Below are 57,671 nucleotides of genomic sequence, written 5' to 3'. Positions count from 1 at the left end.
ATGTGACAACAATTCAAGAAGACTCATTTTTTCCAAATGATTATATCGTGAATCTTCTTCGGTAGTTTTTTTAAAATTCATTTTGTTACTCTATAATTAAAGTCTGAGTAAAAGATTGGACAACTGCAAAATACCCTAACGGAAAATTATCCGGTTGACCTACATTATCAAATTGATTAATATTATCTATTCCTGTAACATCAAAAATATTTCCTCTAACGGTGGCTACTGGGGTTTGAAAAGGTCCAAAACCACCTTCGCTTTGCTCAATCAATAGTGTCATATAATTATAAAAGTCTTCATTTGCTCCTAAAATGCTTACTGTTATTTCTGCTCCTTGCTCAAAACTTTCATCATAAAAGTACGAAAAACTAAAGGGTTGTCCTTCATAAAAAGTATCTTCCGAAGTGAGAAAATTTCCAAAGTCAAAATCAAAGACATAATAATTTTCCTTTTCGGGTGTATCGGTAAAAGAGATGATTAATTCCGTTTCATCATCACCAAATAAGGTTCCATCTCCTTCCTCCAAAGTTTCAATTTCTACCGAAGTAGCATAATACGTTTTTGCGGCATACCTTCGATCTTCATAATCTAATATTAACCAAAAAGCTGTTTCATTTTCAATATAATCTGTTCTAATTCGCTGATCTGAAGTAAACGTTGGATCTGGTTCGTAAATACCACTTCCTGATTCTAGCTCTGCCAAATTGGAATAAAAACCACCTATAAGTTCGCCATACTCATTTTCTACCCCATAATAGATGTAAATATTTTGTAGGTCTGAAACTACTTCAACATTGTCAAAAAAGGCATTGGTTTTTGTTACTTTAATTTTTACATCTACAAACTCCTGCGTTGTGTCTACTCGAATAAGGGCGTCTAAAACAAGCCTAGGTTCGTCTATAGGTACATCTACTTCAATGACATCTTCACACGATGAAAATAGTAGCGTTATAAAAGTTACTATATAAAAATATCTTGCCATATCTTAAAATTTAAAATTATAGGTAACCGAAGGAACAATTCCAAATATGGACGTTCTTACGGCTTCATTGACTCCTGTGTCTTCATTTTGTCTAAAGTTAATGGAGGCCGCATTTCTTCGATTATACACATTGTAAATACTAAGAACCCATTCACTACTCCAGCTCTTGTTCTCTTTTTTTGTTGGGGTGTATATTGCCGAAAGATCCATCCTGTGATAGCTTGGAAGTCTTTCTACATTTCTGAAGCCATAATAGGGCACCACAATATCTTGAAAAACAAATTGCCCAATAGGATAGTTGGTAGGTCTTCCTGTTTGAAACACAAAATTTGAATTGAAACTCCATTTCTTGTTTAATTCATAATTTCCATAAATTGAAATGTCATGAGGCTTATCATAAGGCGTATTATACCATTCCCCATTATTAATACCTGTTTCATTTTCATTTCTTGGTGGGGTGCGTTGCTCAGATTTTGAAAGTGTGTACGAAACCCACCCTTGTAGCTTTCCTGTATTTTTTCTCAAAAGTAATTCTAACCCGTAGGCACGTGCTTCCCCGTTTAATATTACCTGTTCTATCGCATCATTAGCAATTAAGTCGGCACCATCTATATAATCGATTCTATTTTGAATGTCTTTATAATACACCTCTGCTTCAAGGGTAAAATCTCGATTTAAAATATTTTTAAAGACTCCAAACGCATATTGGTCTAACAGCTGGGGTTTTACAAATGGACCACTGGGAGTCCAAACATCTAATGGGGTAGGAGAGCTGGTATTTGAAAGCAAATGTAAATATTGTGACAATCTTGTATAGCTTGCTTTTATCGACAAATCATCGGTAAAGGCATAGGCCGCAGCAATACGTGGTTCAAAATTGGTATACGATTTTAATTGATCACTCCTAGAGGAAGCAATGGTTTCAATAGGTTCTGCTTTTTCGTAAATAAGAGTGAAGGGGTCAAAAAGAACAGGATTGTTATCTGCATACACATTGATTTCTTTTTGTCCAAACCGAATAAAATGACTTAATCGAACCCCGTATTGAACACTTAATTTATTCGTTACATCCTGTTCTATGTCAACATAGATAGCCGATTCGTTTGCGTACTTTTTTATAAGTTGTTCTTCCACAATTCCGGAGTCGGCACTATTAGGTTTTATTTCACCTGGATTGAAACCGTAATAGATGTTGTTTAGCCCATAATTTACTTGAAGCTTGTCTGTTAAATAATGTTTTAAATCGTATTTCAAATTAAAATTCTGGATACCAGAATTCCATTCAAACCCCACAAAATCCAGTTCTAATCCGTAATAGTAATCTGAATAAATTAAGGAGGCATTTGAAAATAACTTATCTGAAAAGATGTGATTCCATCGAAAGTTAACCAATGCATTTCCATAGACATTCACAAAATTATCGTTTATACTGAAGAGGTCTCGACCAAAATAACCCGAAAGAAAAATATTGTTATTTTCATTAATTCGGTAATTCAATTTGGTGTTTAAATCGTAAAAATAAGCACTATTATTAATGTCAAATAAGGGAAGAAATAAGTGTGCATAGGAAGCTCTTCCACCAATTAAAAAAGCCGACTTATCCTTTACGATAGGGCCTTCGGCGAGCAGTCTACTGGAAACAGCGCCAATCCCTCCATTAAATTTTAATTCTTTGCTATTTCCTTCTTTCTGAAAAATTTCCAATACCGAAGAAACCCTTCCTCCATATCGTGAGGGAATACTTCCTTTAAACAATTTTACATCTTTAATAGCATCTGGGTTAAACACAGAGAAAAATCCGAACAAGTGTGAAGAATTAAAAATAGTGGCTTCATCCAACAAAATAAGGTTTTGATCTACAGCTCCACCTCTTACATTAAAGCCCGAAGAACCTTCACCAGCATTACTAACCCCTGGTAATAATAACAAAGATTTTATAACATCGGCTTCTCCCAACACCACAGGGATGTTTTTAATGGTGCCCGCAGTAAGTGTATTTACACTCATTTGCGGAGTTTTTATATTGGCTCGCTCTACATCTGCCGTGATGACCACTTCGTCTAGTTGTTCAGTGTCAGTCTTTAGGGAAATGTTTAGGGTAATGTTCTTGTCGAGCGTAATAGATTCAGTAACAGTTGCAAACCCTAAACTGCTAAAAAGGACCTCATAAACTCCTTCAGGAAGGGTTATGGAATAAAAACCATATTCGTTAGTAATGGTCCCCGTTTGTAACTCTGGTAATAGCACATTGACACCAATAAGGGTTTCTCCTGTAGCGTCTTCTAATAAGGTTCCATTAATTGTGAATTTTTGTTGACTTTGGCTATAAATACTGAAAAGAAAACAAGTGAAGAATAGTAATTTTTTCAAGGCAATTTTAGTTTCTTTCAAAAATAGTGGATTGACTTCAATTAAAAAAAGTGCTTTAGGATAAAGCACTTTTTTAACTATTATTTATTTTATTAAAAGTTACCCTAAAATTGAATTTAAGGTTGAACTTGCTCTCATTTCTTTATTCACCAAATCTTCACTTGGAAAATAATAGCCATCTATATCTACTCGGTGACCTTGAGCAGCATTTAATTCTTGTACAATTTGGGTTTCGTTTTCCTTTAATTTTGAAGCTATAGGAGCAAAGTACATTTTCAATGCTTCATCCTTATTTTGATTGGCCAATCCTTCAGCCCAATACAAGGCTAAATAAAAATGACTGCCTCTGTTGTCCAATTCATTTACTTTTCGAGAAGGAGATTTTCCATTTTCCAATAACTTTTCCGTGGCTTTATCAAGGGTTTCAGAAAGTATCAATGCTTTAGGATTATTTAGTCTTTCACCTAAATGTTCCAAGGATACGGCTAATGCCAAAAACTCACCTAAGGAATCCCATCGCAAATGTCCTTCTTCCACAAATTGCTCCACGTGCTTGGGAGCAGAACCCCCAGCACCTGTTTCAAATAAACCACCACCATTCATTAATGGAACAATAGAAAGCATCTTTGCACTTGTTCCTAATTCCAAAATAGGGAAAAGGTCTGTTAAGTAATCACGAAGTACATTACCTGTTACAGAAATGGTATTTTCGCCGCGTTTTACTCTAGCCAATGTATATTCGGTTGCTTTTTCTGGGGAAAGAATTTTAATGTCTAAACCAGAAGTATCGTAATCTTTTAAATAGGTAGTTACTTTGTTAATAATTTGAGCATCGTGCGCACGGGCTTCATCCAACCAAAAAACGGTTGGCCACCCTGTAGCTTTTGCTCTGCTAAAAGCTAACTTAACCCAATCTTGAATAGGAGCATCTTTTACTTGACACATACGCCAAATATCGCCTTGAGAAACATTATGTTCCATTAAAGTGATTCTGTCTTGATCAATCACTTTCACTGTTCCATCCTTAGGAATTTCGAACGTTTTGTCATGAGACCCATATTCTTCTGCTTTTTGAGCCATTAAGCCAACGTTTGGAACCGTTCCCATGGTGGTTGGATCAAAGGCACCATTCTTTTTACAGAAGTCAATTGTGGCAGCGTAAACCGGAGCATAACTACTATCTGGAATAACAGCCTTGGTGTCTTGCGTTTTACCCTCTTTATCCCACATTTGTCCCGAATTTCGAATCATCGCAGGCATAGATGCATCAATAATGACATCACTAGGTACGTGAAGATTGGTAATTCCTTTATCGCTATTCACCATCGCCAAGTCTGGGCCTTGGTTTAAAATTGCCTGAATATCTTTTTCAATTTCTGAACGATTTTCTGAAGAAAGCTCATCAAGTTTACTTGTTAAATCACCAAACCCGTTACGAACATCTACCCCAATTTTTTCAAAAGTAACTTGGTGTTTTTTAAACAATTCTGAAAAGAAAACTTCAACCGCGTGTCCAAAAATAATTGGGTCACTAACCTTCATCATGGTTGCCTTCATATGTAATGAAAACAATACTCCTTTATCTTTTGCATCTTTCACTTGTTCGGCTAGAAAAGAAAGTAGCGCCTTTTTTTCCATGGTAGTGGCGTCAATAATTTCACCTTCTAGAACAGGGATTGTTTCTTTTAGAACAATTTCATTTCCTGCATTGTCATTTAGTATCACCTTTACCCTTCCTGCATTTTTAATGGTAACAGATTTTTCGTTGTGAAAAAAGTCACCACTTTCCATAGTGGCAACATGAGTTTTAGAATCACTTCTCCATGCACCCATGCTATGCGGATTTTTCTTGGCATAATTTTTAACCGCTAACGGTGCGCGACGGTCGCTGTTTCCTTCACGAAGTACTGGATTTACTGCACTTCCTTTAATTTTATCATACTTGGTTTTTACTTTTTTCTCCTCTTCGGTTTTTGGTTCTTCAGGATAATCTGGTAATGCGTATCCCTTGTTTTGTAATTCTGAAATGGCCTCTAACAACTGTGGAATAGAAGCACTAATATTGGGAAGTTTAATAATATTGGCTTCAGGTTTTTTTGCCAAGTCCCCTAATTCGCTCAACGCATCACTCATACGTTGCTCTTCTTTTAAATATTCAGGGAAGTTTGCTATGATTCTACCAGCCAATGATATATCTCTTGTTTCAACATCAATATTTGATGATTTTGTGAAAGCCTTTATTATGGGGAGTAAAGAATGTGTTGCTAAAAATGGGGCTTCGTCTGTTTTTGTGTAAATTATCTTGGCTAATTTTGTCATAGATTTCAGTTTTGAAATGTTTTTTCGAAATATTAAAAGGCTCGCAAATATACAATTTACAGAGCAAGGTTTCAAGAAAAAGGGTCCTAAGAAAATGTTAGAAATAAACCAAAAACAAGAAAAGCCATATCATTGTATTGCTACTTTGATATGGCTTCTTGTGAACCGAATCGTTACCAACCAATCTTTACGACTCGAGGCAGGTTTATTATACCCCTGCGGCTGTGACTAGGTTCAATGAGTGTGATTTTCTTAACGCTATATTGATTAGAAACCAACCTGACATTAAAAAAATTCCACTCGTTCTTTTTTAATCTATACACAGAAGTCTCAATGAGGTTTTTGTGTTTTAAGCAATTAAAAAAGATATATAAAGAACGTTACTTTATGGTATCTCCACGATTGTGTAACCGTTTTGATAGTGCTAATGTAGCACAAGAAATGAATTCTACAAATTTTATAAGTAGTTAAATAATAACACGTTATTAACTAGTGTTATTAACAATTGTCAATAAAAAAACGGCTCCTTTAAGAGAGCCGTTTTTAAGGTGATTTTATAAAAAATCTTAATACTTGTTTTCTTTAATTCTAGCTTTTTTACCAGTAAGACCTCTGAAGTAATAGATACGTTTTCTACGTACGCTACCTTTTTTGTTTACTTCAATTTTTTGAAGTGTTGGTAAATTGATAGGGAATATACGTTCTACACCCACCGTTCCAGACATTTTTCTAATGGTAAAGGTCTTTGTAAGTCCTGTTCCTTTTACTTGGATAACAACACCTTTAAAGAACTGTGTTCTTGTTTTTTCACCTTCACGAATCTCGTAGTATACAGTAATGGTGTCTCCAGCAGAAAACGCTGGGAATTCTTTTTTAGTTACAAATTCGTCTTGAACAAATTTAATTAACGATTCCATAATTTTAATTTCAAAATGGTTAATCTTAAAACAACATTCACGTATATCGCCAGAGGTTGGATTAAGTGGGTGCAAAAATAAACAATTTTACACTTCTTGCAACTTTAATCCCAGTTTTTTATTTATTTAAAAAGGCAGAATACATCCATACAAGTTTCTCTTGCTCACGGATATAGTCACTCATCATCGAGTTGGTTCCTTCGTCATTGATTTCAGAAGATAAATCTAAGATTACTCGTTGCTTTACAAGTAACTCTTGTAACGAATTTAAAATGTTACCAACAGCCTTAAATCCGTCATTCACCTCATCTGTTTCTTTTATTGAGGAAGTTTTTAAATAGTCTGATGATTTATGATTGGGTGCATACCCTAAGGTCAAAATACGCTCCGCTATTTCATCAATCTTTAAAAATAGGTTGTTGTAGAGTTCTTCAAATTTTAAATGTAATTCGAAGAATTTCTCACCTTTCACATTCCAGTGGTATCCTCTTACGTTTTGATAGAATATCGTGTAGTTCGATAATAAATCGCTTAATAATTCGGAAAGTTCTTCACTTTTTTGGGTGTCTAGCCCAATTTTATTTAATGCACTCATAATTTTTATTTAATAAGTTCAACTTCATTTTTCTATAGATAAAATTAATGATAAACTGCTTAAATAAAAAGTTTTTGTGATAGTATAAAATGAACACGGAATAGAGATTACTTATTAAGTAAATCCGGTCTTTTTTCTTCGGTTCTTTTTACCGATTGGGCTTCGCGCCATTCGTCAATTTTTGCTGTATGTCCACTAAGAAGAATATCCGGAACTTTCCAACCTTTATATTCGGCTGGACGGGTGTAAATAGGAGGAGCTAATAAATCGTCTTGAAAAGAATCCGTTAAGGCACTGGTTTCGTTACTTAACACTCCTGGGATTAACCGAATGACTGTATCACACAAAATAGCGGCTGCTAATTCACCGCCACTTAACACATAATCTCCCACCGAAATCTCTCGTGTAATAAAATGGTCCCGCACCCGCTGGTCGACACCTTTGTAATGACCGCAAAGAATAATCATATTGCCTTTTAACGAAAGTTCGTTGGCAATCCCTTGATTTAGGGTTTCACCATCAGGTGTCATATAGATAATTTCGTCGTAGTCTCTTTCAGCCTTTAGGCCCGAAATACATTTATCGATAGGCTCAATCATCATCACCATTCCTGCACCACCACCAAACTGGTAGTCATCTACCTGCTTGTATTTGTTGGTGGCATAATCCCGTAAATTGTGAAAATGAACTTCCACCAATTCCTTTTCCATCGCTCGTTTTAAGATAGAAGCTTCAAATGGAGATTGTATTAATTCTGGGAGGACAGTAATGATGTCGAATCGCATCATTAGAATAATTCTTTTTTAGATTTACAACGTTCAATAGAGGTTTTGGCTCTGTCTAGAACTCCTTTGTCAAGCGTATTTAATCCTGCTTTTCGATAGTGTTCAATGGCTTCATCCAGTTTGCCTTGCTGTTCATACATAATAGCATACTCATTATAAATGGTAGATTTTGTAATTCCAGGGATATTCATGGCTTGATCTAGCAACTCTTTTAATTCGTCATATTTACCAAGTGTAGAAAGTAAAATGGCATAGTTATAATAGACACTAGGATACATAGGAGTTTTCTCTAAACACAATTTGTAAAGTGTTTCCCCTTTTTCGTAATCTTTAAACTTTACCTCATACAGATACCCCATATGATTGTATGCTTTCCCAAAGTTAGGGTCTATGCTTATAATATTTTCAAGCTTGTTGGTGGCCTCATCATACAACCCATTTTTAATATCGGTATTGGCTTGGTCTAGTAATTCTTCAAGTTTTGTTAAGTGATCCATGGTGCTATAATTTAAAGTTCAAAAATACGGAAAATCCTCCTGTTATACCTTCCAAGTGTAGTGAAAAACTTCGGTGTCTTTTGTCCATCCTAAGCGTTCGTAGAGTTTTTGTGCAGGATTGGTCACATCGGTTTCTAAAGTAATTCCTTTTGCCTTTTCAGAGATAGCAAATGCTTTAGCTTTATTCATTATAGTTTCACCAACCCCTTTTCCACGTGCTCCTGAAGCGACAAATAAATCATTCAGAATATAAGTCCGTTGCATCGAAACCGAAGAAAAACTAGGATACAACTGCGTAAACCCTAATGCCGAAGTACCTTCAAAAGCCATAAAAATAACCGAGTCGTTTTTCTGAAATCGTTCTGTTAAAAAATGGGTCGCTTTTTCTAAATCTGAAGGCTGCTTATAAAACACTCGGTATCCATCAAACAAGGGTGCTAAATCTTCTAAATTTTCAATCGTGGCTTGCACTATTTTCATAGTGGGAAGATAGAAACTTTCTTTCAAATCTTTTACTATCTTTATAAAGTAAACCAAACTATTGCAACTATGAAGCGTCGTTCCTTTATTAAAAAATCTGCTGCGGCAAGTGCCGCTTTTACTATTGTACCCAGTTTTGTTTTGGGTGGAAATCACATTGCACCTAGCGATACTTTATACATAGGTGCCGTGGGTGTGGGAGGCCGAGGAGGTGGTGTGGTGAACGAATTATTTGAAACTGGAAAAGTAAAGTTTGTGGCACTGTGCGATGTGGACGATGTGCGTGCTGCTAATAGTTACAATGCACATCCCAATGCTAAAAAGTATCGTGATTTTAGAAAATTATACGACAACCATATAAAAGATATCGACGCGGTCATGGTGGCAACGCCAGACCATACCCATGCGACTATTGCCATTCCATTTATGAAGGCTGGTAAACACGCCTATGTCGAAAAGCCATTAACGCATAATATCTACGAAGCCCGTATGATGGCAAACGTTGCCAACGAGCAAGGCATCGTCACCCAAATGGGTAACCAGGGAGCATCGAGCGATGGTATTCGTATAGCACAAGAGTGGATAAATGGTGGCGTGATTGGAAAAGTACACCGTGTGGATTGCTGGACCAACCGTCCGGTGTGGCCACAAGGCTTTAAGCATATTACCGAAGGTCATCCCATTCCCGAAACCTTAGATTGGGATTTATGGTTAGGCCCTGCCAAAATGCGCCCCTATAACGAAAACTATTTACCGTTTAAATGGCGGGGATTCTGGGATTTTGGAACGGGTGCCATGGGCGATATGGGGTGCCATATTATGGAAACACCTTTTAAAGCCTTAGGGCTTGGATTCCCTTACGAAGCCGAAGCTAGTTGTACCACGATTTGGTCGGGGGATTTTGTGGAAGCCGATTATAGCGAAGCCTGTCCGCCGTCTTCTGTGGTGCGCTTAAAATTTAATACCGAGAAACACGGCGACCTTTCTTTAAATTGGTACGATGGCGGAATTATGCCCGATTTACCCGAAGAATTAGCCGATGGCGAAATCCCGGGCGGAAATGGCGGTGGAAGTATTTTCCACGGAAGCGATGGCATTATGGTGACCGATACTTACTCGGGTAACCCACGCCTATTACCTAGTGAGCGTATGCATCACTTTTTACCACCACAACCTACCTTGCCTAGAGTTACTACCAGCCACCAAGGGGAGTGGGTAGAAGCTATTTTAAGCGGAAACAAAAAAACATCCTCTCCATTCTCCTATGGCGGACCCTTAACCGAAGCTGTGCTCATGGGGAATCTTGCTATTAAAGCCTACCAATACAAAACCTTTAAAGAAGGGAAAAAAGCAGGGGATTGGGATCCGTACAACTACCCAGGGCGTAAAAACATTTTATGGGATGGTGCTAATATGAAGGTCACCAACTGGGAGGAAGCCAACCGTTGGGTAAAACGTGACTATAGAGCAGGGTGGGAGTTATAATACACAAAACAATATGATGAAGCTAAATGAAAAATGGGGAATCACTTTCTTTTGGGTGATTTTTGTATGTACTGGCTACAGTCAAAATGTTTCACGACAGTTGATGAACGATTTCCCAGAATGGATTTTCGAAAAGTTTGATAATTTTAATCCAGAGGCAAAAATTTTAGGTGATGGACTTTTTACACATCTGCCCCCCATTACCGAGCCATATTCGGAAACCAATAATCAATTTGCAGGAACACATGAAGGAAAACTCTATATTAGGGACAAAGCTTCAGATTCTTTAACCATTTTGCTAAATCCAGACCCAAACACCTATTGGTCTATGGACAATGCTATGTGGTCTCCTAATGGGCGATACATTGCAGCCAAGCAAGTAGAAGATTATAATGTACCTGAAATTGACCTTAGAAAAAAAGATTCAAAAGAAATAATCAAAAAAAAGTATAGTCGTGCAGGTGAACCCATACCTAAACATATTTTTTATATAGTTACTGTTACTTCTGGAGAGAAAAGGGAAATTAAATTTGATGAAAATTTTCCATATATCCATTTGTTACAATGGAGTGCTAACAGCCAAAAATTATATTTTTTAATAGCCAATCGATTGTTGAAAGAAGTTCAACTTATTGCTGTGGATGTTAACACAGGAACTAAAACCACCCTTTTAAAAGAAACTTCCAAGTCCTATTTAATAGGTCTTAATTTATTGCAAGGGTATAGTAATCGACTTATCAATAGTAAACACGTAGTATTTTTTGAGGAACGTAACCAATTTACTTGGATGAGTGAAAAAACTGGGTATAATCAAATTTATTTGTACGATGCCCTTGGAAACTTAAAAAGACCCTTGACAAATTTTTCAGAAAATGGTGTTGTGGTTTCTATTGATGCTATTGATAAGGAAAACGGATGGATTTATTTTAAAGCTCGAGGAAATAAAGACAATCCCTATCAATTGCAAATTTATAGAACCAGCCTTAACAAGCCTATTGTTGAAAAGATAACCACTTCCCCAGGCATGCTGGATGTTTTTTTTAGAAAAAGTATGGACACACTATGGGTATTTCGGTCTGAACTTCCTAAAACATTACAATTAGAACGTTACACCAGCCAGGGAGCCTATATCGATTCTCCTTGGCAAGCCAACGATTCTATATTTTCTCAAAATCCAATAAATTTTGAGTATGAATGGGTGTTAGCAGCAGATGGTGTCACAAAATTACAGACTTTCATTTTAAAACCCGTTGATTTTGATCCTTCTAAAAAATATCCTGTGGTGGAACATATATACGGAGGCTCATTTATTAATGTTGTGGTAAGGGATGTGCTAGATATGTCGTTATGGGAAATGAATAAACTAGCTCAAGAGGGTTTTATTGTAGTATATATTGATGGTAGAGGTACTTCAGAAAGAGGAAAGGAATTTCAAGACTTTAGTTATGGCAAATTAGGGCAGGTGGAGTTGGAAGACCATGTAGAAGCCCTTACGCAACTGGCACAAAAAAGACCCTATATGGATTTAAACCGGGTTGGGATTTATGGACATAGTTGGGGTGGTCACTTTGCGTTGCGTGCTTTGGTAGAATTTCCAGAATTGTATAAAGCGGGGCATATAAATGCTGCTGCCCTAGATCCAGAAAACTTTAGAATTGCCGTAGAACCCTTTATGGGGTGTCTACCTCAAGAGTGCCCAGAAAGCTATAAAAAGGCGGCCATCTCCAATAAGTTAAGTAGGCTTAAAGCGCCTCTTATGATTGTACATGGCACCAATGATGATGATGTTCCTATTGCCGATGCCTACCAACTAGTAACCCATTTAAAGGCATTACGCTATACCAATTATGAGTTTGTAGTAGATGAAGGAGCAGACCATATTGTTATGAAAAATAGAAACTGGTTACCCCAAATGATTAATTTCTTTAAAACTAAATTAAAATAAAAGTAAACAAACCTAACCCTTAGGTAAAATGCGACTATAGAGCAGGGTTGGAGTTGTAATAGATTTTAAAGTATGAGATATTTATATTTTTTTCTATTTGTTGTTTTAGTTTCCTGTAATGAAGGTAGCGAGGACATTTATAGAACGACATCTGGTGAATATGCTTCAAAAAAAGCAGGGTTTGTGGCAAAGTTTCCCGGGGAACCAAGTTTATCTGTAATTGAAAATAAATTAGGATATGAGAAGTTTGATATACTACTTTATAGTTTGACATTAGGGAATTACAAGATTTATAGAGTTGAATATTTAGACTATCCAGAAAGTTTAATTAAGAACAAAACTTCAGAAGAGTTACTAAATGAAGGCTTTGAAAATTTGAAGAATAGTATATCTGATGATTTTGATCTAGATTTTAAAGAACCCGTCGAGATTGGCGAGGATAAAGGAATTTACTTTGTGTTTACGCCTAAAGAAGAGGTGCCTGCACTTTTCTTAGGAAAAATTTTTGTAAAGAATAAAAAGCATTACACTGTTTCATATTTAGGAAAAACCGATGGAAATGTAGATGCATTTATGAAATCATTTCGCTTTTTGAATCAAAATTCTGAACATTAAACCTTTATGAAAGACGATTGTAATTGATATTAAGGTTAAAACTATTTTTGATTTGTATTTATAAGTCATAAAAATTAATCACTTAAATAATTACAGTATGAAATCTAATCAACCAAACCATTCGGGGTTGCTCCGGTTAGGAGGAATTGCTGGAATCTGTGCTGGGTTATGCATATTGACCTTTGCCATTAGTTCAGAAATTAAAGGAACCCTATTTGTTAATGAAGCGCTCTCTGGGGGTAGTATCAACGCGTGGATACAAAATGTTATTTCAAATCCAGATTTTGTAAAATACATAATGATATTGCCCATCCTTGGGTTTTCTTTTATGTTGGTTCTTGGGTATGTGTTATATCAATTAATAGGGGTGAGTAGTTGGCAAAAAAACCTGTCTTTAGTAGGCTATATTATTGGAGTGCCTGTAGTAGTCTCGGCATTTGTGGCGCATGTAAGCTTGATAAACCAATTAATCCAACAAACCACACCCTCCGCTGAAATAAGTACACAAATAGAAGTATATACCTCCTTTGCCTTTCATCGTTGGATGGTGATTAATGATTATATAGGACCCTTTTTTATTATTATAGTAGGGCATTCCTTGATGGGGTGGGCAGCGTATAAAGCGAATGTACTACCCAAATGGATGGCGTATTGGGCTGTGTTTAATGGGAGTATTTTATTAATTAATTTTTTACATCCCATATTCCCTGCGTTGGCCATACTTGGATTAGGTGGTCCTTTAAGTATGCTCTGGTTGGTTGTATGTGGTACTATTCTTTTACGTAAAGTGAGGATAGCGTAGGGTGGGCGTTGTAATTACGTGGAAACCCGTATTGATTTTTTTTTCTTAAATCGTAACTTCGTTTAACAATCGATATCGATACCTTGTGCTGAGTGCTTTGAAGCATTAAAACGGACCGATATCTTAAAACATTGTAGGTAATTTAAAACTGAACTATGGGAAAATGTCCTTATTGCCAAAAAAGTGCTGGAATTTTTAAAAAACTTCACAAAGAGTGTGAAGTAAAGTACAATAATGGTAAGGAATTAATAAAGAAAAAAAGCAATTCATTTTTTGATAAATCCGAAATTGTAGAAATAGAAGAACTTGAAAAAATTGCTGATGAATCCTTTATACCCTATGATGAGTTTGAAGATATAATGGAGAGCACATTTACTGATAATTTACTTAATTTCCTTGATGATGGAACTCTCGATGATAAAGAAGAAGATAGTTTAGGTGAATATATGGAGCATTTTAAACTTACTCAAGAACAACTAAATGAAAATGATAGTTTGAGTAAAATGATAAGAGCATCTATATTAAGGAAACTTCTGAATGGAGAGCAAAGTACAAGTAGGATGAAAATAGAAGGAAATCTTCCTTTTAAGTTTCAAAAAAGCGAAGAATTAATATGGCTATTCCAAAATGTTGAATTATTTGAACAAAGAATTAAAACAACATATAAAGGTGGTTCAGATGGTGTAAGTATTCGAATCGCAAAAGGAATTTATTATAGAACAAGTAGTTTTAGAGGTCATCCAGTTAAAACGACTAATATAGTTCCTATTGCAAATGGAATGGTAGCAATTACTAACAAACACATCTATTTTTCGAGCGGAATTAAGAACTTTAGGATTAATTATAATAAAATAATAACATTGGAACCATATTCCGACGGAATTGGAATAACCAAAGATGGTGTTACAGCCAAACCACAGGTTTTTAAAAATGTAGATGGTTGGTTTTGTTATAATTTCATCAAAAATATATCAGAATAAAAACTACGTACAACAACGGCTATAATTCATTGTGGTTTTGTGCCACACGAAAATAAAATTATAAATCATAGCCGAGTCCGTTAAACGAACCTTCGTTTTAAGCTATAAATTCAGTCTATTAAGCTTTAGCGTTAACATTTATGCTCTAATAGTCATAAAACTTGTCCTAAAAGTCATATATGTTGTTTAAAAAGTAAGTTAACTAGTTTTATAAGTAACTTCTCTTGCTTTTAAAGTAAGTTGAGTAGTTTTAAAACTAGGTTTTTATTACCTATAGAACTAGATGATATGCTCTATAAGTAGGCTTATTAGTTTAAAAACTCATAAAAAATGACTTTAAAAGCAAGAAATAGTACCAAAAAGGCAAACCCTTATAGTTGCAAAAGGAGAGACCTTGGAAAGTATTTTAAAAAAGTAATTTTTAGGGCTGCAATAAATACTTTATTAAGTCATCATGCTTAATATTATATTTATGATAATCAATAAAAGTGCAAGTAACCACACATAAACAGGTACACCCCCTAAAAACTCCGAAAGTAGCATTTCTTTTAGGTTCATTTTAAATAATATATTAAAACTGGGGAGTTTTAAATGCAGAGAGACAAAAGTAAACATATTTTTTTTGAAAGAAGGTAACGCATTTATTTTTATCTTTATTTCATAACCACAACCAGATTATTATGAATCCAATCGTACGAAATATTTTAGCAGTCCTTGCAGGAATTGTAGTGGGCAGCATTGTGAATATGGGCATTATTCAATTAGGGCCTTCGGTGATTCCGCAACCCGAGGGGGTAGATAACTCCACGATGGAAAGTCTCGCCGCTACCATGCACCTTTTTGAAACCAAACATTTTATTGTGCCTTTCTTAGCACATGCATTAGGTACTCTGGTAGGGGCTTTTATAGCTGCTAAGATTGCCGTAAGCCACAAAATGCGATTTGCATTGGGCTTGGGTGTATTTTTCTTATTAGGCGGAATTGCTGCTGTATTTATGCTACCTGCACCTATGTGGTATAACGTAACCGATTTGGTTTTGGCGTATATTCCCATGGCGTATTTAGGTGGGAAAATGGCTGTTAAGAAAGCTTAAGAATACTAATAGAAAATGAAAAACCCCATCCATTGATGGGGTTTTAATTTATATTTATTCCTCGCTTCGCTCGGAATGACAATCCATTAATAATAGGTGTAACGTCTTACTTCGGCAATATACTTTGCCAAACGGATTACCTGATGGCTATACCCATATTCGTTATCGTACCAAACATATAACACAACGTTTTTACCGTCTTCAGTGACAATGGTTGCATTGCTATCGTAAATAGAAGGCGCCGAAGAACCAATAATATCACTCGATACCAATTCGTTGTTCAAAGAATACTTGATTTGTTCTACTAAATCCCCTTCCAAAGCATATTTCTTCATAATGGCATTGATAGCATCTTTTGAGGTTGGGGTTTCCAATTCCAAATTCAGAATGGCTAAAGAACCATTTGGCACAGGTACACGAATGGCATTAGATGTTAACTTTCCTTCAAAAGAGGGTAGTGCTTTACTCACAGCACTTCCAGCACCGGTTTCGGTAATCACCATATTCAACGCAGCAGCACGTCCACGTCGGTATTTTTTATGCATATTATCTACCAAATTCTGGTCGTTGGTGTAAGCGTGAATGGTTTCAAGATGTCCTTTTACCACACCAAAACTGTCTTCCACCGCTTTTAATACGGGTGTAATGGCATTGGTAGTACAAGAAGCTGCAGAGAATATATCCACTTTTTTAGGATTATAATCAAGGTGGTTTACTCCATGTACGATATTAGGAATATTTTTTCCAGGTGCGGTAAATAATACTTTTGAAACGCCTTTTGATTGCAAGTGGCGTCCTAAGGCAACATCGTCTCTAAAAGCACCCGTGTTGTCTATTACTAAGGCATCTTCTATTCCGTATTTTGTGTAATCAATTTCTTCTGGAGCATTGGCAGAAATCATATGCACAGTAGTGCCATTAATCACCAAAGCATTATTTTCAATATCGGCTCTAACCGTGCCAGGGAAATCTCCGTGAACTGAATCATACTGTAACAAAGAAGCTCTTTTTTCTAAAACAGTTAAATCAGATTTGTCACGAGTCACCACAGCGCGTAGTCGCATTTGGCTTCCCTTTCCGGTACGTGTCATTAATTCGCGCGCTAATAATCTCCCGATTCGTCCAAACCCATATAACACGACATCTTTAGGAACGATATTTTTTTGCTCTTTAGCCCCTTTTAGTTTGGCACTTACAAAAGCTAATGCATCCTGATATTGGTTGTCTTCAAGGTGATACTCATACGTAAGTTTTCCAATATCCAACTTTGCAGGCGGAAGGTCAAGAGTTTTGATGGCTTCAGCAATTTCTACGCTGTCGAAAATAGAAATAGGTTTTTGCACAAACTCTACTGCATACTCGTGTAGATTTAAAATTTCTGATACATTTCTATCTATTAATTGATTGCGGAATAGCACCAATTCAATTGATTTATCGTACCAAAGGTCGCTTACAATATTAATAAATTGAACACTTGCCTTGCGGCGGTCGGTCTGGAAAGAAAGTTCTTTTTCATAAACTTCATCAAAACTCATAAGGGTATGTTTTTAAAGGGGTTGAAAATTTTTGCAAAAGTACACAACTAAAACGTTTTCGGAAAAGATATTTAACAAAATAAAAAAGCCTGCCGAAATACATTTCAAACAGGCTCTTCAAATTGAATAGAAGGACTCTTTATCTGAAAATAAACGAGTTTAATTCGCCTCTTTCATTTACAAATGTCATTTTTATAGGCTCGTTATAATTTCGACGGTTCATAATCTTTTTCACATCGTCAATGTCTTTTACTTCTTGGTCATTAATTTTGGTTATAATAATACCTTCAAGTCCATAACGGGCCATATCCTTGGTAAGTGCACGGTTTACTTTTACGCCGTTTTTAATACCACGTAAGCCTAACTCAGATTCGGTTGCATTTTTTACTTCCAATCCTAAATCGTCAATTTCATACACTTCCAATTTCACTAAGGTGACAGGAATTATTTTTTGGCTTCCATTTCTTAATACGGTCACATCCACCACATCATTAGGCCGTTTTGAACCTAAATAGCCAGCTAAATCCGAAAACTTTGCAATCTTGTAATTATCAAGTTTTTTTATAATATCTCCCTCTTTGATACCTCCTTTATCTGCACCGCTGCCTTTTTCAATTCCAGCTACATAAACACCTTCAGTTTCATTAATTCCTAAAGCTTCGGCTCTTTTGGAGTTGAGACTTCCTCCTTGAATTCCTAAAATTCCACGCTGCACATTTCCAAACTCCATAATATCCTCAATCACCTTACGAGCTGTATTAGATGGTACCGCAAAAGAATAACCTACATAAGATCCTGTTTCACTCGTTATCGCAGTATTGATTCCAATTAATTGCCCTTCAGTATTTACCAAAGCACCACCACTGTTTCCTCGGTTCACTGCGGCATCGGTTTGTATAAAAGACTGTGGGTTGCTATCAAATTCGTTTAAATCGCGAGCCTTTGCACTTACAATCCCAGCCGTTACTGTGGAGGTTAAATTAAAAGGATTCCCCACCGCCAATACCCATTCTCCAATTTTTACATTGTTGGAATCGGCAAAAGGAACAAAGGGCAACTCTTCATTAGCATCAATTTTAATAAGGGCAATGTCTGTTTTAGGGTCTGTCCCAATAAGTTTTGCCACAAAGGTTTTATTATTGTTTAAAGTAACTTCCAATTGGGTGGAGTTATCAATGACGTGATTGTTGGTAATGATATAGCCATCTGGGCTAATAATGACACCACTTCCAGTCCCCACCATTTCTCTAGCGGTTCCTCCACCAAAAAAGTAATCCCTCATATTTCTGGGTTGTGTACTTACGGTAGTGTTTTTTACGTGAACTACCGCGTGTACTGTTTTATTAGCTGCATCGGTAAAATCGACACCCGAAGGTAACGCAGTATTAGCAGTAAAGTTTGTAGGAATAAAATTAGGGGTTTCAGAAACAGCAGTAACTGCCATTGTTTCATTTTTTTCGACGAATAACTTATATCCGCCAAGTGTAGTAGCTCCCGCTACGATGGCTACTAAGAATAAACGCATTGTTTGTTTCATAATAGATTTCATTTTAATTAATACACTAAAATTAACTTATAAAAGACGATTGTATTGTTAACATGTTTCTTAATTAACGTGTATTTAACACAGATTTTGCATTCCAATTAGCCAGTGGTTTTTATACCTTTGCTTTCTATGTCTATAGAATTTTTTAAATACCAAGGAACGGGAAACGACTTCGTGTTAATTGACAACCGTTTGGAAAATTTCAACAAAAAAAATACCAAACTTGTTGCGGCTATGTGTGACCGAAAATTTGGCATAGGAGCAGATGGATTATTGCTTTTGGAAAACCATCCTGAAGCAGATTTTAATATGGTATATTACAACAGCGACGGAAACCTAAGCAGTATGTGTGGCAATGGAGGCCGCTGTATCACGCATTTTGCAATGTATTTGGGCGTCATAAAAAAGGATGCTACTTTTGAAGCAGTGGACGGAATGCACCACGCTACTATCCTAAATGACAAAATTTCATTGGGAATGAATGATGTTGAAAAAGTGTCGGTTTTTGAAGAATATGTGTTTTTAAATACGGGATCTCCGCACCACGTGCAGCTTGTTTCAAATCTTGATGAATTTAATGTTTTTTCGGAAGGAAGACGCATTCGAAATGAAGTCTACGGAAGAGCGGGTGCCAATGTTAATTTTGTGGAACAAGTTTCTGATAATACATTTAAAGTTCGAACCTACGAACGAGGCGTAGAAGATGAAACCCTTTCCTGCGGAACAGGAGTCGGAGCCGTGGCAATTGCGATGTTTGAAACTGGGAAAACTGTAAGCCAGTCGGTTTGTTTAGAGACACCTGGCGGAACGTTGGAAGTACAGTTTCAGAAAGAAGGAGGGAGCTATAAAAATATAAAACTCATAGGGCCAGCAGTACAAGTATTTAAAGGCGTTTGGGAATGACATTACAGGGAGAACATATGTACTTGAGAGCGTTAGAGCCTTCCGATTTAGATTTCCTATATCAGTTGGAGAATGACGAATCTATTTGGGAAGTGAGTAATACCACAACACCCTATTCAAAATTTATATTAAAACAGTATTTAGAAAATGCACATCGCGATATTTACGAAGTAAAACAATTGCGGTTGGCTATTTGTTTGAAAAGTACGGAAACAGTGATTGGCTTTATCGATTTATTCGATTTTGAACCAAAACATAAAAGGGTGGGACTTGGTATTGTGATCGCTTCCAAAGAAGAGAGAGGGAAGGGCTATGCAGCTGAAGCTATTCAGTTAACCTGTAAGTATGCTTTCACTCATTTGAATGTACATCAATTGTATGCCAATATTACTTCAGACAATAAAAAGAGTATTCATTTGTTTGAAAAATTAGGCTTTCAAAAAAGTGGTGAAAAGAAAGATTGGATTTTTTCCGAAGGCAGATTTAAAAACGAACTATTGTATCAATTAATCCATGAGTAATCTTAAAAAAGTAGTTTTAGCCACAGTAATGTTGGGCTTGGTGGTAATGGGCGGTTTCGCCTATTTTGTGTATACCAGTGTGTTTACAGAGAATACAACCTTTAATAATGAGGAAGCTCATATTTACATTCCTACGGGGGCAAGGCTTAGTGATGTGCTTGAGCAGATTCGACCATTAATTAAAGATGATATTTCTTTTGAAGCAGTAGCCAATAGAAAAGGCTATCCTGCCAATATAAAACCTGGACATTTCATCATAAAAAGAGGGATGAGCAACAATGATATCATAAATACCATCCGTAGCACTAATATTCCTATAAGAGTAAAATTTAATAATCAAGAACGTTTGGAAAACCTTGCAGGGCATCTTGCAAGGCAAATGGAACCCGATAGTCTTACCTTTTTAAATGCCTTTAAAGATTCGGCTTTTTTAACTGAAGTTGGTTTTTCTGAAAACAATGCCCTTGGGATGTATATTCCAAATACATATGAAGTGTATTGGAACACTTCGGCAACCAATTTTAGAGATCGAATGCTCAAGGAATACAATGCTTTTTGGACTCCAGAACGCAACCAAAAAGCTAAAAATTTAGGACTATCTCGCGATCAAGTAATAGCCTTGGCCGCCATTGTACAAAAAGAAACTGCCAAAGTAGACGAACGCCCTCGTGTGGCGGGCGTGTATTTAAACCGACTAAAAGTGGGAATGTTGCTCCAAGCAGATCCTACGGTTATTTATGCAAAAAAGAAAACCGAAAATGACTTCGACCAAATTATCAAGCGTGTGTTATATGTAGATTTAGAGATAGACTCACCTTACAATACCTATAAAAATGCCGGAATTCCTCCAGGGCCCATCTCTATGCCCGATATTTCGGCTATCGATGCCGTGTTAAACCCAGAAAGTCATGACTATTATTACTTTGTGGCAGATGTGAAAAATTTTGGCTATCATAAATTTGCCAAAACTTTGTCGCAGCATAATGCAAACAAAGCCGAGTATGTACGATGGATTTCGCAAAATGGAGTGAACCGTTAATGGTTCATAACATTGTTCATTTCTTCAATAATTTTTTGTAAAACAGCTATTTTTCTTCAATAGCTTTAAGGGTTGATTATCAGGAACATAGGATTTCAATCGTTTTCGGAAGCGATTTAACATTTTTTAACAGCCTGATAATCAAATTTGTGTAAAAAGTTGTACTTTTGCACGCTGAAATTGAAGTGGGGGAATTTTCTTACTCAAAATCAACTAAAATGAAACAAAAATTAATAAGAATAGTTTTTATAAGTTTTATTGTTACGCTATCAACAATTTCATTTTCTTCTTTTAAAGAAAGTGATTTTTCAAATTACATAATTGAAGAAGACGAGGTGCTATGTTATAATGTACCTAATGAAGACGAAGTCTCTTCAATACATACGGTACCTCAATATCATCTTTTTTTAGGGAAAACCTATGTGGGTTTTAAAGAAGCTATTGCTTTTAAAGAATCTCGTGGAGATTATAATATCGTAAATACCTTTGGATATATGGGAAAATATCAGTTCGGAAAAGGTACCTTAGATATGATAGGCATTAAAAATTCTGATCGTTTTTTGAATGATACTCGATTACAAGAAGAAGCTTTTGATGCAAACTTAGCGAGGAACAAATGGATTTTACGACGTGATATTAAACGTTATGTAGGTAGGTATATGGATGGAGTTAAAATTACTGAATCTGGAATCTTAGCTGCCGCCCATTTAGCTGGAGCCGGGAACGTGAAAAAGTATTTACGCAGTGGAGGTGTTGAAGATTTTAGTGATGGTTTTGGAACCACAATTCGGCATTATCTGAAAAAGTTTTCAGGGTATAATACCAACTTTATCATTCCGCAGAAAAAAGTAAAAGTAATGTAGGGAATCCTATTTCTGAATAATAAAAAGGGTGGGTCTTTTATGAAGGTCCACCCTTGTTTTTTTCCAGGATTCTGCAGTCTGTGTTACAATGTATTCTGTTGGCAATGAAATATCACAAGCCACGCATATTTGAGTTTGAGGGTGTAATGCTATAATCAGACTTTCAAGTAACTGATTGTTTCTATAGGGTGTTTCAATAAATAATTGGGATTGATTTTGTTCTTCTGAAAGTTTTTCTAACCTTTTTATTTCTCTTTTTCGTTCCTGCTTATCGATGGGTAAATAGCCATTAAATGCAAAATTTTGGCCGTTAAATCCGCTAGCCATCATCGCCATTAAAATAGAAGATGGCCCTACCAAGGGGATTACTTTAATTCCTTTAATATGTGCTTGTGCTACCACTGAAGCACCAGGATCTGCAATACCAGGGCAACCTGCATCACTTATAACTCCAATATGATGACCCTCATAGCAAGGCATGAGCATATTTGGAATTTCATTTTCATCGGTAAACTTGTTTATAGTATCAATATGTAAGTCTGGCTGAGATTTTTTAGGAACAATACTTTTTATAAATCTTCTAGCTGCCTTTTCGTTTTCTACAATGTAAAAGTCTATTAACTCTACTGCCTTCTTAACCGAAAGCGGGAGTACTTCTAAGGGTGGAGTATCACCTAATGGGCAGGGAATTAAATAAATATTTCCAAGTTGGGGTGTCAAAGCTGAACTATTTTACGATCAATTTTTTGACTGCAGTGGATCCTTTTTCTGAAGTGATTTCCAAAAGATAAATTCCTTTCGAAAACTTTGATACATCCAAAGTTGTTGAACCTTTTTGGGCTATGTTTTCTGAAAAAATTAAGCGTCCATTTATATCAAAAACACTTAAATGGTTGATTAACTCTGTTTCAGATTGAATGGTAATAACTTCATTAGAAGGGTTTGGATATACCTTAAAGGTGTTGTTATTAAAATCTTCAGTAGAGGCAACTTGCCCACCAGAAATTTTATAGATATTGCCACCAAGACTCACAGCATACATTTCACCTGTAACGTCCTCTCCAAAAGCAACCCAAGTACCATTAGGATTTCCACTAGATTGATTTATATAATTATATGAGGCATCAAGAGTGCCAAGCATACCATCGATATCTCCAAAAATATAAATACCTTGAAGGTCGGTATAAACAGAACCTCTATATACTCTTCCACCAATTACGGAACCTCCGCCATTCCAAGCATAATCATACACCGGGAATGTATACTCATTCATTGGCAAACATCCAGTTGTATTAAAAGTATTATTTCCCTCATAGCATCTCCAGCCATAATTCAAACCTCCAGTATTTATAGCTTCACTATTTACTTCTTCTCTTGCATTTTGACCGACATCTCCTATCCAAATTTTATTTTCTTTAAAATCTATTGAAAAACGAAACGGGTTCCTTAACCCTATTGCCCAAATCTCTTCTGCAATGTTAGGGTCGCCTGCAAAGGGGTTATCTGGAGGAATACTATAGTTATTTCCTCCCGCTGGGGTGTCTATATCGATGCGTAAAAGCTTTCCTAACATCAGAGCTAAATTTTGAGCATTGTTGTCCTGATCGCCACTGCCACCGCCATCACCTAATGCTATATATAGATACCCATCGGGACCAAATGCAATACTTCCCCCATTATGGTTTGTGGCAGGTTGGTTTACATTTAATATAGGTAATTCTGACCCTGGGTCGGCAATATCTGGATTGCCACCATCTACTGAAAATCTTGAAATTTGAGTATCACTAGAACTATCAGAGTAATGCACAAAGAAATATCCGTTATTTGCGTAATCTGGATGGAAGGCCAGTCCTAATAGACCACGTTCTCCACCTGAGTTAACCATTGAACTGATATCTAGAAATGGTGTAGCATTAATGGTTCCATCTGGATTTAGAATTTTTATAATTCCACCTTGTTCTACCACAAAAAGTCGTTCATCCCCGGCATTTTGAATATCAAGGGAACTGCTAAATCCCGATGCAAACAAATCTAGTTCAACGGTTTGTGCATTAGCAATCGATACAATACCAAATGTAAAAAGTAGGTAAATAATATTTTTCATAGCCATAATTTTTTTTAAATGTACTAAAATGGCCTCAATAAAAAAACTAGAGCTTTTGTGCTATTTTCTCACAGGCATCATCGAGCATTTGGAATACATTTTCAAATCCTTGGCTTCCACCATAATATGGATCGGGGACATCCACATTTTCACCAGGAAAGATTTCGTTTAAAATGAGTTTTACTTTTTTCTTTTCAGAATCGCTATTGGCTAATTTTAAAACATCTCGATAGTTAGAATTATCCATGACATAGATGACATCATATCGTTCAAAATCATATTCAGAAAATTTCCTTCCACGTTGGTCTGTAATATCAATTCCATGTTTTTTTGCGATGTCTATGCTTCGACTATCAGGTAATTCACCAACGTGCCATCCCCCTGTTCCAGCCGATTCTACCAATACTTTTGAAGGATCTACTTTCGATTTTAAGATGCCTTCTGCCAATGGCGAGCGACAAATGTTGCCCAAGCAAACCATTAAGACTTTTGTTTTCATTAGGGTAAAATAAAAAAATCCCGCAAGATGCGGGAAGAATTATAAGGTTAATTTCTTGTTGAGGTCGTCAACATATTTTTTGAATTGCTTATCGGTACTCGAAAGATTATCGACCGTTTTACAAGCGTGCAATACGGTGGCGTGATCTCGTTGACCAATTTGTGAACCAATAGATGCTAAGGATGCCTTTGTAAACTTTTTTGCAAAGAACATCGCCAATTGCCGTGCTTGAACAATATGTCGCTTTCGGGTTTTCGATTGAAGCGTATCCACATCCATCTGGAAATAATCACTTACTATCTTCTGAATATAGTCGATAGAAACTTCACGCTTGGTATATTTCACGTAATTGTCTACTATCTTTTTAGCAAGATCGATAGTAATTTCTCTCTTGTTGAAAGAAGAATGAGCAATTAATGAAATGATAGCCCCTTCAAGTTCTCGAATGTTTGTTTTAATGTTGTTAGCCAAAAACTCCACAATATCTTCAGGCATTTCCACACCGTCTCTGTAAAGCTTATTCTTGATAATAGCCACTCGTGTATCGTAATCTGGATGGTTTAACTCTGCAGAAAGTCCCCATTTAAATCGAGATAACAAACGTTGCTCGATATCTATCATATCTACAGGTGCCTTATCACTGGTAAGAATTACCTGTTTGCCGTTTTGATGTAAATGGTTAAATATGTGGAAGAACACATCTTGTGTCCCTGCTTTCCCTGAAAGTAATTGAATATCATCCACAATCAACACATCCATAATTTGGTAAAAATGAATGAAATCGTTTCGGTTATTCTTTTTTACAGACTCAATATATTGTTGTGTAAACTTTTCAGCAGAAATATAAAGCACCGTTTTTTCAGGGTACTTTTCTTTTATCTCAACGCCAATAGCATGTGCCAAATGTGTTTTTCCTAATCCCACGCCTCCAAAAATCAATAATGGGTTAAAGGAAGTTCCTCCAGGTTTATTGGCTACTGCATAGCCAGCAGAACGGGCTAAACGATTCGATTCACCTTCAAGGAAATTATCGAAACTATAATTAGGATTTAATTGCGATTCAATTTTTACATTTCGAATTCCAGGAATCACAAATGGGTTTTTAAGCTCTGGGCTTTTGTTCTTTAACGGAACATCGACCTCTTGGTCTTTCATTTGACTTCGATTGGAACTCGGTATTTTTTCAGTAAAAGGTTGCTTATTGCCATAGGTGTTCTCCATTTTAATGATATACACCAGTTTGGCTTTTGCACCTAATTCTTTGGTAAGGGCTACTTTTAACAGCTTTACGTAATGCTCTTCCAGCCACTCATAAAAAAACTTACTAGGAACTTGAATACTTAGAGCATTGTCGTTGAGTTTTACTGCTTTAATGGGTTCAAACCATGTTTTGTAAGCTTGTGTCGATATATTATCTTCAATAAAGGACAAACAATTGCTCCAAACTGTTTCAGCAGTTTTACTCATAATTGGGCTTCTATTTTGAAGTTTAGTTAGTTAAATTTGCGATTAAGAACTAAGAGAAAAGAATGTCCTCTAACATTTTCTTAACATTGCAAATATGTGAACAAAAAAGTGAAAAAAAAAATAGAAAGGGTATTGAATTTCTAATTTTTTTTCCCCATACTACATCTTCGATAAAGCTACAAAAAAAGTTCCTTTTTTCGGGAGAAAATATGAGAAAAACTATTACAAAAATGAGAGTGCGTTATGGAGAGACCGACCAAATGGGGGTTGTGTACTATGGAAATTATGCACAATACCTCGAACAAGGACGAACCGAATGGTTACGGGAGTTGGGATTTTCTTACAAATGGATGGAAGAAAACAATATTCAACTTCCGGTTACTAAACTTGAAATAAATTATAGACTTCCAGCACGTTATGATGATGTAATAACTGTGATTACCGAATTACAGAATATTCCTACAGCCAAGATTGAATTTTATTATAAGATTTTTAATGAGAAAAATGAGTTGCTTGTCACTGCAAATACGACCTTGGTTTTTATTGATACTGTTACTCAAAAAATTAGAAGAGCGCCCGATTATTTAATTGAAAAGTTAAAAAATTAATCCTCTATTTTTTTAATGAACACCTTATAGGTGTTTTCAAAAAGTTCAAATATTTTTTCCGAATCTTTTTTTCTTACAGCCATTTGAATCTCACAATTCAACTCCAATTTTTGATTGACAATAGTTAGGTCTTCCTCCTTAATAATTCGCATTACGGTATTCATTTCGGGATAATCAAACTGAAGCTTATATAAATCGTCAATGGTGAGTTCAACAATCTTTGAAGCCTCTAAGGCCATTTGAGCCGCAGTTTTATAGGCTTGAATCAATCCTCCAACACCTAATTTAGTACCTCCAAAATAACGTACAATCACAACCAGGATATTAGTGACTTCAAAAGATTGTAGTTGTCCGTAAATAGGCATTCCTGCACTATTACTTGGTTCTCCGTCGTCATTGGCACGATAGTGTTCGTAGTGCTTACCAAGCTGCCAAGCATAACACCAATGCCGTGCCGTGTGGTGTTGCTTCTTTAAAGCCTCAATGTGTTCTTTAGTTTCATCTTCTGTTGTTACTGGAAAGGAATATCCAAAAAACTTACTCCCTCTATCTTTAAATAAGACTTCGGGTGAGGGTTTCTTTATGGTTTTATAGGTGTCTTTTTCCATTACATTTTTGAAAGTGCAATTAAACCAATGCTAACGAGGGCAAGTATAATCCCTAACCAATTCTTTGGAATAAGTTTTTCTTTAAACAACAAAATTGCAACAAACGTTGAAAGTGTAACAATTCCAATGTTATTTACTGTAAATATTCCGGAGCTTTCCATAATATCACTTCTAAGCGCTCCTACCAAAAAATAGAGGCTGAAAAAATTGGGTATCCCAAGTGCAATTCCGCCCAAAATACTTTTTGTCTCAAACTTCAATGTACCTTTAAGTTTTTGAACCAGAAGTGCCAAAAGCCCAATTGATCCTGCTGCATAAAATAGCGTAGATGAAAATATGGCAACATCTTCAGGAGCCACAAATCCTTCTTCAATAAACTTAATCCCCGTATCTATAATACCACTTCCTAAAAACACCAAAAGTGGAAAAATGAGATTTTTCTTCTGAATGGTGAGTCCGTGTTTATTCTTTATGGAAGCAAGATAGACGGCAAACAACGCAAGTAAGATTCCAATGCCTTTTAAAATGCCTAAACTTTCTTTATAGTAAAGTAATCCAAAAATAATTGGAATTACCACACTCATTTTAGTAGCAACCGAAACCACCGAAAGGCCACTTCTCTGTGTCGTTAATGCCATTAAAAAGAAAATAGAGATAAAGAAACTACCCAATGCTAGAGCATAGTAAAACCACGAAAATTGATGCAGGGTGGCCATTTTTTCTGTGTCTCCTTGCAACAGAAAACCAAAGGTTCCTGCAACTATATAATTAACAACAATGGCTTGAAAATTATTGATTTTAAAGCGTTCAAAAAGTTTAAAAACAACCAGAATGGTGGTTGAAGCAAGAATGCTTAATAATAGTGCTATCAAAAGGATGTGTTTATGTAATGGAACAATAGGTCGTTTTTAATTTGTATTTCTGAAAGCAATTTATCTTTCATTATTGGAGCTTTAAGTCCTTCGTAAAATGAAGTAGAGCCTTTAAAAACAAAAGTTTCATCCCAAAGATTTTCATCTATAAAGGTTTGAAGTGTTTTTGCACCTCCTTCTACTATCACACTTTGGATGTTAAGTTTATATAATACTTCGCAAACTTGTTTGGCTATATTTTCTGAAAAATCGATTGTTTCATAAACTAAATTGTCAATATTTTCTCTTGAAATTTCAGTAAGCACAATCGTTTTCACGTTACCATCAAGGACAGAAGCATTTTTTTGAATTTTTAATGCTCGATCTAAAACAATACGAATGGGTGAGTTGCCCTCCCAATGGCGGGTGGTTAAAATGGGATTGTCATCAAGTACAGTTTTAGTTCCCACCAAAATAGCTTGTTCTTCGGAGCGCATTTTATGCACAAGTTGTCTCGAAAATTCATTGGTAATCCAAACGGGCTTTTGCTCCTTTTTTTCTTTTGGAGCCATGAAACCATCTTGTGTTTGAGCCCATTTTAATATAATGAATGGCCGTTTTTTATTCTGAAATGTAAAAAATCGTTTATTCAAAGCCTCCGCTTCTTTTTGAAGCACATTTACAATAACTTCACATCCAGCATCTTTCAATTTTTGAATTCCTTTTCCTGCCACTTTTGGGTTGGGATCTGTGCAACCAATGACCACTTTTTTAATACCCTTTTCTATAATTAAATCGGAGCAGGGCGGGGTCTTTCCAAAATGACTGCAAGGCTCTAAATTTACATAGAGGGTTGCGTCCTTTAATACACTTGTATCCTTTACATTTAAAATGGCATTTACCTCTGCATGGGGAGCACCCGCTTTCTGATGCCATCCTTCGCCAATGATTGAATTGTGGTACACAATCACGCTACCAACCAACGGATTGGGATAGGTAGTCCCAAGCCCATTTTTGGCGAGTTCTATGCAGCGCATCATATATTTTTCGTGTATCTTCACAGCTCAAAAATACGAGTAATTAATTAGATATGAATGCTCCTATAATTCGTCCTATTCAACCCAAAGATAATGTGCAAGTTGCCAAAATAATTCGACGTGTTTTGGAAGATTTTAATGTGCCAAAGGTAGGTACTGCATATGCCGATGCTTCGCTAGACTGCATGTATGAAACCTATCAAAAAACACGTTCTGCTTATTTTGTTTTGGAAGAAAACGGGAAACTCATTGGTGGCGGTGGAATTGCACAATTGGACAATTATGAAGGGAATGTTTGTGAACTTCAAAAAATGTACTTTTTAGACGAAGCTAGGGGAAGAGGATTGGGCACTAAAATGATCGATATCTGTTTAAATAAGGCAAAGGAATTTGGTTACGAAAAATGCTATCTAGAAACCATGTCTTATATGGAAGCGGCTCAAAAATTATACAAAAAATACGGATTTCGTTATATCGATGGAGCGATGGGAGATACAGGGCATCACGCATGCGGAGTTAATATGTTATTGGATTTGTAGGTTGTGACAATTGAAAAACTAAAAATATATTTTGCCCATAATCTTGAAGGGTTATATCCTTCAGAAGAAATTGAATCCTTCTTTTTTCTGTTAGTTGAAAAGCATTTAAATTTTTCAAAAGTTGACACAGTTTTAAAAAAACAATACGAAGTTTCAGAAAGGATTACCCAGCAATTTACGGAAGCATTAAATCGCTTGCAACATTTTGAGCCCATCCAATATGTATTGGGCAAAACCGAATTTTACGGTCTCCCTTTTAAAGTAACTCCTGCTACACTCATTCCTCGTCCAGAAACTGAAGAATTGGTCGATTGGATAATAGTAAATTGCAATAAAAATCACAGAGCCTTATTGGATATTGGAACTGGCTCGGGATGTATCGCTATTGCGCTTGCAAAGAATCTACCAGCCGTAAAAGTTTCAGCTATGGATATTTCTGAAGAAGCTTTAAAAGTAGCTTCAGAAAATGCTATATATAATAAGGTAACAGTAAATTTTAGTAAAAAAGATATTTTAGGCACATCGACTTTACCTCAAAAGTATGATGTAATTATTTCCAATCCGCCTTATGTTCGGAATTCAGAAAAAGAAATGATGCAAAAAAACGTGTTAGATTTTGAACCTGCATCCGCACTTTTTGTGGAAGATGACAACCCGTTGTTATTTTATTCCAAAATAGCTAAGTTGGCAAAGAACTATCTTAATCCTAATGGTTTTCTGTTCTTCGAAATAAATGAGTATCTTAGTAAAGAGGTTATTCAATTACTAGAAAGAGAAAGTTTTTCTGAAATTGAATTAAAACAAGATTTCTTCGGAAAGGACCGAATGATAAAATGTACTTTAGGTGAATAAACTAGAAAAAATATGTGTTTTTTGTGGTAGTAGCGAAGGTAACGATTTAGCTATTGCACAAGCTGCAATGATGTTAGGAGAGACTTTTGCAAATCGAGATATAACGCTAGTATATGGTGCTGCCAAGATTGGTGTTATGGGTATTTTGGCAAAATCTGTTTTGGATAATAATGGTGCAGTAATTGGTATTATTCCTGAATTTTTAAAGAAAAAAGAAGTCGTGCATCTTGGGCTTTCGCAACTAATTACTACTGAAAACATGCACGATAGAAAAATGAAAATGCAAGAAGTGAGTGATGGCTTTATAGCGCTGCCTGGGGGAATGGGTACCTTAGAAGAACTCTTCGAAATTCTTACATGGCTCCAGTTAGGGTTGCATAACAAACCCATTGGATTATTAAATGTCAATCATTTTTATGATGATTTGTTACAGTTACTAGAAACTATGGTGAGAAAAGGACTCCTAAAAATGAAGAACTATGAGTTACTTTTGGTTTCAGATTCCATCGATATACTTCTTGAAAAAATGGAACAATTCAAAGCACCAAAGATTCCAAAATGGTTAAGTCCAGAACGGACTTAATAATATTTCCCTTGTATAAATTTATATATTTGTTGTATGAATATTGAACAACAAATCACCCAACTTCGTGATGAATTAAGGGAACATAATTACAACTATTATGTGCTTGATTCGCCGACTATTTCCGACTTTGAGTTTGACCAAAAATTAAAACTTCTTCAAAAGTTAGAAGCTGAAAACCCACAATTTTTTGATTCAAATTCCCCTACCTTACGCGTAGGAGGTGAGATCACCAAAAATTTTGAAACGGTCCCACATCGCTTCAGAATGTATTCCTTGGATAATAGTTATTCCAAAGAAGATTTGGAAGATTGGGAAACGCGTATAAAAAAAATGGTTGATGGGGCTGTGGAGTATACATGTGAATTAAAATATGATGGTGCTTCCATGAGTTTGACCTATGAACATGGAAAATTAATAAAGGCTGTAACACGTGGTGATGGAGTGCAAGGGGATGATGTTACGACCAATGTGAAAACAATAAAATCGGTACCCCTTCAATTAAAAGGAGACTATCCAGAATCCTTCGATATTCGCGGGGAAATTATTCTACCGTTGGCGGGATTTGCAAAAATGAATGAAGAACGACTCGAGGTGGGGGAAGAATTATATCGAAATCCTCGTAATACAGCTTCCGGAAGTTTAAAATTACAAGACAGTGCTGAGGTTGCCAAGCGACCTTTGGATTGTTTATTATATAGCTTAAAAGCAGATCGGCTTCCATTTAAAACTCAATTCGAAGGGCTTCAAAAAGCTCGTGAATGGGGTTTTAAAGTGCCTAATGAAGCCAAACTTGCCAAAAGTATCGATGAGGTTTTAGAATATATTAATTATTGGGATATCCATCGGCACGACTTGCCATACGAGATAGACGGTGTGGTAGTAAAAGTGAATAACTTACAACAACAAGAAGAGTTAGGTTACACAGCAAAAGCACCGCGGTGGGCGATGGCGTATAAGTTTAAGGCTGAGCAAGTAACTACTGTTTTAAATGAAATTACCTATCAAGTAGGAAGAACGGGAGCTATTACCCCTGTGGCGAATTTGGAGCCAGTAGAATTGGCAGGAACTATAGTGAAACGAGCGTCCTTACACAATGCAGATCAAATTGAGAAATTAGATATTCGAGAAGGCGACACTGTTTTTGTGGAAAAAGGTGGGGAAATTATCCCGAAGATAGTTGCAGTTGAATTTAGTAAGCGCCCAATACATTCACCACCCACACTATATATAACCCATTGTCCCGAATGTGAAACTAAACTCGTAAGAAAAGAGGGAGAAGCACAGCATTATTGCCCTAATTTTGAAGGCTGTCCACCACAAATTATTGGGCGAATTCAACATTTTATTTCTAGAAAGGCCATGGATATTGAAGGCTTAGGAGGAGAAACCGTAGCCCTATTTGTAAATAATAAATTGATAAATACTTACGCTGATTTATATGAATTAAAAACAGAAGATGTCATTCCTTTAGAACGAATGGCAGAAAAGAGTGCTGAAAATTTGGTCAATGGAATTGAAGCTTCCAAACAAATTCCTTTTGAACGTGTATTGTTTGGCTTGGGAATCCGATATGTGGGTGAAACGGTTGCTAAAAAGTTGGCAAAACACTTTAAAACAATTGATGCTTTGGCAGTAGCTACATTTGAAGAACTTATCGCTGTAGATGAAATAGGGGATAGAATTGCCGAAAGTGTCATTACTTTTTTTGCTTCCGAGGAAAATAGAGAGACCATTCAGCGGTTAAAAAATCGTGGAGTTCAGTTAGAAATTTCAGCAGAAAAACTAGCGAATCAAACGGACAAACTACAAGGAAATATATTTGTGGTTTCTGGTGTATTTACACAAGTTTCAAGAGACGAGTTAAAAAAATTGATTGAAGATAATGGTGGAAAAGTATCTAGTAGCATTTCTAGTAAAACCAATTATGTAGTAGCAGGAGACAATATGGGTCCTAGTAAAAAAACAAAAGCGGAAACCTTGGGTGTGGCTATTATAAGTGAAGATGATTTTCTAAAAATGATTGCATAAATTACATTCGTTTCACTCTTTAAAATTGTATTTTTACTCCGAATTTACGATTGAGAATGTTTGAAAATTTAAAAAAAAGAGCCTTACAAAAACATACCGAAAAGAATATAAAAAATAGGGATACTTCGCAGATAAATTCGAAGATGAAAACCCTAGGATTTTTGGTAGATGAGATGTTGTTTCAGGACTTTGAAAAACTCCATGATTTTTCAAAAATATTCGGATTGCAACCTAAAGATGTAAAGGTTTTTTCATTTATGGAAGTGAAAAAGAAGTTACCTACACTTCAGCAAAATCAGATAAATAACAAAGATTTTAATTGGAAAGGTGAAATTCAAAATCAGAATGCAAAGGAATTTTTAGAACGAGATTTTGATGTTTTAGTGGGATTGTATGATGGAAAACACAGGTTTTTAGATTTATTGGTTTCAGAAAGTAAAGCAAAATTTAAAGTTGGTTTTAAGGATGCAGACCCACGATTATACGACTTATTAATTGCGGTTTCCACAAACGATTTGCCTACTTTTACAGCCGAATTAAAGAAATATATAACCCTTTTAAATAAAGTATAGATGAAAGCACTTATGGGTACAGGAGTAGCGCTGGTTACTCCGTTTACAAACGATTTTAAAGTTGATGTTGAAGGGTTAAAACGTGTTGTTAACTTTCAAGTTGAAAATGGCATTGAATATTTGGTGGTTTTAGGTACCACAGGGGAAAGTGTGACCCTTACTAAAGAGGAAAAAAAATTAGTTATAGACACTGTCATTGAGGTTAATAATGATAGATTACCATTAGTACTTGGTGTTGGGGGTAACGATACACAAGCTGTTGTTAACGAATTAAAGACAAGAGATCTTTCTGCCTTTACCGCAATACTTTCGGTATCCCCAATGTATAACAAACCTTCGCAAGAAGGTATTTATCAGCATTTTGCGGCTATTTCCAAAGCAAGTCCATTGCCCATTATTTTATATAATGTGCCGGTAAGAACAGCCAGTAATATGCTTCCTGAAACCGTAGTTCGATTGGCCAATGATTTTGAAAATATTGTAGCTATTAAGGAAGCTGCAGGCGATATTGTGCAAGCCATGCGAATGATAGATGGCACTCCTAGTGACTTTTTGGTGATTTCTGGTGACGATATGATTGCGTTACCTATGGTGTTGGCAGGCGGAGCGGGTGTAATTTCGGTAATTGGAGAAGGTTTTCCAAAAGAATTTTCAGAAATGATCCGATTAGGATTAAACAGAAAAGTGGATGAGGCGTATGCTATTCACTATAAATTAGCGCCTGCCATCGATTATATTTTTGCCGAAGGAAATCCAGTGGGGATAAAAATAGTTTTTAAAGAATTAGGAATTTGCGGTGACACTGTTAGGCTACCATTGGTAGGTGCTAGCGAGAATTTAAAGAAAAAGATCGCTTCTTTTGTGGCATCCTTTTAAAATGAATTGTTTAATAGTGCGTTAAACTTTTCAGAAAAGGATGTTGACTCTTTATAGAAAGGGTATTTTAGTCCCATAAATTAGTTTTTGTAATCACTTTAATTTCACTACTTTTGCACGATGTTTTTTAAAACAATGAAAAAGAGCCTTTTATTTATTTTTGCAGCCGTACTTTTATCCTCTTGTAGTTCCTATCAAAAGCTACTTAGATCGGACGATTCTGCAAAGAAATACACAGCTGCAGATTCCCTTTATAAAGCGGGAAAATATAAAAAGGCCTTGGCTTTAATGGAACAAATTGTCCCTGCCTATCGAGGGAAGCCTCAGGCAGAACCTTTAATGTTTCGTTATGCCAATACTTTTTACAATCTTGAGGACTTTTATCTTTCGGGATATCAATTTGAGCGATTTGTAATTTCCTATCCCAAGAGTGATAGTGTTGAAATAGCGTCATATCGCTCCGCAAAGAGTTATTATGAGTTATCACCTCGGTATTCTTTAGATCAAAAAGATACCTATACTGCTTTGGAAAAGCTTCAGGGATTTGTAGATAAATTTCCAAATTCTGAATACCGACCCAATGCGAATGCGATGGTAACCGAGCTAAAAGAAAAACTCGAAAAGAAAGATTACGAGACGGCTAATCAATTTTTAAGAATTTCAGATTACAAGGCAGCGATTGAGAGTTTTGAGAATTTTATTTTAGACCATCCTGGTTCCAAATATAGACAGCAAGCTTTCTACGGAAGAATGGAAGCTTCGTATTTACTTGCTATAAACAGTGTGCCTTATTTGGTTCAAGAAAGATTAAATCAAACAAAAAAGTACTATCAAAGTTTTTTGAAATACTTTAAAGAAGGGGAGCTAAAGCAAGATGCCGATGAAATTTTACAAGATGTAGAAAAAAGACTTTCACAATATAACACAGAAAATTAAAAAGGAATATCCTTAATAGAAGCAAATATTTTACAATTATGAACGATATAAAAAATTCTGACGCGCCTATCAATACTACAACTATTGATAAAAACTTGCTTGATGCAAAGACAGGAAATATCTACGAAGCTATTTCTATTATTTCAAAAAGAGCTGGCCAGATTAACGGAGACATTAAAAAAGAGCTTTTAGAAAAATTAGATGAGTTTGCTACGTACAACGATAGCCTTGAGGAAATCTTTGAAAACAAAGAGCAAATAGAAGTGTCTAAGTTTTACGAAAGACTTCCTAAGCCACATGCGCTTGCCGTTCAAGAATGGTTGGAAGATAAAATTTACTACCGTAATACGGCAGACGAAGCAATAGAAGAATAGCAAAATGTCTATTTTAAGCGGTAAAAAAATATTACTTGGTGTTACTGCCGGTATCGCTGCTTATAAAAGTGCAATTCTAGTTCGTTTATTAGTAAAAAAAGGAGCTGAAGTAAAAGTTATTTTGACGCCTTCGGCAAAAGAATTTGTTACACCCTTAACACTTTCTACCCTTTCTAAAAATGAAGTTTTATCGTCTTTTACAGACGAAGAAAATGAAAATGCCCAATGGAATAACCATGTCGAGTTAGGCCTTTGGGCAGATTTATTTATAATAGCTCCTGCTACAGCCAATACACTTTCTAAAATGGCTACGGGTAATAGTGATAACTTATTGGTTGCGACCTATCTTTCGGCAAAATGCCCGGTCTATTTTGCGCCTGCGATGGACTTAGATATGTATCAACATCCGTCAACAGAAAAAACATTCGATAAACTAAAAAGCTTTGGTAATATTATCATTCCTGCGACACATGGGGAATTGGCTAGTGGATTAATTGGGCAAGGACGTATGGCAGAGCCTGAGGATATTGTTTCTTTTATTGAAAACGATATTGTAAAAAATCTACCCTTACGCGGAAAAAAAATAATGATTACAGCGGGACCAACGTATGAGGCTTTGGATCCTGTTCGATTTATTGGAAATCATTCCAGTGGAAAAATGGGCTATGCTTTGGCAAATATAGCGGCTTCTATGGGAGCTGAAGTTACACTCATATCTGGCCCAAGTCACCAAACAGTTAGGTTTGACACAATATCCCTCGTCAAAGTGACCTCTGCCAAGGAAATGTACGATGCTGCTCATAAAACTTTCCCAAAAGCAGATATCGCAATTTTAAGTGCAGCCGTGGCAGACTACCGTCCCAAAACTGTTGCTAAGCAAAAGATTAAAAAGAAGGAAGATGCCTTCAATTTGCACTTAGAAAAAACAGAAGATATTTTAGCTTCTTTAGGAAGAATAAAGAAACATCAGTTTTTGGTAGGGTTCGCTCTGGAGACTGAAAACGAACTTGATAATGGAAAAACTAAGCTTCAGAAAAAGAATTTAGATTTAATTGTATTAAATTCGCTTAACGATAAAGGAGTTGGATTTGGTGCAGACACCAACAAAGTGACGCTCTTAGCGCCAAACAATAAAGTGACCCCTTTTTCAGTTAAAGAAAAAGAAGAAGTAGCAAGAGATATTTTACAATACATTTTAGATAACATAGATGCGTAACATTATTACTTTATTTTTTTGTGGATTATGTGCAGTGGCTATTCAGGCCCAAGAGCTTAACGCTACTGTTACCATAGATGCAGAGCAAACAGGACAACCTAATTATCAAGTGTTTAGAACACTAGAAGATCAGCTTACAGAGTTTTTAAATAATACAACTTGGACAAATAGAGAGTTTAAAAATCAAGAGCGAATCGATTGTAACTTTACTTTGATTATTTCCAGTTTCGAATCGACAAGTTTCTCAGGATCTTTGCAAGTTCAATCTTCTAGAACGGTTTTTAACTCTACTTACGACTCGCCTATGTATAATTACAACGATAGGCAATTCAATTTTGAATATTCAGAGTTTCAACCCCTAGTGTTTAATATAAATACATTTGATTCTAATTTAGTTTCTGTATTGGCATATCACGTGTATACCCTTATAGGCCTTGACGCAGATTCTTTTGCTCCAAATGGTGGAGATGAATTTTTTGTTATTGCAAAACAAATTGTAAATAACGCTGCATCTAGTAATTTTAGTGGTTGGAAAGCTACCGATGGTAGCCAGTCTCGATACAGATATAATGATGCTATTGTTTCCAATGTTTACCAAGAATATAGAGATGCATTATATACTTATCATAGGCTTGGACTCGATAAAATGGAGAGTAATACACGAGAAGGCAAGCTTAAAATTATCGACGCCATTGCTCAACTTAAAAGTGTTAATGATCGTAGACCCAATTCTTATCTTTTACGAACATTCTTTGATGCTAAATCTGATGAAATAACTAGCATTTTTTCTGGAGGCCCTCAAGTCGACATCAATACTTTGGTGACAAATTTAAACAGAATTGCACCTACTCGTCGTAGTAATTGGAGCAACATAAGATTATAATTTCTTTTCTTGTTAAAAATATAAATCTCCCTTACTTTAGGGGTGTACTTTTGTATCTAATAAAGCCAAAACAATAGACCCTTGGTAGCCAGTCTTTCAATAAAAAATTATGCCTTAATTAAAGATATACGAGTAGATTTTAACTCGGGTCTAACTATTGTTACTGGTGAAACGGGTGCTGGAAAATCCATATTACTAGATGCTTTGTCTTTGGTTTTAGGGAAAAGAGCAGATATAAAAGTGGTGAGAAATCCATTAGAGAAATGTATCGTGGAAGCAGAATTTCATATTGGGCATTATAATCTAAAGGATGTTTTTTCAAGGTTAGATTTGGATTATGAAGACCATACTTTTTTAAGGAGAGAGATTCTTCCCAGTGGTAAATCCAGAGCTTTTGTAAATGACACACCCGCTTCATTGCAGCAAGTACAGACTTTAGGAGAATATTTAATTGATATCCACAGTCAATTTGATACACAAAGCCTTTTTTCTGAAAAATACCAATTAGAAATAATTGATACACTTGCAGGCAATGAAAATAGACTTAGTGAGTATACTATTGCATTAAGAGAGTTTTATGAAGTAGCGGAACGACTCGATAAACTAATTGAAGCTAAGGAGAGTGCGGCAAAGGAATGGGATTACAACCAATTTTTATTTGAAGAATTAAAAAGTGTAGAGCTTTCCAAAATAGATCAAATAACATTAGAAGAAACTTTTGAAAAGCTTAATAATGCCGAAGAAATTCAAGAAGTGCTATCAAAAGCCTCTCAACTTATTTTTGAAGAAAATATAGGTTCCTTAGTTACGGTAACTGAAATAAGGCTCCAACTTTCCAAGATAAAGGCTTATAGTCAATCCTATGAAGATTTATGGAATCGTATCAATTCACTTCACATTGAATTAGAAGATCTTGCCGAGGAATTGCAAGATTCTGCTGAAAGTTTGGAGGCAGATCCTGAATTATTGGAACAAGTTAACAACACCCTTCAGAATCTATATAGACTACAACAAAAACACCAGGTTTCTACTATTGAAGAACTTCTGCATATAGAAAAGGAACTAGCATTAAAAGTGTCAGATTTTGAAACAATTGACGATAAAATTTCAGAGGCAAAACAAAAGAAAAAAGACCTTGAGGTGTCTCTAAAGAAATTCGGAGAATCGATACATGAAGAGCGTAAAAAGGTCTTTCCCAAATTAAAAGAAAAGTTAGAGTTCTATTTAAAAGATTTGGGATTGCCAAACGCACAATTTCTGTTTGAGTTGAAACCAACTAATCAATTTAGGAAAAATGGAACTGATGAATTGGCATTGCTTTTTTCGGCAAATAAAGGGGTTGTGCCAGGGCCTATTCAAAAAATTGCATCTGGCGGAGAATTAAGCAGGGTAATGCTTTCTTTAAAAGCGGTAACGGCTAGCTTTAAGAATCTTCCTACCATTATTTTTGATGAAATTGATACGGGTGTATCGGGGGAAATTGCTCATAAAATGGCTTTAATTTTGTCTCAGATGAGTAAAAAGGGGCAACTCATTAGTATCACACATTTACCACAAATTGCGGCCAAAGGTGATTATCATAAAAAGGTATTTAAAGTAGTGGGTAAAGAAAGCACAATTACGCAAATCACAGAATTAACATTGGAAGAACGTATTGTTGAAATTGCACAAATGATTGGCGGAAGTTCTGTGAGTGAATCGGCAATTGCACATGCAAAACAATTATTGAATTAATGTATATTTACAAAATAACTAAACAACTTTACTATGGCTTATAACTTATTAAAAGGGAAAAGAGGAATTATATTTGGTGCCTTGGACGAGAATTCAATTGCTTGGAAAACGGCCGAGAGAGTTCATGAAGAAGGAGGTGCAATTGTGTTAACCAATGCGCCCATAGCCATGCGTATGGGTCAAATTAATGAATTGGCGAAAAAAACAGGTTCGCAAATAATTCCAGCAGATGCTACTAGTATAGAAGACCTTGAAAACCTTGTTGAAAAGGCCATGGAGATTCTAGGTGGGAAATTGGATTTTGTGCTTCATTCTATTGGGATGTCTGTAAATGTTAGAAAGGGAAAACACTATACAGATCAAAATTACGATTGGACGCATAAAGGATGGGATGTTTCTGCACTTTCTTTTCATAAAACCATGCAAGTATTGTATAAAAAGGATGCTATGAATGAGTGGGGAAGTATTGTAGCTTTAACTTACATGGCTGCACAAAGAGTATTTCCAGACTATAACGATATGGCAGATAATAAGGCTTATTTAGAATCTATTGCGAGAAGTTTTGGGTATTTCTTTGGTAAGGATAAGAAGGTAAGGGTGAATACAATTTCACAATCTCCAACACCAACCACAGCGGGTCAAGGTGTAAAAGGATTTGATGGTTTTATAGCGTATGCTGAAAAAATGTCTCCTTTGGGAAATGCTACTGCCATGGATTGTGCGAACTATACCATTTCTCTTTTTAGCGATTTAACTAAGCGAGTTACCCTTCAAAACCTATATAATGATGGTGGATTTTCGAATATGGGAGTAAGTAATGAAGTAATGGAAGGCTTTATAAAGTAAAAATTTAAAAAAAACAAAAAATAGAAAACCAGCGGTATAGCTGGTTTTTTTTGTTTTTTATCGAAAAAAAGTAAGCATTTCAAAATAAAAAAAAATCTTGTTTGAAAAATCTTTTGAAGTTCCCTTTTTTTTGAATATTTTTAACTCTTATTAACTAATCTATTAATATAAATTATGAAAAAATTTACTTTATTAATTGCAATGCTTTTATGCTTTGTGGCTTTTGGTCAGAAAGGTACGAGTACGCCAACATTGGAATCTCCAACGAAAGCGACTCAAAAAGCAGAAAAAAAACAAGTTTCTAATCAGGACTCGTATGCTAGTCTTGTTGATTATCCTGAAAACCTTTTACCTGAATTTAAAGTTAGAGCAGCTACTGCCAAGGCAAAAAAAGTTACCGCTTCTAACAAACAACTAGGTAAACTTCAGAATCGTTCAGCTTCAAACCAAACTATAAATGCGGTTCCAGCTGAACAAAATGTGAATTCTTTAGGGAATAATAATCCTATTGTTCTTCAAAGATTTCAAGACATTAAGCTTCCTAAGAGAAACACAAATGCCGCGGACCTTAATGTATCAACTTTAGGTTCAAACAATCCTGTTGTTTTTCAGAGAACAAGCCTAGAGCAAGTTTTGCCATTACCTCAGCAAGCTCCTAATGCAGCAGAGTATTCAAATCCATCTAGAGGAATTGTAGGTACTACCTATAGGACTTCAAACTATAATGGAATTTCCTATCACAATCTAGGTGGTGAGAGACAAGCACCTGTATTGGCTTACTCTAGTGGTCCTTACTTTGGTATAGCTGGTCCTCCAGATGTTAGTATGTTACAAGATGCTACATTAGGTATGGGAACTTATGGTTCTAATGCCAATACTGGAGCTAACTTCAGAATAGCTGATGATATTATTTTAGCCGATGATTACGATATTACTTCATTGGTATTTTATGCATATCAAACAGGAGCACCAACTTCTCCTGCTTCCATTCAAGAAATTAACGTTCAAATTTGGGACGGAGATCCTTCATTAGGTGGAAGTTCTGTAATATGGGGTGATAATGTGACTAATGTTTTATCTAACAAAGTATGGAGTAATGCCTACAGACAATTAGAAAGTGCTCCTGGAGCTACCAATAGAGCAATCCAAGAAATTACAGTTGATGTTACTGGCCTATCTCTTGCAGCTGGTACTTATTGGGTAGATTTTAGCTATGTAGGAGATGCTGGTTTTTCAGGTCCTTGGCAACCACCAGTAAATATTCTTGGACAATCTGCTACTGGTAATGCAATGCAATCTAATGCTGGAGTTTGGACTCCTTTAGTGGATATAGATGCTCAAGGAGTGCCTATTGATGTTTATGGTGATTGTACTAGTTGTGGTGGAGGTGGAGGCCCTTGTTCCGAAGAGAATCCTAACGATTTCACCTTCGAAAACGGTCTTAACTGTTCTTCTGCATCTGCTTTCCAAACTGCAAACGACTTAACTGTTGGCGCAGACGAAGATTTTGAATTAAGTCAAATAACTGCTAGTATTTTCGCCAATGGTGGAATTTCTTTAGTAGATGTTATATATTATGACAATGCAGGTGGATTACCTGGAACTGTTATAGGTTCTGAATTAGGTTTAGTTCCATCTAGTCAAGCGGTAATTGGATCTAACTTTGGTTTCGATGTAAACGAAATCGTATTAGACGTAACACCATTTACCTTTGCTGGTCAAGCAGGTGTTCCAACTACGTATTGGGTAGAATTATCTGTTACTGATGGTGGTGCAACTGGCTCCGTATTCTGGGTAGTTACTTCATCTTCTTCTGTAGGAAATAGTACTGCACTATTCGACGGTGGATGGGCAATATTTGACCCTGCATTAGATGGTGTTTACATCTGGGATGGAACTTGTATTCCACTTGGTGGTGGAGGTGGAGGTCCTTGTGATGAGGAGAATCCAAATGATTTCACCTTCGAAAACGGTCTTAACTGTTCTTCTGCTTCAGCTTTCCAGACTGCAAATGATGTAACTGTTGGTGCAGATGAAGATTTTGAATTAAGTCAAATAACTGCTAGTATTTTCGCCAATGGTGGAATTGCTTTAGTAGATGTTATCTATTATGATGATGCAGGTGGATTACCTGGAGCTGTTATAGGTTCTGAAGCAGGTCTAGTTCCATCTAGTCAAGCGGTAATTGGATCTAACTTTGGTTTCGATGTAAACGAAATCGTATTAGACGTTACACCATTTACCTTTGCTGGTCAAGCAGGTGTTCCAACTACGTATTGGGTAGAATTATCTGTTACTGATGGTGGTGCAACTGGTTCAGTATTCTGGGTAGTTACTTCATCTTCTTCTGTAGGAAATGGTACTGCACTATTCGATGGTGGATGGGCAATATTTGACCCTGCACTAGATGGTGTTTACATCTGGGATGGAACTTGTATTCCACTTGGTGGTGGAGGTGGAGGTCCTTGTGATGAGGAGAATCCAAATGATTTCACCTTCGAAAACGGTCTTAACTGTTCTTCTGCTTCAGCTTTCCAGACTGCAAATGACGTAACTGTTGGTGCAGATGAGGATTTTGAATTGGATCAAATAACTGCTAGTATTTTCGCCAATGGTGGAATTGCTTCAGTAGATGTTATCTATTATGATGATGCAGGTGGATTACCAGGTGCTGTTATAGGTTCTCAAGCGGGAATCGTTCCAACTACTCAAGCGGTAATTGGATCTAACTTTGGTTTCGATGTAAACGAAATCGTATTAGACGTTACACCATTTACCTTTGCTGGTCAAGCAGGTGTTCCAACTACGTATTGGGTAGAATTATCTGTTACTGATGGTGGTGCAACTGGTTCAGTATTCTGGGTAGTTACTTCTTCTACTTCTGTAGGAAATGGTACTGCACTATTCGATGGTGGATGGGCAATATTTGACCCAGCATTAGATGGTGTTTACATTTGGAGTGGAACTTGTACCCCTATTGGTGGTGGAGGTGTTACATATGACGATTGTGAAGGAGCATTAGAAATTAGCTGTGGTGACACTGTTATTGGCGATACTCTTTCAGCTACTGTTGATGCTGTAGATGATTGTGACCCAGGAACTCCTGATGCTCCTGGTGTATGGTATAAGTGGACTGATACTTCTGGACTTCCAGCTAATGTACTTCTTTCTACTTGTAGCCCTAATACTGATTACGATACTCAAATTGCTGTTTTCACAGGTGACTGTACAGGTGGCTTAGTTTGCCTTGCGGCTAATGATGATTCACCAAATTGTACAGACTTCCAGTCTGAAGTAGAATTTGAGAGCGATGGTAGTTCAACTTACTATTTCATGATTCATGGATTTGGAGGTGATACAGGTACATTCGAATTAAGCATGTCTTGTACCCTTATTCCACCAGACAACGATATGATAGTTAATGCTATTGATCTTGATGAGGTAGGATGTCCATTTACTGATGAGGATGTTGTTATGCCAGCAGCCACTACTGAAAATGGTACTCCAACTGACTGTGATATTACTGGTGCTGCCGGTGTATGGTATAAATTTACTCCAGAAGGTGATGGATTTATAACTGGAACAATCGCAACTCCTGGACCAGGAGTAGGATCGACTAACTTAACTGTTAATAATGGTCCTTTAGCAGGTGATTATAATCCTGTTGCAGCTAGTTTTGGTGGAGCTATACCATTAGATCCGTTAACAGAAGATGCAGCTGTTGTTATTGATGATGATACAACAGGTGATCCTAACGATGCTTGTGACCCTGTTCTCAATGGTGTTGATTTAAACGGCAAGATTGCTGTTTTAAGACGTGGTTCTTGTGAATTTGGTGTTAAAGCCTTAGCCGCTCAGAATGCTGGAGCAGTTGCAGTGGTTGTGGTAAACAACCAACCTGGCGACCCTATCGTTATGGGAGGTGGAGCAGTTGGAGATCAGGTTACAATACCTGTAGTTATGATTTCTGATGTTGAAGGTGAGCCAATTATTACAGAACTATTAGCAGCGAATACAGTTAATATGAGCTTGTGGTCAGTATTTGCTGATGTTAGTTCAGTTACCTTCTATACCGCTCCTGATGAGACTTCTACCGAAGACGAATTAGTATTGGTAGACTGGTGGCAAAACCAATGTTTGCCTAGCGTTACTGCTACTATTCCAGTAGTTGCTGGTCAAGCGTATTACTGTTTTGTAGTGAACACTGGAGCTGTAACTGATATCATCTTTGATAACTGTCAGTTAAGTGTTGATAGTAATGAAATCGAAGGATTTGCATTCTATCCAAACCCTGCAAATGATAGATTAAATCTAACATCTATTGACAATATTGATAGTGTAGCTTTATATAACATTTTAGGTCAAAAGGTAATTGACTTAAATGTTAACGCTACTACTACTCAAGTAGATGTATCAAGACTATCTGTTGGTACTTACATTTTGAAGGTTTCTTCTAATGGTCAAACAGGTACTTACAAGGTTATTAAAAAGTAATTTTTTCTAATTTATAATTTAAGCCACTCCATTTATGGAGTGGCTTTTTTTATTGCGTATTTTTGCAGCTATGCAATTATCTTTTTCTTTTATTATCCCTGTTTACAATCGTCCCGATGAAATAAGGGAATTACTTGAAAGCTTTTTAAAAGTTGAAGGAAACTCTCAATTTGAAATTGTTATAGTGGAAGACGGTTCATCTCTTTCTTCAGAAAATGTTGTAAATGAATTTAAACCCGCCCTTCAAATATCCTATTTCAGTAAACCAAATAGTGGACCTGGAGATTCAAGGAATTTTGGAATGCGATATGCTAAAGGAAATTACTTTATCATTTTAGATTCCGATTGCTTATTACCACCACATTATTTTTTAACTGTTTCAAATTTTTTAACCTATAAGTATACAGATTGTTATGGAGGAGCAGATGCTGCTCATGATAGCTTTTCACCTCTTCAAAAGGCTATTAACTATTCAATGACGTCTTTTTTAACCACAGGAGGAATAAGAGGTAAAGTAAAGAGTATTCAAAAGTTTGAACCGCGTAGTTTTAATATGGGTATTTCCAAAAAGGCATTCGAAGCGACTCAAGGGTTTTCAAAAATTCACCCAGGTGAGGATCCAGATTTATCACAACGAATTATAAAAGGTGGATTTAAAACTCAGTTTATACCTAATGCCTATGTATATCATAAGCGAAGAATTTCATGGAATAAATTTTACACACAAGTTAAAAAGTTTGGATTGGTAAGACCCATATTAAATAAATGGCATCCCAAGTCCGAAAAAATCACCTTTTGGCTTCCTACATTATTTATCTTTTTTGTGCTACTATCGATTCTATTTTCAGCCCTAGTTAATATTTTATTTTTAGCACCGTTAATACTCTATCTTTTCTTTATTTTAGTGGATAGCAGTATCAGGAATAAAAGTATTTATGTTGGAGTGTTATCATTAATTGCCGTTTTTGTGCAATTTTTTGGATACGGGTTAGCTTTTTTGAAATCTACATTTTACATAAAATATTTAAAGAAAAATCCGAAGCAACAATTTCCACAGTTATTTTTTGATTAATTTTAATGAATGGTTTCAGAAAACACAAAAAATAAAAACCCAAAAATAAAATCGTTTCTCTTTTTTCTTTTATTGGCTACCCTTTTTTGGTTTTTAACGAAGTTTTCTAGAGATTCTGAAGCAACCTTAACAACTACTTTAGACTACATAAATATTCCGGATTCTTTAGTCCTTACTAATGATAATGTAAAAGAAATCACTTTTGATGTTTCTGGAAATGGATTTCAATTGTTGTCACACAAATTGAGAAAAACCTCGTTAAAAATTGATGTTAGCGCCTATTATAAAGAAGAAGATAGCATTATAGTTCTTCCATTACAGGATATTCAGAAATTAATTTTGAAGCAGCTAAACCTTTCAGATATAAAAAATATATCTGAAACAGAGCTTATGTTACACCTCGATAAAAATGCTAGTAAAAGGATTCCTATTTCTTTACAATCCCATATATCTTTTAAGGATGGGTATTTTCAGAAAGGTAAAATAAAAATTATGCCAGATTCTGTTGACATTTCTGGACCTTCGGAAGAGATAGATACTATCACCTTCATTCCCACACAACTATTTAAAAGAAAAGATGTTTCCAAAGGGTTAACTGAAACTATTAATTTAATAAAACCACAAAATAAAAAAGTGGTACTCAATCCCAAAAGTGTGAGTATAAGGATAGAAGCTGAAGAATTTTCTCAAATGACAATGGAAATCCCTGTTGAGGTTATTAATCTTACTGAAGGGACCGAACTTAAATTATTCCCTGAAAGTATAGAAATTACTTTCGATGTTTCCATAAAGGATTTTGGAAACCTAACAATCGATGATTTTAAAATTATTTGTGATTTTTCGGAGAGAATAGAAGAAGGAAGTTTTATGATACCTAAACTTATAAAGCATCCAGAAAATCTTCAGCACCTTGAGTTGGAAACAAAAAAAGTAGAGTTTTTAATATTTAAATAATTTGAAAATAGTTGGACTTACTGGTGGAATTGGAAGTGGGAAAAGCACTGTAGCTGGCTTCTTTAAAGAACTTGGCGTTCCTGTGTATATTGCCGACGTTGAAGCTAAACGAATTACAAATACTTCAAAAATAGTTCGCCGAAAGGTCATAGCACTTTTAGGAGAAAAAAGTTTTGGTACAGAAGGACTGAATAGATCGTTTGTTGCCAAAAAAATATTTAATGATAAAGAATTACTTAATCAAGTAAATAATATAATTCACCCTAAAGTAAGACAACATTTTGCCAGATGGGTTAAAAAACAAAAAGGCCATTATTGTATTAAGGAAGCAGCTATCCTTTTTGAAAGTGGCGGACATACTCAATGCGATTATATAATATTGGTGACAGCACCAGAGTCTATAAGAGTTGAAAGAATATTAAAACGCGACCCTATCACCCGTAAAGAAGTACAATCTAGAATGGACAATCAATGGCCAGATGAAAAAAAGATACCCCTTGCAAGCTTTGTTATAGAAAATACGAACCTAGCGGAGACAAAAAAGCAAGTTAAGGACATACATCACCGTATTTTAAAGGGTTAATATTATAAAAATTCTTCACTTCTGTTAACATTTGGTTAAATGGAAAGTAATCTAAATGTTAAAATCTTAATTTTGGAATATGAACAAAAAGCTTTTTGCGCTTCTTATTGGTTCCATGTCGTTGTCCCTATTAGGAATAATTTTTGTTCAAGGGTATTGGATTAATAATGCCTATCAGGCAAAAGAAGATCAATTTACTCTTAGTGTAAGGCAAATTCTTATTGAAGTTGCTAAAAAAGTTCAGTTACAAGAAACAGAAAATTATTATAAATTATATAGCGGACTCGTAGACAGCCTTAAGACACCAGAGAATGTAAGCGTTAGTGAGCTTATTTATAGAATTGCGAATGAAAATAAAAACGAAACGGTTATTTTTTCAGACGGAATCATCGAAGAAGATTATAAGCTTTCTTCTTTCTTTTTAGATACCGAATTTGATACCATTCAGTTTAAAAAAATAACAAATCAAAAGAAGACAACAAAAATAATAGGAAGTCCTGATGGTAGCGGGTTTACAGAAGAAACCAAAATAGATTTTAATCGAATGCGAGATTTTGAAAAGCAGCAGTTTCAAGATGCTGTTAGTAATATCACTTCAAAAACTCCTATTCATAACAGAATATCCTCGAAAGACCTTGAAGAATTAATTACCAATGAAGCGAGAGAAAGAGGAATTAAATCAAAATTTGAATTTGCTGTTTATAGTAATGAACTGGCGACAAAAATACGATCTAATGGATTTCAATTAAATCCAGAAAGTACATATGGAGTTCCTTTATTTGTGAACGATACATTTAATACAAATTATCAACTCTATGTAAATTTTTCAGACAAAGGAAAAGAGGTCGCCAGTACTATTTTAGGTATGGCATTGTTGTCCTTGGCTTTTACAGGGGTTATCATTTTAGCGTATTCAAATGCTTTAAAACAGTTATTTAGACAAAGACAGATTTCGCAGATAAAAACAGATTTTATAAATAACATGACCCATGAATTTAAAACACCTATTGCCACAATTAATTTGGCTTTAGATGCGTTAAAAAATCCAAAAGTCGCAGAGAATAAAGAGTTTATTGATCGTTATTTGAAAATGATTCGGGAAGAGAATCGACGAATGCACGCACAAGTTGAAAACGTTTTACGTATTTCTAAACTTGAAAAGAATGAGTTAGATCTTCCAAAAGCACGAATAAAACTGCACGATATTGTAGAAGATGCAGTAACACATATTAGCCTCATTGTTGAAGATAGGGGTGGTTATGTGAATACCCATTTAGAAGCAATGAAATCTTCTGTATTGGGTAACGACTTACACCTTACCAATGTGGTGGTGAATATTTTGGATAATGCGGTAAAATATTCTGAAGATGAACCTAAGATTGATATCTATACCGAGAACGTGAAGAATAGTATTATGTTGAAGATACAAGATCAAGGTATGGGTATGAGTAAGAATGTACAAAAGAAAATATTTGAAAAATTTTATCGCGAACATACAGGCGATATACATAATGTAAAAGGGCATGGGCTTGGTTTAGCGTATGTTAAAAGAATTTTAGACGACCATAATGCCGAAATTTACGTAGATAGTGAAAAAGGAAAAGGTAGTACCTTTATAATAAAAATGCACTTAATATCTTAAAATATGGAAACTGTAAACAAGAAAATTTTATTAGTAGAAGATGATCCAAACTTTGGGACAGTTCTCAAAGATTACCTAACCATGAACGACTATACCGTTACACATGCAAAAAACGGTATGGAAGGATTTGAAAAATTTAAAAAAGACGATTATGATCTTTGCATCCTTGATGTCATGATGCCTTACAAAGATGGTTTCACCTTAGCAAAGGAGATTAGAGAGAAAAATCAAGAAGTACCTATTATTTTCCTTACTGCTAAGGCAATGAAAGAAGATGTCATTAAAGGGTACAAGGTTGGTGCCGATGATTACCTTAATAAACCCTTTGATAGTGAAGTGTTATTAATGAAAATAAAGGCCATTGTTCAAAGAAAATCGACAGATTCGATTGCAGATAGCAAACAATTCGATTTTACTGTTGGAAACTTCCAGCTTAATTCAAAACTTCGTTTTCTAACTTATAAAGGAGAATCGCCCATTAAATTGTCTCCAAAAGAGAACGATTTATTACGACTTTTGGCACTGCATAAAAACGATTTAATGCCACGTGAATTAGCGCTTACAAAGATTTGGAGAGATGATAACTATTTTACTTCACGTAGTATGGATGTGTATATTGCCAAGCTAAGAAAGTATCTAAGTAAAGATGATGATGTAGAAATTATCAATATTCACGGAGAGGGATTCCGATTGGTAGTGAAAAGTGAAGTAGACCTATAAAATTTTTAAAATATTAAGTGTAAAAACGCCCTTCCCTTTATTGGGACAGGGCTTTTTTAATATAATTTTCAATTTCAATAAGTGGTGTTTTATAATCAAACCATTCAATAGTTGCGTTTTTCCGAAACCAAGTACCCTGCCGTTTGGCAAATCTTCTCGTATTTTTTTTAATCTCCGAAATGGCCTCTTCCAAATTCAATGTACCATCAAAATAATCGAACAATTCTCTATAACCAACGGTTTGCAAAGCATTTAAATGTCTAAACGCTTTCAATTTTTCAACTTCTTTAAGGAGTCCATCCTTTATCATCAAATCAACGCGCTGGTTTATTCGTTCATAGATAACCTCCCTATCTGCGGTTAAACCAATATATAGTGTATCAAAATTTCGATTGATCTCTTTATTTTTTCGGAATGATGAAAAGGGCTTGCCAGAAGCTTTGCAAACTTCCAGTGCTCTTATTACTCGCTGTGTGTTTTGAATATCCACTTCTTCAAAATACACTGGATCGAGTACCTTTAATTGTTTTTGAAGGTATTCAATTCCTTTTTCTTCAAATTGAGATTTTAGTTGTTTCCTTATATTGTATGGCACCTCGGGAAAAGAATCCAATCCTTTCACCACGGCGTCTACATATAATCCGGAACCGCCTACCATAAGTACTACTTGGTGTTTCTTAAATAATTCTTCAAGTAGTTCAATGGCATCTCTTTCAAAATCGCCTACACTATAATTTTCAGAAATACTTTTATTTTGAATGAAATAGTGTTTAGCAGAATTCAATTCTTCTTTTGTAGGAACCGCAGTGCCAATGGTCATTTCTTTAAAAAATTGACGGGAATCTGCCGAAATAATTTCGGTATTAAACGCGTTTGCTAATTTTATAGAAAGTGCAGTTTTGCCTATAGCCGTGGGTCCTACAATACAAACAAGTAAAGGTTTCAAGGCAACCATTTTTAGTTTTCAACCTTTAAACTTTCACCACATTTATGGCAAAATTTAGCATCATCACGATGTTTACTTTCATTACAATTAGAACAAACTTGGGTGTTTAGGTCTACCTTGACTTTACCTTTGGTCATTTCAGCAGTAACAATTCCTGTAGGAACTGCAATAATACCATATCCTAAGATCATAATAACTGAAGCTATGAATTGCCCTAAGGGTGTTCCAGGGGAGATATCACCATATCCTACAGTGGTAAGTGTAACAATACACCAGTAAATACTATGAGGAATATTGGTAAATCCATGCTCAGGTCCTTCGACCAGATACATTAGGGTTCCAGCAATAATTGAAACAATAATAACAGTAAATAAGAATATTAAAATTTTAGCACGACTCTGCAGTAAAGCAATTTTTAACTTGTTAGACTCCCCAATATATCTGGTTACTTTTAGAATTCTAAAAACTCGCAACAATCGTAAGGCTCTTACCGTAAGTAAGTAGTTGCTGCCCACTAATATAAATGAAAGATATAACGGGATGGTAGATAGAAAGTCAACGATTCCATAAAAACTGAAGACATAATTCCATGGTTTTTTTACAGTTAGAATTCGTAAAATGTATTCTATGGTAAAAAATATGGTAATCACCCATTCTCCTATATATAAAATAAAATATACAGTTTCTGGAAGTCCTCTTACGCTCTCAAGCATCACAAAAATTACGCTTAATAGAATAAGAGATAATAATACTAAATCAAAAAGTTTACCATTAGGGGTATCTGCCTCATAGATAATATCGTGAATTTTATCACGCCAAACTGTTGGGAGTTTAATCTTCAATTTTTGATTTTAATATTTAAAAATACGCAAGTTTCCTTAATCTACCGTATCTGGGGCTAAATTTACTACTTTTAAGCCTTTATTCTTCCTAAGATAGGACTGAATAATATGTTGAGAATCCCTATTGTCTTGCATGGGGGTAATGATTGATTTTAATACTTCAGGATTATTGATTTGGTAGTTTAAACTGAAAAATCCAAAGCCTATATATTTGCCGTTTTCTATTAAAATAGCCGATCGTTCATCGATATCTCTACCTTTATCAATTATAAGCATATGTTTATTGGCGTAACTATTATTCTCTAAAAATACTTTAACGCGAGCATTATATTCTTCGGTGGACTCTTTTTCAATACACGCTCCATGGCATTCTTTAATACTGTGGAGAAAGCAACTGGTCTTAGTTTCATAAAGCCCGGTAAGTTTTTGGCAAAGTTGATGTGTTTCGGTAATTCTATATAAAGTTGATTTGGCTTGCTGATAGTTGGTAAACGTTGTCACGGCTTTCTTTCGGCTATCGGCTTTGTCTATTCTTAAATTAATATAGCCTTTTTCATCAGTAAAGCTTGAAAGCTGATACTGAAAAAGTGTTCTTCGTAAAGCTCGATTATAAATAGGCTTGTTCCTCTTTATTTCTTCACTCTCCTTCAATAAGGCTATTAATTCACTACCTGTTTTCTCAAAGGTCACATCGGCTACTTCTAACTGAATTTTTTTCGACTTTCTATTGTCGTTTGTAAAATGCTGAATGAGCCTTTTTTTAATATTCTTGCTTTTACCAATGTAAATAATAGTACCATCACTTCGGTGCATATAATACACTCCGGTTTCGGTAGGGGCATTTTCAATAAGATCGAGAAGTTTGGGTTCCAATTGGCGTTTGGGGTCTTTACGAACCATTTTTTGGATAATCTCTTTTGCGGTATCCCTAGCCAATAACATTTTAAAAAGGGCGACGGTTGCCAACGCATCCCCTTGTGCACGATGTCTGTCACTTATTGGGATGCCTAAGGACCGAGTTAATTTTCCTAAACTGTAAGAATCCTTCCCAGGAATCAATTTTTTTGAAAGTTCTACTGTACAAAGCGTATCCTTTTCAAAATCATAGCCTAATCGGTCAAATTCTGTGGTGAGAATTCTATTATCAAATTGAGCATTGTGAGCTACTACTACTGCGCCATCGGTAATTTCAATAATGCGTTTGGCTACTTCATAAAATTTTGGAGCGTTTCGAAGCATTTCATTATTAATCCCCGTTAGATTTACCACAAAAGGCTGAATGCTTCGTTCTGGATTAATGAGACTAATAAATTGATCGACGATTTTGTGTCCGTCGAAACGATAAATAGCAATCTCAGTAATTCCCTCTTCATTGTATTTTCCACCTGTGGTCTCTATATCTAAAATTGCGTACACTTATAAGGGTTCTTGGTTAAAGGTTTTGGGTTAAAGGTTAAGCGAAATTAGTCATTAATCCTTATTCATTATTCTTTACTGGTATCGTTCTCCAAATATCGAACTTCCTACACGAATCATGGTACTTCCTTGTGCTATGGCAATTTTATAATCACCACTCATTCCCATAGATAACGTTTTAAAGCTGAAAGCTGTTTTATGAGTATCAAAAAAGTTTTTTAATCGTGAAAATTCTGAAACTAATTGCGCTTCATTTTCTGTAAAGGTTGCCATTCCCATCAAGCCCACAATGTTTACATTTTCAAACTCTTTTACTGAAGCATTATTTAATAAAGCTAGAGCATCTGCTTCCGTCATTCCAAATTTACTATCCTCCTTAGCTATTTTTATTTGAAGTAAACAATCTATAACTCTTTCGTGTTTTTTGGCTTGTTTGTTTATTTCCTTCAGCAGCTTTACACTATCCACTGCGTGAATTAAACTTACAAACTCGGCCATATACTTTACCTTGTTGGTTTGTACGTGACCAATCATATGCCATTCTATATCTTTAGGCATCTGCTCCCATTTGTCGACCATTTCCTGAATTTTATTTTCGCCAAAAATTCGGTGACCAGCATTGTAAGCCTCCATGATATTTGGAATAGGTTTGGTTTTGGAAACAGCCACTAAGCATACGTGGTTGGGAAGTTCTTTTTTAAGATTGGTAATATTTTCTGAAATGCTCATTTAGAATTCATAAATCGTTACACCGCTTCTCAGCTTTGGTTCAATATACGTACTTTTTGGAGGCATGGTTAAGCCTTCATCTGCCACATGTTTCATTTCGTCTATGGTAATTGGAACCAAGCCAAAACCTACCGTAAATTCACCAGAATCTACTTGCGACTTTACAAAGGCTAAATCCCTTTTTCCGTGGGAATAGGCTATACGGTCATCGTGGCGAGGGTCTTCAATTCCTAAAATAGGCTTTAGGACTGAAGTATACAAAATGTAAGTATCTAATGCCTCCAATGCGTTTTTAAAATTGTAATTATCCTTTCGAAGGTATAATGAATAAAAGGCACCGTCCAAATACATACTAAAATGATGCTTTTTTGAAGGTTTGTAATAATCTATTCCACGTTTATCTATTCTGAAAACAGTATCCAGTTGGATTAAAAACTCTTCTTTTGTCATTCCGTTTAAATCCTTTACCAGTCGGTTGAATTCAAATATTTTTAACTCACTTTCAGGAATAAGATATGTCATAAAGAAGTTATACTTTTCTTTTCCTGAATGATTTTTATTTTCACTTTGAAGGTCTTTCGCTAGTAGATAGGAAGAAGCAGAGCGGTGATGACCATCGGCGATATAGACCGCGTCCATATGGTTAAAAATGGTTTCAATTTTTGAAATCATATTTTTATCATCTACGCCCCAAACATAATGTGTATCTCGATAGGTGGTGGTAAACTCATATTCGGCACGAGTTTCCATTACTTTTTCAATGATGGTGTTTAGTTCATTATTGTCGGGATAGGTGAGGAGTACTGCTTCAGCATTGAATCCCACCGTTTTTAAATACTCTTTAAAAATTATTTCTTTTTGGGCTAAGGTATCTTCGTGCTTCTTAATGATGTCCTTCTCATAATCTTCCACACTAGCTGCCGCGACAATGCCATGAAAAACGTTTTCTTCTCGATTTACAATTTTATAAATATAAAAACACGGTTTCTCTTCCTGCATAAAAACCCCATCTTCTTTAAACTCTTGATAGCGATTTTTAACCAACTGGTATCGTGCTTCTCCAGCGATTTCCTTTTGGTATTTATACCCCGGATTTACAATATGTAAAAAGGAAAACGGATTATCTCGTAAGCGTGCTTCTAATTGCTCCTGGGTATAACTCTCATACGAACGGGAAGCTATTAAACTTACCTTGTCGCGTGTGGGTCGTACCGCTTTAAAAGGAATAATTTTAGGCATCTTATAAAAACATTTTTGCTACTTTTTCGGCTTTTCTACTTTCAGCATAATCATAGAATCCTTCGCCGCTTTTAATCCCTAATTTACCCGCCATGACCATATTTACTAATAAGGGACAAGGCGCGTATTTTGGGTTTTTAAATCCGTCGTACATCACTTTTAAAATGGATAGACATACGTCTAGTCCAATAAAATCGGCTAATTGTAGTGGTCCCATAGGATGTGCCATTCCCAGTTTCATCACAGTATCAATTTCTTGAACACCAGCCACGCCATTGTACAAAGTTTCAATGGCTTCATTAATCATAGGCATTAAGATGCGGTTTGCCACAAAGCCAGGATAATCATTTACTTCAACAGGTACTTTATTCAGTTTTTTAGAAATTGCTTCTACTGTTTTATAAGTTTCTGCACTGGTATTATAACCCTTTATAATTTCTACCAACTTCATAATAGGCACTGGATTCATAAAGTGCATCCCAATAACCATTTCGGGGCGAGACGTTACCGCAGCAATTTGTGTAATTGAAATGGATGAGGTATTGGAAGCTAAAATAGTGTCGTCTGGGCAAAACTTGTCAAGGTCTTTAAAAATCTTCAGTTTTAAATCCACATTTTCGGTGGCAGCTTCAATAACCAAACTCGCATATTCTACCCCTTCCTCAAGATTGGTATAGATGGTAATATTTTTTAACGTTTTTTGTTTATCGGCTTCGGTAATTGCTTCCTTTGCCACCATTCTATCCAAATTTTTGGTAATGGTTGCCATCCCTTTGTCTAAGGAGGCTTGCGAAATATCTATTAATTGAACTTTATAATCAAATTGAGCAAAGGTGTGGGCAATTCCGTTTCCCATGGTTCCTGCTCCAATGACAGCTACATTTTTCATAAGCTTTTAAAATTTTTAATAATTTGAAGTGCTACACGCAAAGCTTCGGTGCCTTGCTCTAAGGTTACTATAGGAGTTGTATTGTTATTGATGGCATCAGCAAAAGTTTCAAGTTCGTCCAAAATGGCGTTGTTGTTATTCACTTTGGGGTTATCGAAATATATTTGCTTTCGTTTTCCTTCAGCATTGGTTAATACCATAGCAAAATCATCTTCCTTTTTGGGGGCATTTTTCATTTTTACCACTTCGCACTTCTTCTCTAAAAAATTTACAGAGATATAGGCATCACGTTGAAAGAATCGCGCCTTCCGCATTTTCTTCATCGAAATTCTACTGGCCGTTAAATTGGCCACACAACCATTTTCAAATTCAATACGGGCATTGGCAATATCGGGAGTTTCAGAAATGACCGAAACCCCACTAGCGTTAATGCTTTTTACTTTGCTTTTCACGACACTTAAAATAGCATCGATATCATGAATCATTAAATCTAACACCACGGGAACATCGGTCCCACGCGGATTAAATTCTGCCAAGCGATGTGCCTCAATAAACATGGGTTTATCGAACATATCTTTTACCGCCATAAATGCAGGATTAAAACGCTCTACGTGCCCCACTTGTCCTTTTACGCCGTGCTTTTTTACCAGAGCCAATAAAGCTTCGGCTTCTTCAACAGTTTGAGTAATCGGTTTTTCGATAAATAAATGTTTCCCAGCTTCCACCACTTTTTTTGCACAATCGAAATGATAAATCGTGGGGGTAACCACATCGACCATATCGCAAGCATCAATAAGTGCTTCCATAGTGGGAAAACTTTTGTACCCTAATTCATCTTCAATTTGTTTAGCCGCTTCTTTGTCGGCATCAAAAAAACCTACCAATTCGTATTTGGCAGATTGTTGAAGTAATTTTAAATGAATTTTTCCGAGGTGACCCGCACCTAAAACGCCTGCTTTTAGCATGGAAAATGATTTTTTTCAAAGATACTTTTTTTGAGGGAAAATTACGAAGGAACCCTTTCAAATTACCGAAGGGTTTTAGTAGCTTTGTCAAGAAGCCTTTACGATGCAACAACCTACCATAGAAACCCCACGATTGCTCATTAGAGAGTTATTAGATGCCGATGCAGAGGGCATGTTTGCCTTAGACAGTAACGCCAATGTACATCGTTATTTAGGAAACAATCCCATTAAGACTATTGAAGAAGCTAAAGAAATTATAGGCAAAGTACGAAAACAATATAAAGACCT

At 35.7% G+C, this 57,671-nt stretch carries 55 protein-coding genes (2 of these 55 only partly in view); 30 read left to right on the top strand and 25 right to left on the bottom strand.

The features are described from left to right. From murQ to KXJ69_RS09925, 9 genes are all read right to left on the bottom strand, one after another. Positions 1-81 carry the beginning of an N-acetylmuramic acid 6-phosphate etherase gene (murQ, locus tag KXJ69_RS09965; RefSeq protein ID WP_219052941.1) on the bottom strand. Its footprint begins 738 nt before the window's first position, so the window shows 81 of its 819 coding nt (coding positions 1-81); the start codon lies at positions 79-81; its stop codon lies off the left edge, out of view. Between the two features lie 4 nt (positions 82-85). Further along, positions 86-985 carry a DUF4249 domain-containing protein gene (locus KXJ69_RS09960; protein ID WP_219052940.1) on the bottom strand — a complete coding sequence of 300 codons (900 nt, stop codon included), beginning with the start codon at positions 983-985 and terminating at the stop codon, positions 86-88. 3 nt (positions 986-988) lie between these two features. Continuing rightward, positions 989-3,355 carry a TonB-dependent receptor gene (locus KXJ69_RS09955; protein ID WP_219052939.1) on the bottom strand — a complete coding sequence of 789 codons (2,367 nt, stop codon included), beginning with the start codon at positions 3,353-3,355 and terminating at the stop codon, positions 989-991. Positions 3,356-3,454: 99 nt separating this feature from the next. Beyond that, entirely contained in the window at positions 3,455-5,674 is a 2,220-nt protein-coding gene (locus KXJ69_RS09950; RefSeq protein WP_219052938.1) for an NADP-dependent isocitrate dehydrogenase, read from the bottom strand. A 566-nt stretch (positions 5,675-6,240) separates the two neighbouring features. Continuing rightward, positions 6,241-6,591: a 50S ribosomal protein L19 gene (gene rplS, locus KXJ69_RS09945; protein ID WP_219052937.1), complete on the bottom strand. Its 351-nt coding sequence runs from the start codon at positions 6,589-6,591 to the stop codon at positions 6,241-6,243. A 118-nt stretch (positions 6,592-6,709) separates the two neighbouring features. Beyond that, positions 6,710-7,186 (bottom strand): Dps family protein, encoded by a 477-nt coding sequence (locus KXJ69_RS09940; RefSeq protein WP_219052936.1) that lies wholly within the window; start codon positions 7,184-7,186, stop codon positions 6,710-6,712. Positions 7,187-7,293: 107 nt separating this feature from the next. Continuing rightward, on the bottom strand, positions 7,294-7,971 hold the full coding sequence (trmD, locus tag KXJ69_RS09935) for a tRNA (guanosine(37)-N1)-methyltransferase TrmD (RefSeq protein ID WP_219052965.1): 678 nt from the start codon (positions 7,969-7,971) through the stop codon (positions 7,294-7,296). A gap of 2 nt (positions 7,972-7,973) precedes the next feature. Next, on the bottom strand, positions 7,974-8,468 hold the full coding sequence (locus tag KXJ69_RS09930; RefSeq protein WP_219052935.1) for a tetratricopeptide repeat protein: 495 nt from the start codon (positions 8,466-8,468) through the stop codon (positions 7,974-7,976). A gap of 42 nt (positions 8,469-8,510) precedes the next feature. Continuing rightward, positions 8,511-8,948, bottom strand: coding sequence for a GNAT family N-acetyltransferase (locus KXJ69_RS09925; protein ID WP_219052934.1), 438 nt, complete (start codon positions 8,946-8,948; stop codon positions 8,511-8,513). A gap of 69 nt (positions 8,949-9,017) precedes the next feature. Here KXJ69_RS09925 and KXJ69_RS09920 point away from each other — a divergent pair, with 69 nt between their 5' ends. From KXJ69_RS09920 to KXJ69_RS09895, 6 genes are all read left to right on the top strand, one after another. Continuing rightward, positions 9,018-10,433, top strand: a complete 1,416-nt coding sequence (locus tag KXJ69_RS09920; RefSeq protein WP_219052933.1) for a Gfo/Idh/MocA family protein — start codon at positions 9,018-9,020, stop codon at positions 10,431-10,433. A 13-nt stretch (positions 10,434-10,446) separates the two neighbouring features. After that, positions 10,447-12,378 (top strand): S9 family peptidase, encoded by a 1,932-nt coding sequence (locus tag KXJ69_RS09915; RefSeq protein WP_219052932.1) that lies wholly within the window; start codon positions 10,447-10,449, stop codon positions 12,376-12,378. A 72-nt stretch (positions 12,379-12,450) separates the two neighbouring features. Further along, positions 12,451-12,993, top strand: a complete 543-nt coding sequence (locus KXJ69_RS09910) for a hypothetical protein (RefSeq protein WP_219052931.1) — start codon at positions 12,451-12,453, stop codon at positions 12,991-12,993. A 97-nt stretch (positions 12,994-13,090) separates the two neighbouring features. Next, complete coding sequence (locus KXJ69_RS09905) at positions 13,091-13,795, top strand: DUF4386 family protein (RefSeq protein ID WP_219052930.1); 705 nt, start codon at positions 13,091-13,093, stop codon at positions 13,793-13,795. Positions 13,796-13,950: 155 nt separating this feature from the next. After that, positions 13,951-14,775 carry a hypothetical protein gene (locus tag KXJ69_RS09900; RefSeq protein WP_219052929.1) on the top strand — a complete coding sequence of 275 codons (825 nt, stop codon included), beginning with the start codon at positions 13,951-13,953 and terminating at the stop codon, positions 14,773-14,775. A gap of 680 nt (positions 14,776-15,455) precedes the next feature. Further along, positions 15,456-15,869 carry a hypothetical protein gene (locus tag KXJ69_RS09895; protein WP_219052928.1) on the top strand — a complete coding sequence of 138 codons (414 nt, stop codon included), beginning with the start codon at positions 15,456-15,458 and terminating at the stop codon, positions 15,867-15,869. Positions 15,870-15,955: 86 nt separating this feature from the next. Here KXJ69_RS09895 and KXJ69_RS09890 read toward each other — a convergent pair whose 3' ends face one another. Next, a complete protein-coding gene (locus KXJ69_RS09890; RefSeq protein WP_219052927.1) occupies positions 15,956-17,404 on the bottom strand; it encodes a glyceraldehyde-3-phosphate dehydrogenase in 1,449 nt (482 codons plus the stop codon). A gap of 139 nt (positions 17,405-17,543) precedes the next feature. Further along, positions 17,544-18,941, bottom strand: a complete 1,398-nt coding sequence (locus KXJ69_RS09885) for a trypsin-like peptidase domain-containing protein (RefSeq protein WP_219052926.1) — start codon at positions 18,939-18,941, stop codon at positions 17,544-17,546. Between the two features lie 138 nt (positions 18,942-19,079). Here KXJ69_RS09885 and dapF point away from each other — a divergent pair, with 138 nt between their 5' ends. From dapF to KXJ69_RS09865, 4 genes are all read left to right on the top strand, one after another. Then, positions 19,080-19,853, top strand: a complete 774-nt coding sequence (gene dapF, locus KXJ69_RS09880) for a diaminopimelate epimerase (protein WP_219052925.1) — start codon at positions 19,080-19,082, stop codon at positions 19,851-19,853. Further along, complete coding sequence (locus KXJ69_RS09875) at positions 19,850-20,374, top strand: GNAT family N-acetyltransferase (RefSeq protein ID WP_219052924.1); 525 nt, start codon at positions 19,850-19,852, stop codon at positions 20,372-20,374. The genes dapF and KXJ69_RS09875 overlap by 4 nt, the downstream gene beginning before the upstream one ends. Further along, entirely contained in the window at positions 20,367-21,413 is a 1,047-nt protein-coding gene (gene mltG, locus KXJ69_RS09870) for an endolytic transglycosylase MltG (RefSeq protein WP_219052923.1), read from the top strand. The genes KXJ69_RS09875 and mltG overlap by 8 nt, the downstream gene beginning before the upstream one ends. A gap of 218 nt (positions 21,414-21,631) precedes the next feature. Continuing rightward, entirely contained in the window at positions 21,632-22,276 is a 645-nt protein-coding gene (locus tag KXJ69_RS09865; protein ID WP_219052922.1) for a peptidoglycan-binding protein LysM, read from the top strand. 6 nt (positions 22,277-22,282) lie between these two features. On the opposite strand, the gene KXJ69_RS09860 is transcribed toward KXJ69_RS09865, so the two are convergent. Genes KXJ69_RS09860 through dnaA form a run of 4 tightly spaced genes read right to left on the bottom strand, consistent with a single transcriptional unit; the run spans position 22,283 to position 26,346 of the window. Beyond that, positions 22,283-22,996 carry an SAM-dependent methyltransferase gene (locus tag KXJ69_RS09860; RefSeq protein WP_219052921.1) on the bottom strand — a complete coding sequence of 238 codons (714 nt, stop codon included), beginning with the start codon at positions 22,994-22,996 and terminating at the stop codon, positions 22,283-22,285. 7 nt (positions 22,997-23,003) lie between these two features. Then, on the bottom strand, positions 23,004-24,380 hold the full coding sequence (locus KXJ69_RS09855; protein ID WP_219052920.1) for a PQQ-dependent sugar dehydrogenase: 1,377 nt from the start codon (positions 24,378-24,380) through the stop codon (positions 23,004-23,006). Between the two features lie 46 nt (positions 24,381-24,426). Further along, a complete protein-coding gene (locus KXJ69_RS09850; RefSeq protein ID WP_219052919.1) occupies positions 24,427-24,879 on the bottom strand; it encodes a low molecular weight protein-tyrosine-phosphatase in 453 nt (150 codons plus the stop codon). Positions 24,880-24,918: 39 nt separating this feature from the next. Next, positions 24,919-26,346, bottom strand: a complete 1,428-nt coding sequence (dnaA, locus tag KXJ69_RS09845; RefSeq protein ID WP_219052918.1) for a chromosomal replication initiator protein DnaA — start codon at positions 26,344-26,346, stop codon at positions 24,919-24,921. Between the two features lie 209 nt (positions 26,347-26,555). On the opposite strand from dnaA, the gene KXJ69_RS09840 reads away from it, so the two are divergent. Then, positions 26,556-26,954, top strand: coding sequence for an acyl-CoA thioesterase (locus KXJ69_RS09840; protein WP_219052917.1), 399 nt, complete (start codon positions 26,556-26,558; stop codon positions 26,952-26,954). Here the strand turns inward: KXJ69_RS09840 and KXJ69_RS09835 are convergent. The 3 genes from KXJ69_RS09835 to ribD are packed head-to-tail and all read right to left on the bottom strand — an operon-like array spanning position 26,951 to position 29,474. Then, complete coding sequence (locus tag KXJ69_RS09835) at positions 26,951-27,562, bottom strand: IMPACT family protein (RefSeq protein ID WP_219052916.1); 612 nt, start codon at positions 27,560-27,562, stop codon at positions 26,951-26,953. The genes KXJ69_RS09840 and KXJ69_RS09835 overlap by 4 nt on opposite strands. Next, positions 27,562-28,434 (bottom strand): EamA family transporter, encoded by an 873-nt coding sequence (locus KXJ69_RS09830; protein WP_219052915.1) that lies wholly within the window; start codon positions 28,432-28,434, stop codon positions 27,562-27,564. Before KXJ69_RS09830 ends, KXJ69_RS09835 begins: the two co-directional genes overlap by 1 nt. Next, positions 28,431-29,474: a bifunctional diaminohydroxyphosphoribosylaminopyrimidine deaminase/5-amino-6-(5-phosphoribosylamino)uracil reductase RibD gene (ribD, locus tag KXJ69_RS09825; RefSeq protein WP_219052914.1), complete on the bottom strand. Its 1,044-nt coding sequence runs from the start codon at positions 29,472-29,474 to the stop codon at positions 28,431-28,433. The genes KXJ69_RS09830 and ribD overlap by 4 nt, the downstream gene beginning before the upstream one ends. Positions 29,475-29,503: 29 nt before the next feature. Between ribD and KXJ69_RS09820 the strand changes: the two genes are divergently transcribed. The 18 genes from KXJ69_RS09820 (at position 29,504) to KXJ69_RS09735 (ending at position 50,357) form a co-directional block, all read left to right on the top strand. Continuing rightward, a complete protein-coding gene (locus KXJ69_RS09820; RefSeq protein ID WP_219052913.1) occupies positions 29,504-29,989 on the top strand; it encodes a GNAT family N-acetyltransferase in 486 nt (161 codons plus the stop codon). Between the two features lie 3 nt (positions 29,990-29,992). Further along, positions 29,993-30,841: a peptide chain release factor N(5)-glutamine methyltransferase gene (gene prmC, locus KXJ69_RS09815; protein ID WP_219052912.1), complete on the top strand. Its 849-nt coding sequence runs from the start codon at positions 29,993-29,995 to the stop codon at positions 30,839-30,841. Next, complete coding sequence (locus KXJ69_RS09810; protein WP_219052911.1) at positions 30,834-31,424, top strand: LOG family protein; 591 nt, start codon at positions 30,834-30,836, stop codon at positions 31,422-31,424. Before prmC ends, KXJ69_RS09810 begins: the two co-directional genes overlap by 8 nt. Before the next feature lie 36 nt (positions 31,425-31,460). Next, a complete protein-coding gene (gene ligA / locus KXJ69_RS09805) occupies positions 31,461-33,455 on the top strand; it encodes an NAD-dependent DNA ligase LigA (RefSeq protein ID WP_219052910.1) in 1,995 nt (664 codons plus the stop codon). Positions 33,456-33,511: 56 nt separating this feature from the next. Then, entirely contained in the window at positions 33,512-34,027 is a 516-nt protein-coding gene (locus tag KXJ69_RS09800; protein WP_373422840.1) for a DUF6913 domain-containing protein, read from the top strand. Beyond that, positions 34,028-34,903, top strand: a complete 876-nt coding sequence (dapA, locus tag KXJ69_RS09795) for a 4-hydroxy-tetrahydrodipicolinate synthase (RefSeq protein WP_219052908.1) — start codon at positions 34,028-34,030, stop codon at positions 34,901-34,903. Between the two features lie 135 nt (positions 34,904-35,038). Then, the gene (locus KXJ69_RS09790; protein WP_255571305.1) at positions 35,039-35,839 is read left to right on the top strand and encodes an outer membrane protein assembly factor BamD; all 801 of its coding nucleotides are present in this window, start codon (positions 35,039-35,041) and stop codon (positions 35,837-35,839) included. Positions 35,840-35,877: 38 nt separating this feature from the next. After that, positions 35,878-36,213: a DNA-directed RNA polymerase subunit omega gene (locus KXJ69_RS09785; protein ID WP_219052906.1), complete on the top strand. Its 336-nt coding sequence runs from the start codon at positions 35,878-35,880 to the stop codon at positions 36,211-36,213. 4 nt (positions 36,214-36,217) lie between these two features. Beyond that, positions 36,218-37,429 (top strand): bifunctional phosphopantothenoylcysteine decarboxylase/phosphopantothenate--cysteine ligase CoaBC, encoded by a 1,212-nt coding sequence (gene coaBC, locus KXJ69_RS09780; protein WP_219052905.1) that lies wholly within the window; start codon positions 36,218-36,220, stop codon positions 37,427-37,429. Beyond that, positions 37,422-38,312, top strand: coding sequence for a type IX secretion system protein PorD (porD, locus tag KXJ69_RS09775; RefSeq protein WP_219052904.1), 891 nt, complete (start codon positions 37,422-37,424; stop codon positions 38,310-38,312). Before coaBC ends, porD begins: the two co-directional genes overlap by 8 nt. A gap of 81 nt (positions 38,313-38,393) precedes the next feature. After that, positions 38,394-40,046, top strand: coding sequence for a DNA repair protein RecN (gene recN / locus KXJ69_RS09770; protein ID WP_219052903.1), 1,653 nt, complete (start codon positions 38,394-38,396; stop codon positions 40,044-40,046). Between the two features lie 33 nt (positions 40,047-40,079). Then, positions 40,080-40,892, top strand: coding sequence for an enoyl-ACP reductase FabI (locus KXJ69_RS09765; RefSeq protein WP_219052902.1), 813 nt, complete (start codon positions 40,080-40,082; stop codon positions 40,890-40,892). Positions 40,893-41,066: 174 nt separating this feature from the next. Further along, entirely contained in the window at positions 41,067-45,386 is a 4,320-nt protein-coding gene (locus KXJ69_RS09760) for a T9SS type A sorting domain-containing protein (protein ID WP_219052901.1), read from the top strand. Positions 45,387-45,456: 70 nt separating this feature from the next. Continuing rightward, positions 45,457-46,458 carry a glycosyltransferase family 2 protein gene (locus KXJ69_RS09755; RefSeq protein WP_219052964.1) on the top strand — a complete coding sequence of 334 codons (1,002 nt, stop codon included), beginning with the start codon at positions 45,457-45,459 and terminating at the stop codon, positions 46,456-46,458. 9 nt (positions 46,459-46,467) lie between these two features. After that, positions 46,468-47,412, top strand: coding sequence for a CdaR family protein (locus KXJ69_RS09750; protein ID WP_219052900.1), 945 nt, complete (start codon positions 46,468-46,470; stop codon positions 47,410-47,412). A 1-nt stretch (position 47,413) separates the two neighbouring features. Further along, positions 47,414-47,995 carry a dephospho-CoA kinase gene (gene coaE / locus KXJ69_RS09745; RefSeq protein WP_219052899.1) on the top strand — a complete coding sequence of 194 codons (582 nt, stop codon included), beginning with the start codon at positions 47,414-47,416 and terminating at the stop codon, positions 47,993-47,995. Between the two features lie 79 nt (positions 47,996-48,074). Continuing rightward, positions 48,075-49,637, top strand: a complete 1,563-nt coding sequence (locus tag KXJ69_RS09740; protein ID WP_219052898.1) for a sensor histidine kinase — start codon at positions 48,075-48,077, stop codon at positions 49,635-49,637. Positions 49,638-49,640: 3 nt separating this feature from the next. Then, positions 49,641-50,357, top strand: a complete 717-nt coding sequence (locus KXJ69_RS09735) for a response regulator transcription factor (protein WP_219052897.1) — start codon at positions 49,641-49,643, stop codon at positions 50,355-50,357. 37 nt (positions 50,358-50,394) lie between these two features. On the opposite strand, the gene miaA is transcribed toward KXJ69_RS09735, so the two are convergent. From miaA to KXJ69_RS09700, 7 genes are all read right to left on the bottom strand, one after another. Further along, on the bottom strand, positions 50,395-51,312 hold the full coding sequence (gene miaA / locus KXJ69_RS09730) for a tRNA (adenosine(37)-N6)-dimethylallyltransferase MiaA (protein ID WP_219052896.1): 918 nt from the start codon (positions 51,310-51,312) through the stop codon (positions 50,395-50,397). A gap of 2 nt (positions 51,313-51,314) precedes the next feature. Next, positions 51,315-52,145: an ion transporter gene (locus tag KXJ69_RS09725; RefSeq protein ID WP_219052895.1), complete on the bottom strand. Its 831-nt coding sequence runs from the start codon at positions 52,143-52,145 to the stop codon at positions 51,315-51,317. A gap of 36 nt (positions 52,146-52,181) precedes the next feature. Next, positions 52,182-53,561 carry an exonuclease domain-containing protein gene (locus KXJ69_RS09720; RefSeq protein ID WP_219052894.1) on the bottom strand — a complete coding sequence of 460 codons (1,380 nt, stop codon included), beginning with the start codon at positions 53,559-53,561 and terminating at the stop codon, positions 52,182-52,184. Between the two features lie 75 nt (positions 53,562-53,636). Then, positions 53,637-54,290: a YggS family pyridoxal phosphate-dependent enzyme gene (locus KXJ69_RS09715; RefSeq protein ID WP_219052893.1), complete on the bottom strand. Its 654-nt coding sequence runs from the start codon at positions 54,288-54,290 to the stop codon at positions 53,637-53,639. After that, positions 54,291-55,529 (bottom strand): DUF1015 domain-containing protein, encoded by a 1,239-nt coding sequence (locus KXJ69_RS09710; protein WP_219052892.1) that lies wholly within the window; start codon positions 55,527-55,529, stop codon positions 54,291-54,293. A 1-nt stretch (position 55,530) separates the two neighbouring features. Beyond that, positions 55,531-56,418 carry a 3-hydroxybutyryl-CoA dehydrogenase gene (locus KXJ69_RS09705; RefSeq protein WP_219052891.1) on the bottom strand — a complete coding sequence of 296 codons (888 nt, stop codon included), beginning with the start codon at positions 56,416-56,418 and terminating at the stop codon, positions 55,531-55,533. Then, entirely contained in the window at positions 56,415-57,383 is a 969-nt protein-coding gene (locus KXJ69_RS09700; RefSeq protein ID WP_219052890.1) for a Gfo/Idh/MocA family protein, read from the bottom strand. The genes KXJ69_RS09705 and KXJ69_RS09700 overlap by 4 nt, the downstream gene beginning before the upstream one ends. A gap of 103 nt (positions 57,384-57,486) precedes the next feature. Between KXJ69_RS09700 and KXJ69_RS09695 the strand changes: the two genes are divergently transcribed. Continuing rightward, positions 57,487-57,671: the 5' portion of a GNAT family N-acetyltransferase gene (locus KXJ69_RS09695; RefSeq protein ID WP_219052889.1), read on the top strand. 361 nt of this gene lie beyond the right edge of the window; only the first 185 of its 546 coding nucleotides appear in the window; the start codon lies at positions 57,487-57,489; its stop codon lies off the right edge, out of view.

This window comes from Halomarinibacterium sedimenti (genome assembly GCF_019312585.1).
Classification (GTDB): domain Bacteria; phylum Bacteroidota; class Bacteroidia; order Flavobacteriales; family Flavobacteriaceae; genus Halomarinibacterium; species Halomarinibacterium sedimenti.
The sequence above is the reverse complement of the archived record's forward strand: the minus strand, read 5'-3'. Positions and strand labels throughout refer to the sequence as shown.

Coding starts and splice junctions, on each gene's coding strand:
- KXJ69_RS09735 (WP_219052897.1), top strand. CDS start 49,641: ATGGAAACTGTAAACAAGAAAATTTTATTAGTAGAAGATGATCCAAAC.
- KXJ69_RS09700 (WP_219052890.1), bottom strand. CDS start 57,383: ATGCTAAAAGCAGGCGTTTTAGGTGCGGGTCACCTCGGAAAAATTCAT.
- KXJ69_RS09890 (WP_219052927.1), bottom strand. CDS start 17,404: ATGAGTTTTGATGAAGTTTATGAAAAAGAACTTTCTTTCCAGACCGAC.
- KXJ69_RS09715 (WP_219052893.1), bottom strand. CDS start 54,290: ATGAGCATTTCAGAAAATATTACCAATCTTAAAAAAGAACTTCCCAAC.
- KXJ69_RS09915 (WP_219052932.1), top strand. CDS start 10,447: ATGATGAAGCTAAATGAAAAATGGGGAATCACTTTCTTTTGGGTGATT.
- dapA (WP_219052908.1), top strand. CDS start 34,028: ATGAAAGCACTTATGGGTACAGGAGTAGCGCTGGTTACTCCGTTTACA.
- KXJ69_RS09960 (WP_219052940.1), bottom strand. CDS start 985: ATGGCAAGATATTTTTATATAGTAACTTTTATAACGCTACTATTTTCA.
- KXJ69_RS09765 (WP_219052902.1), top strand. CDS start 40,080: ATGGCTTATAACTTATTAAAAGGGAAAAGAGGAATTATATTTGGTGCC.
- KXJ69_RS09785 (WP_219052906.1), top strand. CDS start 35,878: ATGAACGATATAAAAAATTCTGACGCGCCTATCAATACTACAACTATT.
- KXJ69_RS09900 (WP_219052929.1), top strand. CDS start 13,951: ATGGGAAAATGTCCTTATTGCCAAAAAAGTGCTGGAATTTTTAAAAAA.
- KXJ69_RS09755 (WP_219052964.1), top strand. CDS start 45,457: ATGCAATTATCTTTTTCTTTTATTATCCCTGTTTACAATCGTCCCGAT.
- KXJ69_RS09905 (WP_219052930.1), top strand. CDS start 13,091: ATGAAATCTAATCAACCAAACCATTCGGGGTTGCTCCGGTTAGGAGGA.
- miaA (WP_219052896.1), bottom strand. CDS start 51,312: ATGGTTGCCTTGAAACCTTTACTTGTTTGTATTGTAGGACCCACGGCT.
- KXJ69_RS09885 (WP_219052926.1), bottom strand. CDS start 18,941: ATGAAACAAACAATGCGTTTATTCTTAGTAGCCATCGTAGCGGGAGCT.
- KXJ69_RS09820 (WP_219052913.1), top strand. CDS start 29,504: ATGAATGCTCCTATAATTCGTCCTATTCAACCCAAAGATAATGTGCAA.
- porD (WP_219052904.1), top strand. CDS start 37,422: ATGCGTAACATTATTACTTTATTTTTTTGTGGATTATGTGCAGTGGCT.
- KXJ69_RS09940 (WP_219052936.1), bottom strand. CDS start 7,186: ATGAGTGCATTAAATAAAATTGGGCTAGACACCCAAAAAAGTGAAGAA.
- coaBC (WP_219052905.1), top strand. CDS start 36,218: ATGTCTATTTTAAGCGGTAAAAAAATATTACTTGGTGTTACTGCCGGT.
- KXJ69_RS09740 (WP_219052898.1), top strand. CDS start 48,075: ATGAACAAAAAGCTTTTTGCGCTTCTTATTGGTTCCATGTCGTTGTCC.
- KXJ69_RS09850 (WP_219052919.1), bottom strand. CDS start 24,879: ATGAAAACAAAAGTCTTAATGGTTTGCTTGGGCAACATTTGTCGCTCG.
- KXJ69_RS09835 (WP_219052916.1), bottom strand. CDS start 27,562: ATGGAAAAAGACACCTATAAAACCATAAAGAAACCCTCACCCGAAGTC.
- dapF (WP_219052925.1), top strand. CDS start 19,080: ATGTCTATAGAATTTTTTAAATACCAAGGAACGGGAAACGACTTCGTG.
- KXJ69_RS09950 (WP_219052938.1), bottom strand. CDS start 5,674: ATGACAAAATTAGCCAAGATAATTTACACAAAAACAGACGAAGCCCCA.
- dnaA (WP_219052918.1), bottom strand. CDS start 26,346: ATGAGTAAAACTGCTGAAACAGTTTGGAGCAATTGTTTGTCCTTTATT.
- KXJ69_RS09865 (WP_219052922.1), top strand. CDS start 21,632: ATGAAACAAAAATTAATAAGAATAGTTTTTATAAGTTTTATTGTTACG.
- KXJ69_RS09800 (WP_373422840.1), top strand. CDS start 33,512: ATGTTTGAAAATTTAAAAAAAAGAGCCTTACAAAAACATACCGAAAAG.
- KXJ69_RS09930 (WP_219052935.1), bottom strand. CDS start 8,468: ATGGATCACTTAACAAAACTTGAAGAATTACTAGACCAAGCCAATACC.
- rplS (WP_219052937.1), bottom strand. CDS start 6,591: ATGGAATCGTTAATTAAATTTGTTCAAGACGAATTTGTAACTAAAAAA.
- KXJ69_RS09925 (WP_219052934.1), bottom strand. CDS start 8,948: ATGAAAATAGTGCAAGCCACGATTGAAAATTTAGAAGATTTAGCACCC.
- KXJ69_RS09895 (WP_219052928.1), top strand. CDS start 15,456: ATGAATCCAATCGTACGAAATATTTTAGCAGTCCTTGCAGGAATTGTA.
- KXJ69_RS09750 (WP_219052900.1), top strand. CDS start 46,468: ATGGTTTCAGAAAACACAAAAAATAAAAACCCAAAAATAAAATCGTTT.
- KXJ69_RS09790 (WP_255571305.1), top strand. CDS start 35,039: ATGAAAAAGAGCCTTTTATTTATTTTTGCAGCCGTACTTTTATCCTCT.
- trmD (WP_219052965.1), bottom strand. CDS start 7,971: ATGCGATTCGACATCATTACTGTCCTCCCAGAATTAATACAATCTCCA.
- KXJ69_RS09875 (WP_219052924.1), top strand. CDS start 19,850: ATGACATTACAGGGAGAACATATGTACTTGAGAGCGTTAGAGCCTTCC.
- mltG (WP_219052923.1), top strand. CDS start 20,367: ATGAGTAATCTTAAAAAAGTAGTTTTAGCCACAGTAATGTTGGGCTTG.
- KXJ69_RS09910 (WP_219052931.1), top strand. CDS start 12,451: ATGAGATATTTATATTTTTTTCTATTTGTTGTTTTAGTTTCCTGTAAT.
- KXJ69_RS09855 (WP_219052920.1), bottom strand. CDS start 24,380: ATGAAAAATATTATTTACCTACTTTTTACATTTGGTATTGTATCGATT.
- KXJ69_RS09840 (WP_219052917.1), top strand. CDS start 26,556: ATGAGAAAAACTATTACAAAAATGAGAGTGCGTTATGGAGAGACCGAC.
- KXJ69_RS09705 (WP_219052891.1), bottom strand. CDS start 56,418: ATGAAAAATGTAGCTGTCATTGGAGCAGGAACCATGGGAAACGGAATT.
- KXJ69_RS09710 (WP_219052892.1), bottom strand. CDS start 55,529: ATGCCTAAAATTATTCCTTTTAAAGCGGTACGACCCACACGCGACAAG.
- ligA (WP_219052910.1), top strand. CDS start 31,461: ATGAATATTGAACAACAAATCACCCAACTTCGTGATGAATTAAGGGAA.
- KXJ69_RS09920 (WP_219052933.1), top strand. CDS start 9,018: ATGAAGCGTCGTTCCTTTATTAAAAAATCTGCTGCGGCAAGTGCCGCT.
- KXJ69_RS09760 (WP_219052901.1), top strand. CDS start 41,067: ATGAAAAAATTTACTTTATTAATTGCAATGCTTTTATGCTTTGTGGCT.